59 protein-coding genes and 1 other RNA gene (1 of these 60 only partly in view) are annotated in these 56,871 nt (G+C 44.8%); 31 read left to right on the top strand and 29 right to left on the bottom strand.

Annotated features, from left to right (window positions below):
• Positions 1-120: 120 nt before the first annotated feature.
• The 7 genes from DBZ36_RS16325 to DBZ36_RS16295 all read right to left on the bottom strand — a co-directional run bounded on the left by DBZ36_RS16325 (position 121) and on the right by DBZ36_RS16295 (position 6,933).
• On the bottom strand, positions 121-771 hold the full coding sequence (locus DBZ36_RS16325; RefSeq protein WP_158589130.1) for an HAD-IA family hydrolase: 651 nt from the start codon (positions 769-771) through the stop codon (positions 121-123).
• Positions 761-1,981 (bottom strand): methyltransferase, encoded by a 1,221-nt coding sequence (locus tag DBZ36_RS16320; RefSeq protein ID WP_120356014.1) that lies wholly within the window; start codon positions 1,979-1,981, stop codon positions 761-763. Before DBZ36_RS16320 ends, DBZ36_RS16325 begins: the two co-directional genes overlap by 11 nt.
• Positions 1,982-2,117: 136 nt before the next feature.
• Entirely contained in the window at positions 2,118-2,720 is a 603-nt protein-coding gene (locus tag DBZ36_RS16315) for a YitT family protein (RefSeq protein ID WP_233558164.1), read from the bottom strand.
• A gap of 139 nt (positions 2,721-2,859) precedes the next feature.
• Positions 2,860-4,140 (bottom strand): phosphoribosylamine--glycine ligase, encoded by a 1,281-nt coding sequence (gene purD, locus DBZ36_RS16310; RefSeq protein WP_120356013.1) that lies wholly within the window; start codon positions 4,138-4,140, stop codon positions 2,860-2,862.
• Positions 4,141-4,190: 50 nt separating this feature from the next.
• Entirely contained in the window at positions 4,191-5,783 is a 1,593-nt protein-coding gene (gene purH / locus DBZ36_RS16305; RefSeq protein WP_120356012.1) for a bifunctional phosphoribosylaminoimidazolecarboxamide formyltransferase/IMP cyclohydrolase, read from the bottom strand.
• Positions 5,784-5,943: 160 nt separating this feature from the next.
• Positions 5,944-6,345: an META domain-containing protein gene (locus tag DBZ36_RS16300; RefSeq protein ID WP_120356011.1), complete on the bottom strand. Its 402-nt coding sequence runs from the start codon at positions 6,343-6,345 to the stop codon at positions 5,944-5,946.
• Positions 6,346-6,393: 48 nt separating this feature from the next.
• Positions 6,394-6,933: a YfaZ family outer membrane protein gene (locus tag DBZ36_RS16295; protein ID WP_120356010.1), complete on the bottom strand. Its 540-nt coding sequence runs from the start codon at positions 6,931-6,933 to the stop codon at positions 6,394-6,396.
• A gap of 262 nt (positions 6,934-7,195) precedes the next feature.
• Between DBZ36_RS16295 and DBZ36_RS16290 the strand changes: the two genes are divergently transcribed.
• A complete protein-coding gene (locus DBZ36_RS16290) occupies positions 7,196-8,266 on the top strand; it encodes a TRAP transporter substrate-binding protein (protein ID WP_120356009.1) in 1,071 nt (356 codons plus the stop codon).
• 58 nt (positions 8,267-8,324) lie between these two features.
• On the opposite strand, the gene mgtE is transcribed toward DBZ36_RS16290, so the two are convergent.
• The 12 genes from mgtE to DBZ36_RS16230 all read right to left on the bottom strand — a co-directional run bounded on the left by mgtE (position 8,325) and on the right by DBZ36_RS16230 (position 17,532).
• Positions 8,325-9,683, bottom strand: coding sequence for a magnesium transporter (gene mgtE / locus DBZ36_RS16285; protein WP_120356008.1), 1,359 nt, complete (start codon positions 9,681-9,683; stop codon positions 8,325-8,327).
• Between the two features lie 16 nt (positions 9,684-9,699).
• Positions 9,700-9,972, bottom strand: a complete 273-nt coding sequence (locus DBZ36_RS16280) for an HPr family phosphocarrier protein (RefSeq protein ID WP_120356007.1) — start codon at positions 9,970-9,972, stop codon at positions 9,700-9,702.
• A 2-nt stretch (positions 9,973-9,974) separates the two neighbouring features.
• A complete protein-coding gene (gene rapZ, locus DBZ36_RS16275; protein WP_120356006.1) occupies positions 9,975-10,814 on the bottom strand; it encodes an RNase adapter RapZ in 840 nt (279 codons plus the stop codon).
• Positions 10,815-10,841: 27 nt separating this feature from the next.
• Positions 10,842-11,285, bottom strand: a complete 444-nt coding sequence (ptsN, locus tag DBZ36_RS16270) for a PTS IIA-like nitrogen regulatory protein PtsN (RefSeq protein ID WP_120356005.1) — start codon at positions 11,283-11,285, stop codon at positions 10,842-10,844.
• A 9-nt stretch (positions 11,286-11,294) separates the two neighbouring features.
• A complete protein-coding gene (gene hpf, locus DBZ36_RS16265; protein WP_120356004.1) occupies positions 11,295-11,582 on the bottom strand; it encodes a ribosome hibernation promoting factor in 288 nt (95 codons plus the stop codon).
• Between the two features lie 27 nt (positions 11,583-11,609).
• Positions 11,610-13,175, bottom strand: coding sequence for an RNA polymerase factor sigma-54 (locus DBZ36_RS16260; RefSeq protein WP_120356003.1), 1,566 nt, complete (start codon positions 13,173-13,175; stop codon positions 11,610-11,612).
• A 61-nt stretch (positions 13,176-13,236) separates the two neighbouring features.
• Positions 13,237-13,962 (bottom strand): LPS export ABC transporter ATP-binding protein, encoded by a 726-nt coding sequence (gene lptB, locus DBZ36_RS16255; protein WP_120356002.1) that lies wholly within the window; start codon positions 13,960-13,962, stop codon positions 13,237-13,239.
• Entirely contained in the window at positions 13,959-14,498 is a 540-nt protein-coding gene (gene lptA / locus DBZ36_RS16250; protein WP_120356001.1) for a lipopolysaccharide transport periplasmic protein LptA, read from the bottom strand. Before lptA ends, lptB begins: the two co-directional genes overlap by 4 nt.
• Entirely contained in the window at positions 14,485-15,036 is a 552-nt protein-coding gene (lptC, locus tag DBZ36_RS16245; RefSeq protein ID WP_120356000.1) for an LPS export ABC transporter periplasmic protein LptC, read from the bottom strand. Before lptC ends, lptA begins: the two co-directional genes overlap by 14 nt.
• On the bottom strand, positions 15,033-15,581 hold the full coding sequence (gene kdsC, locus DBZ36_RS16240) for a 3-deoxy-manno-octulosonate-8-phosphatase KdsC (protein ID WP_120355999.1): 549 nt from the start codon (positions 15,579-15,581) through the stop codon (positions 15,033-15,035). The genes lptC and kdsC overlap by 4 nt, the downstream gene beginning before the upstream one ends.
• On the bottom strand, positions 15,581-16,549 hold the full coding sequence (locus tag DBZ36_RS16235; RefSeq protein ID WP_120355998.1) for a KpsF/GutQ family sugar-phosphate isomerase: 969 nt from the start codon (positions 16,547-16,549) through the stop codon (positions 15,581-15,583). The genes kdsC and DBZ36_RS16235 overlap by 1 nt, the downstream gene beginning before the upstream one ends.
• An 11-nt stretch (positions 16,550-16,560) precedes the next feature.
• Positions 16,561-17,532, bottom strand: coding sequence for a calcium/sodium antiporter (locus tag DBZ36_RS16230; protein ID WP_120355997.1), 972 nt, complete (start codon positions 17,530-17,532; stop codon positions 16,561-16,563).
• 242 nt (positions 17,533-17,774) lie between these two features.
• Here DBZ36_RS16230 and DBZ36_RS16225 point away from each other — a divergent pair, with 242 nt between their 5' ends.
• Positions 17,775-18,029, top strand: coding sequence for a BolA family protein (locus DBZ36_RS16225; RefSeq protein ID WP_120355996.1), 255 nt, complete (start codon positions 17,775-17,777; stop codon positions 18,027-18,029).
• A 10-nt stretch (positions 18,030-18,039) separates the two neighbouring features.
• Positions 18,040-19,299, top strand: coding sequence for a UDP-N-acetylglucosamine 1-carboxyvinyltransferase (murA, locus tag DBZ36_RS16220; RefSeq protein WP_120355995.1), 1,260 nt, complete (start codon positions 18,040-18,042; stop codon positions 19,297-19,299).
• A 57-nt stretch (positions 19,300-19,356) separates the two neighbouring features.
• On the opposite strand, the gene degS is transcribed toward murA, so the two are convergent.
• The 3 genes from degS to DBZ36_RS16205 form a co-directional block, all read right to left on the bottom strand.
• Positions 19,357-20,436 carry an outer membrane-stress sensor serine endopeptidase DegS gene (gene degS, locus DBZ36_RS16215; protein ID WP_199711894.1) on the bottom strand — a complete coding sequence of 360 codons (1,080 nt, stop codon included), beginning with the start codon at positions 20,434-20,436 and terminating at the stop codon, positions 19,357-19,359.
• 88 nt (positions 20,437-20,524) lie between these two features.
• On the bottom strand, positions 20,525-21,883 hold the full coding sequence (locus DBZ36_RS16210; RefSeq protein WP_120355993.1) for a Do family serine endopeptidase: 1,359 nt from the start codon (positions 21,881-21,883) through the stop codon (positions 20,525-20,527).
• A gap of 139 nt (positions 21,884-22,022) precedes the next feature.
• Positions 22,023-22,421: a YhcB family protein gene (locus tag DBZ36_RS16205; RefSeq protein WP_120355992.1), complete on the bottom strand. Its 399-nt coding sequence runs from the start codon at positions 22,419-22,421 to the stop codon at positions 22,023-22,025.
• A gap of 126 nt (positions 22,422-22,547) precedes the next feature.
• On the opposite strand from DBZ36_RS16205, the gene zapE reads away from it, so the two are divergent.
• The 8 genes from zapE (at position 22,548) to DBZ36_RS16165 (ending at position 28,763) form a co-directional block, all read left to right on the top strand.
• A complete protein-coding gene (gene zapE, locus DBZ36_RS16200; RefSeq protein ID WP_120355991.1) occupies positions 22,548-23,684 on the top strand; it encodes a cell division protein ZapE in 1,137 nt (378 codons plus the stop codon).
• A 225-nt stretch (positions 23,685-23,909) separates the two neighbouring features.
• The gene (rplM, locus tag DBZ36_RS16195) at positions 23,910-24,338 is read left to right on the top strand and encodes a 50S ribosomal protein L13 (protein WP_120356052.1); all 429 of its coding nucleotides are present in this window, start codon (positions 23,910-23,912) and stop codon (positions 24,336-24,338) included.
• Between the two features lie 14 nt (positions 24,339-24,352).
• On the top strand, positions 24,353-24,745 hold the full coding sequence (gene rpsI / locus DBZ36_RS16190; protein WP_120355990.1) for a 30S ribosomal protein S9: 393 nt from the start codon (positions 24,353-24,355) through the stop codon (positions 24,743-24,745).
• Between the two features lie 280 nt (positions 24,746-25,025).
• A complete protein-coding gene (gene petA / locus DBZ36_RS16185; protein ID WP_120355989.1) occupies positions 25,026-25,619 on the top strand; it encodes a ubiquinol-cytochrome c reductase iron-sulfur subunit in 594 nt (197 codons plus the stop codon).
• Entirely contained in the window at positions 25,616-26,827 is a 1,212-nt protein-coding gene (locus DBZ36_RS16180) for a cytochrome b (protein WP_120355988.1), read from the top strand. Before petA ends, DBZ36_RS16180 begins: the two co-directional genes overlap by 4 nt.
• Positions 26,827-27,561 carry a cytochrome c1 gene (locus DBZ36_RS16175; protein WP_120355987.1) on the top strand — a complete coding sequence of 245 codons (735 nt, stop codon included), beginning with the start codon at positions 26,827-26,829 and terminating at the stop codon, positions 27,559-27,561. The genes DBZ36_RS16180 and DBZ36_RS16175 overlap by 1 nt, the downstream gene beginning before the upstream one ends.
• A gap of 87 nt (positions 27,562-27,648) precedes the next feature.
• Entirely contained in the window at positions 27,649-28,284 is a 636-nt protein-coding gene (gene sspA, locus DBZ36_RS16170) for a stringent starvation protein SspA (protein WP_120355986.1), read from the top strand.
• Between the two features lie 26 nt (positions 28,285-28,310).
• Positions 28,311-28,763 carry a ClpXP protease specificity-enhancing factor gene (locus tag DBZ36_RS16165; RefSeq protein WP_120356051.1) on the top strand — a complete coding sequence of 151 codons (453 nt, stop codon included), beginning with the start codon at positions 28,311-28,313 and terminating at the stop codon, positions 28,761-28,763.
• A gap of 736 nt (positions 28,764-29,499) precedes the next feature.
• Here DBZ36_RS16165 and DBZ36_RS16155 read toward each other — a convergent pair.
• Genes DBZ36_RS16155 through DBZ36_RS16140 form a run of 4 tightly spaced genes read right to left on the bottom strand, consistent with a single transcriptional unit; the run spans position 29,500 to position 33,080 of the window.
• Complete coding sequence (locus DBZ36_RS16155) at positions 29,500-30,075, bottom strand: BON domain-containing protein (RefSeq protein WP_120355984.1); 576 nt, start codon at positions 30,073-30,075, stop codon at positions 29,500-29,502.
• Positions 30,076-30,090: 15 nt separating this feature from the next.
• Positions 30,091-30,672, bottom strand: coding sequence for an SIS domain-containing protein (locus DBZ36_RS16150; RefSeq protein ID WP_120356050.1), 582 nt, complete (start codon positions 30,670-30,672; stop codon positions 30,091-30,093).
• Positions 30,673-30,679: 7 nt separating this feature from the next.
• The gene (locus DBZ36_RS16145; protein ID WP_147395036.1) at positions 30,680-31,054 is read right to left on the bottom strand and encodes a YraN family protein; all 375 of its coding nucleotides are present in this window, start codon (positions 31,052-31,054) and stop codon (positions 30,680-30,682) included.
• Positions 31,055-31,070: 16 nt separating this feature from the next.
• Positions 31,071-33,080 (bottom strand): penicillin-binding protein activator, encoded by a 2,010-nt coding sequence (locus DBZ36_RS16140; protein WP_158589129.1) that lies wholly within the window; start codon positions 33,078-33,080, stop codon positions 31,071-31,073.
• A 127-nt stretch (positions 33,081-33,207) separates the two neighbouring features.
• Here DBZ36_RS16140 and rsmI point away from each other — a divergent pair, with 127 nt between their 5' ends.
• Both rsmI and rnpB read left to right on the top strand, forming a co-directional pair.
• Entirely contained in the window at positions 33,208-34,065 is an 858-nt protein-coding gene (gene rsmI, locus DBZ36_RS16135; RefSeq protein ID WP_120355981.1) for a 16S rRNA (cytidine(1402)-2'-O)-methyltransferase, read from the top strand.
• A 27-nt stretch (positions 34,066-34,092) separates the two neighbouring features.
• An RNA gene (rnpB, locus tag DBZ36_RS16130) (RNase P RNA component class A) lies at positions 34,093-34,484 on the top strand.
• 48 nt (positions 34,485-34,532) lie between these two features.
• On the opposite strand, the gene DBZ36_RS16125 is transcribed toward rnpB, so the two are convergent.
• Positions 34,533-34,922, bottom strand: a complete 390-nt coding sequence (locus DBZ36_RS16125) for a TM2 domain-containing protein (RefSeq protein WP_120355980.1) — start codon at positions 34,920-34,922, stop codon at positions 34,533-34,535.
• 11 nt (positions 34,923-34,933) lie between these two features.
• On the bottom strand, positions 34,934-35,149 hold the full coding sequence (locus DBZ36_RS16120) for a DUF4177 domain-containing protein (protein ID WP_120355979.1): 216 nt from the start codon (positions 35,147-35,149) through the stop codon (positions 34,934-34,936).
• A 279-nt stretch (positions 35,150-35,428) separates the two neighbouring features.
• On the opposite strand from DBZ36_RS16120, the gene mraZ reads away from it, so the two are divergent.
• The 16 genes from mraZ to lpxC all read left to right on the top strand — a co-directional run bounded on the left by mraZ (position 35,429) and on the right by lpxC (position 52,960).
• Positions 35,429-35,884 (top strand): division/cell wall cluster transcriptional repressor MraZ, encoded by a 456-nt coding sequence (gene mraZ, locus DBZ36_RS16115; protein ID WP_120355978.1) that lies wholly within the window; start codon positions 35,429-35,431, stop codon positions 35,882-35,884.
• A gap of 1 nt (position 35,885) precedes the next feature.
• Positions 35,886-36,821 (top strand): 16S rRNA (cytosine(1402)-N(4))-methyltransferase RsmH, encoded by a 936-nt coding sequence (gene rsmH / locus DBZ36_RS16110; RefSeq protein ID WP_120355977.1) that lies wholly within the window; start codon positions 35,886-35,888, stop codon positions 36,819-36,821.
• A gap of 42 nt (positions 36,822-36,863) precedes the next feature.
• A complete protein-coding gene (ftsL, locus tag DBZ36_RS16105) occupies positions 36,864-37,142 on the top strand; it encodes a cell division protein FtsL (protein WP_233558163.1) in 279 nt (92 codons plus the stop codon).
• On the top strand, positions 37,139-38,869 hold the full coding sequence (locus DBZ36_RS16100; RefSeq protein ID WP_120355975.1) for a penicillin-binding transpeptidase domain-containing protein: 1,731 nt from the start codon (positions 37,139-37,141) through the stop codon (positions 38,867-38,869). The genes ftsL and DBZ36_RS16100 overlap by 4 nt, the downstream gene beginning before the upstream one ends.
• Positions 38,856-40,337: a UDP-N-acetylmuramoyl-L-alanyl-D-glutamate--2,6-diaminopimelate ligase gene (gene murE, locus DBZ36_RS16095; protein WP_120355974.1), complete on the top strand. Its 1,482-nt coding sequence runs from the start codon at positions 38,856-38,858 to the stop codon at positions 40,335-40,337. The genes DBZ36_RS16100 and murE overlap by 14 nt, the downstream gene beginning before the upstream one ends.
• Positions 40,334-41,695, top strand: coding sequence for a UDP-N-acetylmuramoyl-tripeptide--D-alanyl-D-alanine ligase (locus DBZ36_RS16090; RefSeq protein WP_120355973.1), 1,362 nt, complete (start codon positions 40,334-40,336; stop codon positions 41,693-41,695). Before murE ends, DBZ36_RS16090 begins: the two co-directional genes overlap by 4 nt.
• Entirely contained in the window at positions 41,689-42,771 is a 1,083-nt protein-coding gene (gene mraY, locus DBZ36_RS16085; RefSeq protein WP_120355972.1) for a phospho-N-acetylmuramoyl-pentapeptide-transferase, read from the top strand. Before DBZ36_RS16090 ends, mraY begins: the two co-directional genes overlap by 7 nt.
• Before the next feature lie 3 nt (positions 42,772-42,774).
• The gene (gene murD, locus DBZ36_RS16080; RefSeq protein WP_120355971.1) at positions 42,775-44,094 is read left to right on the top strand and encodes a UDP-N-acetylmuramoyl-L-alanine--D-glutamate ligase; all 1,320 of its coding nucleotides are present in this window, start codon (positions 42,775-42,777) and stop codon (positions 44,092-44,094) included.
• A complete protein-coding gene (ftsW, locus tag DBZ36_RS16075) occupies positions 44,091-45,269 on the top strand; it encodes a cell division protein FtsW (RefSeq protein WP_120355970.1) in 1,179 nt (392 codons plus the stop codon). The genes murD and ftsW overlap by 4 nt, the downstream gene beginning before the upstream one ends.
• Complete coding sequence (gene murG / locus DBZ36_RS16070) at positions 45,262-46,377, top strand: undecaprenyldiphospho-muramoylpentapeptide beta-N-acetylglucosaminyltransferase (RefSeq protein ID WP_120355969.1); 1,116 nt, start codon at positions 45,262-45,264, stop codon at positions 46,375-46,377. The genes ftsW and murG overlap by 8 nt, the downstream gene beginning before the upstream one ends.
• Positions 46,364-47,821 carry a UDP-N-acetylmuramate--L-alanine ligase gene (murC, locus tag DBZ36_RS16065; RefSeq protein WP_120355968.1) on the top strand — a complete coding sequence of 486 codons (1,458 nt, stop codon included), beginning with the start codon at positions 46,364-46,366 and terminating at the stop codon, positions 47,819-47,821. The genes murG and murC overlap by 14 nt, the downstream gene beginning before the upstream one ends.
• Complete coding sequence (locus DBZ36_RS16060) at positions 47,818-48,759, top strand: D-alanine--D-alanine ligase (protein ID WP_120355967.1); 942 nt, start codon at positions 47,818-47,820, stop codon at positions 48,757-48,759. Before murC ends, DBZ36_RS16060 begins: the two co-directional genes overlap by 4 nt.
• Entirely contained in the window at positions 48,759-49,514 is a 756-nt protein-coding gene (locus DBZ36_RS16055) for a cell division protein FtsQ/DivIB (RefSeq protein WP_120355966.1), read from the top strand. Before DBZ36_RS16060 ends, DBZ36_RS16055 begins: the two co-directional genes overlap by 1 nt.
• Positions 49,495-50,751 (top strand): cell division protein FtsA, encoded by a 1,257-nt coding sequence (gene ftsA, locus DBZ36_RS16050; RefSeq protein WP_120355965.1) that lies wholly within the window; start codon positions 49,495-49,497, stop codon positions 50,749-50,751. The genes DBZ36_RS16055 and ftsA overlap by 20 nt, the downstream gene beginning before the upstream one ends.
• 36 nt (positions 50,752-50,787) lie before the next feature.
• Entirely contained in the window at positions 50,788-51,933 is a 1,146-nt protein-coding gene (ftsZ, locus tag DBZ36_RS16045; RefSeq protein WP_199711901.1) for a cell division protein FtsZ, read from the top strand.
• Positions 51,934-52,042: 109 nt separating this feature from the next.
• A complete protein-coding gene (gene lpxC / locus DBZ36_RS16040) occupies positions 52,043-52,960 on the top strand; it encodes a UDP-3-O-acyl-N-acetylglucosamine deacetylase (RefSeq protein WP_120355964.1) in 918 nt (305 codons plus the stop codon).
• Positions 52,961-52,995: 35 nt separating this feature from the next.
• On the opposite strand, the gene DBZ36_RS16035 is transcribed toward lpxC, so the two are convergent.
• A complete protein-coding gene (locus DBZ36_RS16035) occupies positions 52,996-53,436 on the bottom strand; it encodes a DciA family protein (RefSeq protein ID WP_120355963.1) in 441 nt (146 codons plus the stop codon).
• A 17-nt stretch (positions 53,437-53,453) separates the two neighbouring features.
• On the opposite strand from DBZ36_RS16035, the gene DBZ36_RS16030 reads away from it, so the two are divergent.
• Positions 53,454-54,356, top strand: coding sequence for a M23 family metallopeptidase (locus tag DBZ36_RS16030; protein ID WP_233558162.1), 903 nt, complete (start codon positions 53,454-53,456; stop codon positions 54,354-54,356).
• Between the two features lie 66 nt (positions 54,357-54,422).
• Positions 54,423-56,871, top strand: partial view of a preprotein translocase subunit SecA gene (gene secA / locus DBZ36_RS16025; protein ID WP_120355961.1) — the 5' portion only. 287 nt of this gene lie beyond the right edge of the window; 2,449 of the gene's 2,736 nt are visible here — the first part of the coding sequence; the start codon lies at positions 54,423-54,425; its stop codon lies off the right edge, out of view.

The raw sequence follows: 56,871 nt of genomic DNA, 5'->3' as shown, positions 1-56,871 counted from the left end.
GCTAGTTTTCTAGATGACTTCAGCAAGCTATAAAGCTTTTGTGCGCAGCGCCTCAAGTATTGTTGTACCATCTAATGACGGTTGTGGTTTTACCTATAGTTTCGAAATCACCACGGTTTGCTAAGCTTTAAAGTCTAGGCTCAAAGCATGCGCAGATAAGCTAACCTGAGCCAAACTGTCGACGAATATATCGGCAGCAGCTAACTGTTGCTTGGTATAGTGACTATCAATAGCAATAACACGACATCCTGCCTCTACTCCTGAAGTTACACCTGCTGGGGCGTCCTCGAAAACGATGCAGTCACTTGCGTCCAACCCTAGGCTGGAGGCGCCCAACAGATAGGGTTCTGGGTCAGGTTTGCCCTTGTTGATATGGTCAGCGGTAATGAATACTTTTGGCATAGGAAGCTGACAGGCTTGCACCCGAGCAAAAGCAACCGCTTTGGTGCCTGAGGTGACGATCGCCCATGGAACATCTCGTGCTTCGAGTTGTGCTAGCAATTCTCGAGTTCCATTAAGTACTACTATTCCATCGGTGTTATTGGTTTCAAACTCGTTTAACAGATTGAACTCGTGTTGTTGTTTGGCCTTAGACAAATCTGGTAAAAGCTGTTGAACCGATTGGAGAGCTGGCCTGCCATGAATAAAGTCCATGGTTTTGTCTTCGTCAAGTTGGTTACGGCGGGCAAACTGACGCCAAGCTAGGTCAACAATCGCGAGCGAGTCAATGAGGGTGCCGTCGAGGTCAAACAGTAAGCCTTTAAAATTCATGCTTTGGTCCTTGTTTATAGGAGATATGCTTTGCATTGATCAAGAAGTTACGTGGGCTAATTTCGAAATCACAAAAGTGTTGTACTACGACGTCGTAGTTATGCTCGGTTAAATAGATCGCTCGGTCTAGTATCAGCCAGGTTTCAAGTTCGCGCTGGAAAATGTGCTGTATTAGTTCGATTCGCCGCAAATTAATACGTCGAAGCTTAACTGTCATTTCGAGTTCGCTAAAGTTGATGTCCGAAGGCAGTTCAATCCTATAGTGCGCTGCTGCCCATTGTATAAATTTTTTGAAGCCCTGTTCTTGACTCAACCACTGCTTGGGAAAGCTAGCTAAGGGTCGGTAGTTCTTTTCGAGGCTATATTTTCGTTGCAGCTCGTCAGCCGACAAACGCCACAGAAGTTCAACATCTCGCAAGCGTTGGGTTCGTTTTCCGGAGGTCACCGATTGTTGGACCGCTAATTTGAGAGACTTTCGGCTAAGACGTAATTGGCTCTTTGCGGCCAATTGAGACAATGGTCGGTAATCGCTGGCTTGGATGCGGTGATAACAACAAGGACTAATACTCAGCACTTGTGTTTGTGTTGCGCAAGCTTGTTTAAGCAAATGAGTATGTAGGTCTCCGCAAGCATGTAAGGCAAGTACGTGTTGCTGACTACAAGTTAACTGAACTTCGCTATTGAGAACATCACAGTTTTGAAACTGGATGTCCATATTATGTTGTTTGGCGAGTTGTGCGCCTTCAAGACAAAGCTGATCATCCCACTCCAGGCTTTGGGTTGGCTGCGGGTTTATGTGATAGGCAATACGTCCTAAGTGCCCTTTGCCAGCGCACCACTCAAGCCGTGGTAACTCAGTGCGTGGTATGGCACAACAAAACTGCTGTAATTGATCAAGCTTGCGCCCTTTGATGCCATTTGTAATCCAAAATGGTAAATCAATTTCCGCATTAGCTATTTTCGGAAACTCGACCCTAGGGAAGTTTAAACCGCCGACAAGTGATTCAAGATGCCGTACTTTTTGGTTTTGAGTCTTAGATTCCAAGCAATCTAGATCCGACTCACCCTGTTGGCTAAGCCAGTCACGCAGGGGTTTTGGCCATTGCTTCGGTAAATGTTGGTACTCAAAGGCCTGGATATTCCAAAAAGCTTGGCTATCCGCAAGCGCGGTGTCGAGTTCAACAAACAGCTTTACGAGATGGTTCGACATGGGATTTAGTCGTAATTAGATGAGGGAGTATCTTAACAAAAACTAGCTTGGGTTTCTCTGATTCGGCTATATTATTGTATTCAAGCGAACAGTCTAACACCTGCTGTTCGCTTGAATAAAAGATGCCTCCATGACTCTACGCGACAGCGTTGTAGCGACCTTTCTTGTGATTAAAAGCAATGACTACATTTAGGGTTATGGCACCAAATATTGAGAGCAGTAATATTTCCCAAGAAACAATAAAAAATGAAGCTGTTAGAATGAGCAGATCCAGCGCCATTTGCACGTTGCCAGCCCTAAGGTTAAACCGATCTTGCAAATACAAGGCTAGGATATTGACCCCACCAAGGCTTGAATGATGACGAATTAGAATCAACATCCCGGTACCAATCAAAAAGCCGCCCATGCCTGCACTGAAGATGGGATCGATAAACTCAAAAGCCAGCACGCGGCCCATATAATCGGTACTCAAGGAGACCAAGCTTACGCAAATAAAAGTGCGTAAAGTGAAATTGCTACCCATGCGGATCTGAGCTAATACGAAAAAGGGAAGATTAATAGCAAAAAATAGCTGTCCAAAACTAAAGCTAGTTAGTTTTGCAAGTAGCAGAGCCAAACCAGCAGTTCCACCGGTAATCAGACCTGTTTCTTTAAAAAAGTGAAGTCCCAGGGCAACCATTAGCGTACCAATGGTAAGGGATATAAGGTCTTCGTATAGTGGGTGTTGGGTGTTACTCAAAGTGTTACTCCTAGCGATTACAAGCTATAGGGGCATTTCCAATCTACATCCTTTGCTAGATATCGGCGTATCAACGGATATGCGCCCCTAAAATCGTTTTCTGTTGCAGCGACCAAACGGTCTATTAGTCGCTTTGGTATTACTGTTCGCGAGCGATAGCGCGGTAACCAATATCGCTTCTATAGAACATGCCATCCCAACTTACCGTTTCGGCAAGCGCATAGGCATTTTTCTGAGCTTCGGTAACATCTTTGCCTAGGGCGGTTGCGCACAGAACTCGGCCACCGTTAGTCTGGACTTTACCATCGACTAATTTACTACCAGCGTGAAATATTTTTGCATCAACAGCTTCGCTCTGAGGTAAATTGATTGTTAGTCCTTTGGCATAATCGCCAGGATAACCCCCGGCTGCTAATACCACACCTAGTGCTGGGCGAGGGTCAAAGACTGCTTCACATTGGTCAAGCTCACCAGCAACTGCTTTTAGACAAAGCTCTACCAAGTCAGATTGTAGTCGCATCATAATTGGCTGAGTTTCTGGGTCACCAAAGCGGCAATTGTATTCAATTACTTTTGGGGTTCCATCGCTATCGATCATTAGGCCTGCATAAAGGAAACCGGTGTACTCATGGCCTTCTGCCGCCATGCCCTTGACCGTCGGTTCTATTACTTCCGCCATTATACGCTGGTGAATCTCAGGGCTAACAACCGGAGCTGGTGAATATGCGCCCATGCCGCCGGTATTAAGTCCGGTGTCGCCATCGCCAACTCGTTTGTGGTCTTGACTGGTTGCCATGGCAAGAATGTTGCTGCCATCAACCATCACGATAAAACTAGCTTCTTCGCCTTCAAGAAACTCTTCAATGACGACGCGGCTTCCTGCTTCGCCAAAAGCATTGCCAGCAAGCATGTCGCGGATAGCGTCTTCGGCTTCTTGTAGTGTCATCGCCACAATTACGCCTTTACCAGCTGCAAGGCCGTCGGCCTTAACCACTATTGGTGCGCCTTGTTGACGTACGTAGGCTATCGCAGGTTCAATTTCGGTAAAGTTTTGATAGCTTCCACTTGGAATATGATGACGAGCTAAAAAGTCTTTAGTAAACGCCTTACTGCCTTCAAGTTGAGCTGCGCCTTTACTCGGACCAAAAATGGCAAGACCGGCGTTTTGAAAGGCGTCAACGATTCCGTCGACAAGAGGCGCTTCTGGGCCAACAATGCTTAGTGCAATGTTGTTGTTTTTTGAAAATTCAATTAGGCCATTGATATCTTCAGCTTGAATATCAACATTTTGAAGTTTGGATTCATTGGCTGTGCCCGCATTACCAGGTGCAACAAAAACCTGAGTTACTTGGGCTGATTGCGCAGCTTTCCATGCTAGGGCATGCTCTCGGCCACCGCCACCAATAACAAGTATATTCATCGATACGTTCCTATAGTGTTTAAAAAAGCCAGCTTTCGCTGGCTCTGATTCTAGTGGTAGAAATGGCGCATGCCAGTAAAGATCATCGACATACCGTGTTCGTCTGCGGCTTCAATGACCTCGTTGTCGCGCATAGAGCCACCGGGTTGAATCACGCAAGTAATGCCTGCTTGTGCCGCTGCATCAATACCGTCTCGGAAAGGGAAGAATGCATCAGATGCCATCACACTTCCTGCGACTTCGAGGTTTTCGTCTGCGGCTTTAATTCCAGCAATCTTAGCGCTATATACCCGGCTCATTTGGCCAGCACCGACGCCGATAGTCATATTACCCTTGGCATAAACAATCGCGTTTGATTTCACATATTTGGCCACTTTCCAGCAAAATAATGCATCTTCAATTTCTTTTTCGCTCGGCTGGCGTTTGCTAACGACCTTGAGGTCTTCAGCTTTTACCATGCCATTGTCACGATCTTGAACCAACAGTCCGCCATTTACGCGCTTAAGTTGGTGTCCTGTGGTTTTGCTTGACCAGGTACCGCACTCGAGCAGTCGAACGTTTTTCTTTTCAGCGACAATTTGCTGCGCTTCTTTGCTAATACTTGGCGCTATAATGACTTCAACAAACTGGCGCGAGACGATTGCTTGCGCTGTTTTAGCATCAAGTTCGCGGTTAAATGCGATGATTCCGCCAAAGGCGGAAGTTGGGTCGGTTTTATAGGCTTTGTCGTACGCAGCCAAAATTGTATCGTCAATGGCGACACCGCATGGGTTGGCATGCTTCACAATAACGCAGGCCGCTTGTTCAAATTCTTTGACACATTCTAGGGCGGCATCGGTGTCAGCTATATTGTTATAGGACAGTGCCTTACCTTGGAGTTGCGTAGCTGTTGCCACGCTCGCTTCTTGAACGTTCGCTTCTACATAGAATGCGGCTTTCTGATGACTGTTTTCACCATAGCGCATGTCTTGTTTCTTGATAAATTGGCTGTTGTAGGTTCGCGGGAAACTACTCTGAGCGTCGTTCTCTTCGCTCGGTCCATATGCAGGAACCATGGTACCAAAATAGTTGGCGATCATACCGTCGTAGGCGGCAGTATGCTCGAACGCTTCAATGGCTAAATCAAAGCGAGTGGCATGTTTTAACGAACCTTGGTTGGCGTCCATCTCAGTGATAATGCGCTCGTAATTGGCAGCATTTACAACTATCGCAACGTCTTTATGGTTTTTAGCAGCAGAGCGGACCATTGTTGGGCCACCGATGTCGATATTCTCAACTGCATCTTCAAGGCTGCAATTTTCTTTGGCAACCGTTTGAGCAAATGGATATAGGTTTACGACAACGATATCAATGGGTTTGATTTCGTGTTGCTGCATAATCTCATCATCGCGCTCGCGACGTCCTAAGATCCCGCCATGAACTTTTGGGTGTAGAGTTTTAACTCGTCCATCCATCATTTCGGGGAATCCGGTATAGTCTGAAACTTCGGTGACAGGGACATTATTCTCGGCTAGTAAATTGGCGGTTCCGCCAGTTGACAGGATTTCTACACCGCGTTGGGTGAGAGCACGAGAAAAATCAAGAATACCGGTTTTATCCGAAACACTGAGTAGGGCGCGTCGGATCGGTCGAGCGTTTTCCATTTGGGGTTATCCTCAAAAGCAGTTGTGTGCGCTATTGGTAGCGGCCGAGCTTAGCTTGAAAACTGATTCTCAAGATTAAAGCGACCAGGTTTGAGGCGCAGATTTTAGCTTAAATTGAGGTAAAAGGCTTGGAAAATTTTATGCCACAATTATTAACAACTTAGCTCTTTGGAACTTGTTTCATAATTGCTCCACTAGAAAGATGAAATTCAGCGTTTTTTAACTCAAATCCATATTTTGCGGCTTGCAAAAAGTCTGATTCGATGGCGTTTGCTGTTTCGCCGCAGGACTTACGACTACTGGCTAAGCCATCTTGAAATATTAAGACGTCGTTATCCAAGCTCGCTTGGCCAAAGAACCTATTACAGCCTGTCGTCCCTGTTACCTTATAGCCGCTGTTATTTTTTTCTAAGGTAAATGCTGGTAGCGCGATATCGGCAATTTGATAATGTTCGCCGCTCATATACCAGCGACTACTATCTAAGCTCGTGTTATTCGTTGTTGATGTGCATGCGACTAGACCTAGTCCGATTGTGGCTGCACCGATAAGTTTGAAATTCATGATGGTAATTCCAAAAAGTAGGTCAATCCATCGACCAAAAGTTAATGATTAAAAACGGAAGTTGGCACCAACATAAAATGAATCGTCGAAGGTTTTGTTTGGTGCATTGTCGTACTTGAATTTGACGTTTCTATAACCAACAAATGCATCTAAGGTTGGCATCAAAGCGTATTGGGCTTGGATATCATATTTGGTATAGCCTTTTAGCTTTTGGAAAGACAATATTTCAGGAGCAACTTGCGCGCTCATTGCCACACTTAGTTTGTGTCCGAATTGAACTGTATAGTCGCCGCCAATCGCTAAAGCGTAGCCATTGCTGCGATTATCCAACCATGCTCCAACTAACGAACCTCCCAAAGAAAAACTATGGATCCCTTCTTTATGGGTCATATAAAGACCCGCATCTGCCATAGAACCGTTATCGGTATGATAGAGGTAATCGAGTGAAAACTTACTATTTTCGGATAGTCCGTTTTCAAGTCCGAGGTCTATGGTTTTGTCACTTAGAGCAAAGCCAAATTGAGATGCAAACGCAGATGATGACGCGAGTAAGCCGATGGCTAAAAAACTCAGTTTATTAAGTTGCATGGTTCTCCTTGAGTAATTTTAGTGAGAGTTGAATGAGATATAGTAGCAAACATAAGCACTTTTAATTAAGTGCTTTGATGCTAAACAACTTGAATCTAAAGCGAATAAAACAAAGTTGAGGTTTTTGCCTGTAATTTGAGCTCTATCAATGATAAATCAATCTAATTAGCTAGCGCGTGACAAAAGCTCTTGTTACCATGATGTTGCAAATGCAACTAAAAAATATAATTACTAAAGCTAGTTTATTATCTAAGGATAGGTCATGAAACTTAAAGGATGTTTGCTGCTAGTCAGCTGCGCCGCGTTATTCTCGCAATCAACAACCGTATTAGCCGAAGAAACATACAAGCTGCGCTTGGCTGAAACTTGGCCAACAGGTATGCCTCTACTTGACTCAACGGTACAGACTTTTGCCGACGACGTAGAAAAAATGTCGAACGGTCGGCTTACAATTCGTGTCGATTCTGCGAACAAACACAAAGCGCCTTTAGGTGTTTTCGATTTGGTTAAAAGTGGCCAATACGATATGGGCCACACGGCCAGTTATTACTATAAAGGTAAGGTTCCAAACACCTTATATTTCACCACCATGCCCTTTGGTATGACAGCTATGGAGCAACATGCTTGGTATTACTATGGCGGTGGTAAAGAGTTGATGGATAAAGTTTATCAGCCACATAACCTACTCACTTTCCCTGGTGGAAATACCGGTGTTCAAATGGGCGGTTGGTTCCGTGAAGAGATTAAGTCTGTCGATGATCTGCAGAATCTGAAAATGCGCATTCCTGGCTTTGCCGGTGAAGTCCTTGCCCGCGTTGGGGCAACACCGGTGAATATTCCGCCAGCTGAGCTTTATACCTCACTTGAACGTAATACTATTGATGCTTTGGAGTGGGTTGGACCATCACTAGACTTACGTATGGGCTTCCATAAAATTGCACCGTATTACTATACCGGTTGGCATGAGCCTGGTTCAGAAAATATGTTCTTATTTAATGAGGAAAAATTTAACTCGCTTCCTGAAGATCTTCAAACCATCTTAGTGTCTGCTATGAAGAATGCGTCATTCAATATGTATATTGAAGCGACATCAATGAGCACCGTTAACTGGGCGAGCATGCTACAAGATTTTCCTGATATTCAAGTTCGTAGCTTTCCACCTGAAGTGCTAAAAGCATTGAAAAAAGCCAACGACGAATTGTTAGAAGAACATGCCGCTAATGATCCTTTGGCCAAGGAAATCATTGAGTCACAACGTGATTTTGCGAGCAAAGCACGCGCTTATACCTTGATCTCTGATTATGGTTATCTAGAAACGACTAAAGATCTTTAATCGTTATGAGGTGGTCGCAAATGCGGCCGCCTTATACCAATCCTACTAATTATTCAATTCAGGCGAGTACCAGGGTCGCCATTCCTAAGAAAGTAAACAAGCCAACCACATCTGTCACTGTAGTTAAGGCCATACCACCGGCTAAAGCAGGATCTATATTAAAGCGTTTCATTAACAGTGGTATACAAACACCCGCCAAGCCGCCAATAGCCATGTTGATAAACATAGCAACAGCTAAAATTACAGCGATGGTCCAATCGCCTTTCCAAAAATAAACGACCCCAGAGACTACACTTGCCCACAACATACCATTGAGTAAGCCAATCCCAGCTTCTTTGGCAATCAACACTTTGCTGTTGTTATCGTTAATATGGCCTACTGCGAGTGCTCGAATTACCAACGCTAGGGTCTGATTACCAGCAATGCCTCCCATACTAGGTACAATTGTCATCAGTACCGCTAAGGTAGCAATTTGGGCTAGTGTTGCTTCAAACATGTTACTAATGGATGCGGCAATGAGAGCTGCACATAAGTTAATCGCCAGCCAGACAGTACGTCGCTTGGTACTGGTTAATATTGGCGCGAAGGTATCTTCGTCATCGTCCATTCCCGCCATACCCATCATTCGGTGCTCGGCTTGTTCCTGAATAATATCGACCACATCATCAATGGTAATACGCCCAAGTAAAATTCCATGCGCGCTTACTACTGGAGCGGATACCCAATCGTGGCGTCCAAATAAGTTAGCGATATCTTGAACCGGCTTATCAACAACGATGGTGCTGACTTCGCTGCGCATCACTTCAGAGACGCTTAAATTGGGGTTTACCGTAAGCAAGGTTGTCAATGGCACATCACCGACTAGCTGATCGTGAGCGTCAACGACATACAAGGTGTCAGTTTGCTCGGGTAATTCAGCCTTAATGCGTAAGTAGCGCAGAACTACCTCGACATTGATGTCTTCACGAATAGTGGTGGTATCTGTGTTCATGATACTGCCAGCGCTACCTTCAGGATAAGACAGTGCTTCTTCAACGCGGAGGCGGTCTTGACTCTGCATTTGTTGCAGCACGTCCTGATAAACCGAGTCTGGCAGCGCTCGCAAAACGTAAGCAAGGTCATCGACATCCATGTTCTGAGCGGTTGAAGCAAGCTTTTCTGCGTCCATCATCTTGAGAACGCTAGCTAATGCTTCTTCATTTAGCTCATCAAGGATTTCTCCGTGTTGGTTGGCGTCACTTAACTGCCATAGTATTTCACGAGTACTGGGGGGAGATGATTCCAGTAAGAGGGCTATATCGGCGGCAAGCATTTGGTGTAAAACGCGGCGAACCTGAACATACAGCCCCTGGCTTAGGGCGCGATCAATTTGGTCAAACATAGGGGATGCGCTATTTGAGCCGTGCGTATCTGCCATTGGCTTAGGCTACCTTCTATTCATTCTCATCAAAACGAGATTCGACTAATTGTTGTATCGCATCCAAGGCTTCTAAAGCTTGCGGCCCACTACTATGGATATTAACTTCCATGCCTTGAGCACTTTCTAAAAGCATGAGCCCCATAATACTGTCGGCAGAAGCGTTTTTGTCTGCGTTGCTTACAGTAACTTGCGCGTCAAAACTTTGTGCTAGTTCAACAAGCTTGGTTGCGGCTCTAGCATGCAATCCTAAGCGGTTGATTATCTGAACCTTACGTTGATATTCCATCGTTACTCTAAACCTCGATGACGACGCTGCACAATGTAATCCTTAGTAAAGCGTTTAGCCAGCATTTCAGTGATGTATACGCTTCGGTGCTGACCTCCGGTACAACCAATGGCGATGGTAACGTAGGCTCGATTATTTTCTTCAAGCATGGGTAGCCAGTTGCGCTGTAGCTCTTCGATTTGGTCGATAACCTTACCAACCATTGGCTGCGCGGATAAATAATCTTCAACCGGGCCGTCTAAACCCGTTAGCGCTCTAAGATCTTCTATCCAATGCGGATTGGGTAAAAAACGTACATCGAAAACGTAGTCGACATCTTGCGGAACACCATGTTTAAATCCAAAAGACTCAAAAACGAGTACTAAATCACGAGCTTTTTTTCCTGAGATTCGCTGACTAATAATCTCCCCAAGTTGGTGGATACTCAGCGCTGAGGTATCAATACGTAAGTCTGCGCGATTCGAGAGGGGTGAGAGTAGTTGGCTTTCAGCTTCAATGGCTTGAGAGAGGCTATAATCACCTTTACTCAAGGGGTGAAGGCGTCGTGTCTCGCTATACCGGCGCACAAGATTCTCATTGTGTGCATCTAAGTATATTGTGGTGACCGTGGTCTTTTGACAAAGGCAGTCTAGAATGCCCTCAATAGAGTTTGGGTCTTTTGGGAAGTTTCGAGCATCGACACTCACGGCTACTTTAGTATGCGACTCAGAAAGTGTATCAATGAGCGGTTTAAAAAGACTTATGGGTAAATTATCGACGCAATAGAAGCCCAAGTCTTCGAGAACTCTAAGCGCCACAGTTTTACCTGAACCAGACCGACCACTGACTATAATTAATTGCATGTTGGAAACCCAAAGCGAAGCTTAGATTTAGGCTACCATAATCTCATAAAGTTCAGCATCAGATTTTGCATGCCGCAGCGCTTTACATGTTGATTTATCGTTTAGTTTTTTGGCAATTTCAGCAAGGGTACTTAAATGTTCCTTGCATTGATCTTCTGGGACTAGCAAAGCAAACAGCAAATCAACCGGTTGACTATCAATGGAATCAAAGCCAATGGCTTGCTCACAACGGATGAAAACCGCGGTGGGTTGCTGATCATTTTGAATTCGACCATGGGGGATAGCAATACCTTGACCGATTCCTGTACTACCCATTTTTTCGCGGTTTAATAAGCACTCAAAAATTTGGTTTGGAGCCAGGTCAATTTGTGTAGCTGCAATTTCACTAATTAGCTCGAGAGCTCGTTTTTTCGAATTAGCTTGAACTGAACTCTGGGTGCAATCCAAGCTTAGTATATTGGTTAACTTCATTATGGGCAGCTAGTGGTTTCTTATTTTTTCTTTGTATTTAATTACTTGGCGATCGAGTTTGTCGATTAATGCGTCGATTGCCGCGTACATGTCTTCATTTTCGGCGGTTGCAAATACTTCACTGCCGTTTAGATAGACGGTAGCTTCCGCTATTTGATTAAGTTTTTCAACATTGAGAATCACATGGACCTTATTAATGTTATCAAAGTGGCGCTCTAACTTAGAAAATTTGGTGGTGACATATTCGCGCATTGACTCTGTTACTTCGACATGGTGTCCAGTTAGATTAATTTGCATAAATAGATCCTCTTTTTGGTGTAGCCCTTAAAGCAGGCTTTTTCTTTGGTTAGATGGTGGTATAGCTAATGACTCTCGATATTTAGCAATGGTTCGTCTTGCGACTTGAATTCCTTGCTCGGCAAGAATATCCGCAATTTTACTATCGCTAAGGGGTTTATTGGTATTTTCTGCAGCAACCAGTTTTTTGATTAGTGCTCTGATTGCTGTGGATGAGCATTCGCCGCCATTCTCAGTACTTACGTGACTAGAGAAAAAATACTTAAGTTCGAAAATACCGCGAGGGGTATGCATGAATTTTTGAGTGGTGACCCTAGAAATAGTAGATTCATGCATTTCAACTGCTTCAGCGACATCGTTAAGTACCATAGGTTTCATGGCTTCTTCGCCGTATTCAAAGAATGCTTGTTGATGATGAACGATGCAATTAGCAACTTTTAGCAAGGTTTCGTTACGGCTCTCAATGCTTTTTATAAACCACTTGGCTTCTTGTAGGTTTGAACGAATGTAGTCTTTATCGCTTTGTAAGCTGCTACTGCGGCTCAAACTGGCATAGGTTGAGTTCACTCTTAATTTGGGCAATGCATCAGGATTGAGTTCAACCATCCAACGACCACGCTGTTTGCTTACCGCTACATCAGGGATCACATACTGTGCGTGGCTTTCTTCAATGACATTACCGGGGCGAGGTTCTAAAGATTGAATGATGTTTAGCACTTCTTTCAATTGCGGCTCTTTGAGCTTGGTTTTCTTTAGAATGCTGCGATAGTCACGGTTTGCTAATAAATCGAGGTATTTTTCAACCATTTCTTTGGCTTGAGATAGCCAGGGGGTTTCTTTATCGAAAGTATGCAATTGAATGCGAAGACATTCTTGTAACGAACGAGAAGCAACCCCAAGCGGATCAAAGTGTTGTACGCGTTTTAGAACCGCCTCTACTTCATCTATTTCTAAATCAAGCTCGGCATCGTTTTGTTGACACAAGCCCTCTAAGATTTGCTCGCAACTTTGAGTTAAGTAACCTGAAGGTTCAATGGCATCGATGATCGCAAGTGCAATCATTTGATCGACTTCACTAAAAGGAGTTAGCCGCATTTGCCACAGTAAATGGTCTTGCAAAGAATCACTGGTTTCACCTTGATAAACGCTGTCCATGTCGTCTGGCATGGCTGAGCTGGAAGGAGCTGAGCCAGCGCTATACATATCATCCCAAGTGGAGTCGACTGTTAGTTCATCTGACAAGGTGCTGTTTTCTAGAGCTTCGCTGGTGTCTACTTGACTGACGTCGGTAGCTGCAACTTCGCTATCACCATTGGATTCGTCTGAGCTCGGAGTTCGATCTAGTGCGTTGGTCTCGGTAGTCGCAGATGCTGATATCGATTCAGGATTATCTGAATTGGTATCGTTTTGAGAGTTTGACTCGTTGCTCTCAGCAAATGTTTCTTCAACTTCGAGCAGCGGATTAGATTCCAATGCTTCTTGAATTTCGGTTTGAAGATCCAATGTTGATAACTGCAACAAACGAATCGCTTGTTGAAGTTGGGGGGTCATCGTTAGCTGCTGACCCATGCGCAACTGCAAAGATGCTTTCATCGACCGATATGTTTCCTTGTGTAGTTATTAAGCCATTTGGTACAGGCCCTGCCAATCTTTACTATAGCTTGAATTCTTCACCAAGATAGACTTGTTTTACCATTTGATCTTCTAGAATATGAGCGGGCTCACCGCTAGCTATAAGTTCACCTTGGCTGACGATGTATGCGAATTCACAGACGTCTAAGGTTTCGCGTACATTATGGTCAGTTATCAAAACGCCAAGACCACGGTCGCGCAGATGCTCGATAATTTTTTTGATATCAATCACTGATATCGGATCAACCCCTGCAAATGGTTCATCAAGTAGAATAAATTTTGGCGCAGCAGCTAAGGCTCTCGCGATTTCAACCCGGCGACGCTCGCCTCCGGATAGACTTGCACCCAAGTTCTTGCGTATATGCTCGATGTTAAACTCTTCAAGCAAATCATTAAGCGCTACTTGTTGGTCGTTTTTGCTTAGTTCTTTGCGGGTCTCAAGCACAGCAAGTATGTTCTTTTCAACGGATAAGCGTCTAAAAATAGAGGCTTCTTGGGGCAAATAGCCAATTCCATTGCGTGCTCGTGAATGCATTGCCATGTTGGAAATGTCTTGATTATCGAGAATGATTCGACCTTCATCGCGCGGAACCAGACCAACTATCATGTAAAAAGACGTCGTTTTACCGGCGCCATTAGGGCCCAGTAGTCCAACAATTTGCCCGGACGAAACACTAATGCTTACGTCTTTAACGACTTTTCGGCCTTTATAGCTTTTGGCTAGGTTTTTAGCTTCTAAGGTACTCATTGAGCCCCATTTGCTTGGTCATTTGAATTCGTTGCGTTACTACCATCAACTTGAGATGGTAAAAATACGGTCTTAACTCGGCTATTCTTATTACCGGTTGCCACCATTTCCTGACTTTCAATTTCGTAAACTATTTTGTCGCCATTAACCGTACTGTCAATTTGCTTGATTTCGGCTCTATCGATAAGAGTGATTACCTTAGTTGCTAAATCATAGTGCAGCTCTTGGGCTTTGGCGTTAACGGGTTTTCCGTCATCCATCATTTGATAAAAAGTCGCCGGGTTTCCGTAAGCAACCATGGTCTCGTTACCACTTGGCTCACTACCTTGCACAACTAGTTTGTCCGATTTGATCAGAATCGAGCCTTGTACGGCAATCACATTGTCGTAGAAGGTCACTAGATTCTTCTGCATTTCAAGCTTTTGCCGGTCTGCATCGACTTCAATTGGCTGGCTTGAATCAGATTCTAAACCAAATACTGCAGAGCTCAGAGGCAAAAGAAGCCCCGCCCAGATCCATTTACTATTTATTTTCATTAAGATACGTCGCTTTTACTGCTTGATGTAAGCTTACCGTTTCTGAAGCCAAATCGCCATCCATACCGATCCCTCGCTGATGGCTAGTTGGGCCGTACAAATCAACTCGATAATCGCTATGCACGGTTTCTTGGTTGAGTTCAAATTGTAACTCTTTACTCACCAAACGCTCGAGCTGCGGATTAGGCTGTAAGTTAGTAACTGTAGCTTGATTTCTAAATATGGCTAAATTGTCTTCACGCATCACACCATCGAGTGCGTCGATTCGCCATTGCGGGTCACCAATCTCAGGGTAAAACAAAATACTAGGGCGAGTAAACACGGTTTCGTTGCGGCTCTCAAAGCGCTCTAAGTAGTCACTGTCGAGAACATAATGCAGTTGCCCTTTCAGGTTAAATACTTTGCTCTGTAAGAGTTCGGCGGTGAAATCAGGGCCTGAAACATGAGCAACTTGAGTCTGTTGTGGTTCGGCTTTGAAATATTGATAACAGGATAAAGCAAAAACAAACAAACCCAAATAGAACGCATTTCGTTTCATACGCTCATTCCTTGCGCCTGCTCCAATTGTCCCTGTGCCCACAAAATCAAATCACATAACTCACGAACTGCGCCAAAACCACCGGGGGTTCGCGTTGTATAGTCGGCTTCTTTGAGTACTAAGGGGTGTGCATCTTGAACTGCTACGCCCAGCAGAGCGCTACGCATAACCGGTAGATCAACTACATCGTCACCAATATAGGCACATTGGTCATCACTCATCGCAAGGCTTTGCTTCACTTGTTCATAGGCTAGGGTTTTATCCGACTGGCCTTGAAATATATGCTTGATACCTAGGCCGCTCATCCGATTCTCCACGATTTTGGATTGTCGGCCAGTAATAATGGCAACTTGAATGCCCGCATTGAGTAAGGCTTTAATACCAAAACCATCTTTGGTATGGAATGCTTTGAGTTCTTCCCCTTGATTGCCCATGTAGATCCGACCATCAGAAAACACGCCATCAACATCACAAATGAGCAATTTAATGGAGCTCAGAGCTTGGTGCTGTGTAGTCGTAATTGGTCCGTATAGGCTCGGTAACACTAGTAAACTCCCGCTTGAAGTAGGGTATGCATGTTAAATGCTCCAATTATTTTTTGCTCGCCGTCGAGAACAAATAGACCATTTATTGATTTATCTTTCATAAACTTCAAGGCATCAAATGCAAGCCAATCGCTGCTGACCGTTTTTGGAGAAACGGTCATAACTTGCTCTATGGCTACTTCATGAATGTCTAAGCGTTGGTCGAGCACCCGGCGTAAGTCACCATCGGTAAAAATACCCATTAAGCGCTGGTCGCTAGTCACAACAGCAACCATACCTAAGCCTTTTTCACTGATCACTAGTAGCGCTTCACGGATGGTTTGTGATGGCGCTACGATAGGCAATTGAGTATCGCACAGCATTATATCAGCGACACTTAATAGAAGTTGTTTACCTAGATTACCACCTGGATGCGAAAGCGCGAAATCTGCAGGGGTAAATCCGCGCGCTTCAAGCATTGCGACCGCTAACGCGTCGCCCATAACTAAGGTGGCCGTTGAACTAGATGTTGGTGCTAAACCTAAAGGACATGCTTCTCTGGGTACATTGATACATAAGTGGAGTTTTGATTGACGCGCCATGCTTGAATTTGGTTTAGCTGTCATCGCGATTAGGCTGACACCAATACGGTGTAGTACCGGATATAGCGCCAGAATTTCCGGTGATTCGCCTGAATTGGAAATTGCAATGACCACGTCTTGCGCGCCAATCATGCCTAAATCTCCATGGCTAGCCTCACCGGGATGGACATAGAAAGCAGGGGTACCCGTTGACGCCAAGGTAGCAGCTATTTTTTTCGCTATATGTCCAGATTTTCCCATACCTGTGACTATGACTTTACCAGTACAGGCAATCATCAATTCACAGGCATCGTTAAAATCCTGGTCAATATACTGGTAAAGGTTCTGTAGTGATTGTAACTCTATATCGAGAACACGTTTTCCAGCAGCAACAAAATCGAAACTCATAATGACCCCTCTTACCAGGTAAATAGCAATATTTGATAACCAAAGAAGCTAGCGAGCAATAAGGCACCTTCCCAGCGAGTAATTTGGCGTTTTCTGCCAAAACTCATGGCCATGGCGAACAAAGCGACAGTTAGGCCAAGCATGACCCAAAAATCGCGTTGATAGGCATTAGCGTCAATTGCACCAGGGGCTATAATCGCCGGAATCGCTAACACGGTTAGAATATTGAATAGATTCGAGCCAATGATATTACCTAGAACGAGATCGTCTTCTTTCTTTAGCACGCCAGCTATGCACGCGGCGAGCTCGGGTAAACTGGTGCCAATGGCTATAATTGTTAAGCCAATAACTAAGTCACTAATACCAAAAAATTGCGCAATGTTGGTCGCTGACCCAACCAGTAAATCTGCACTAAGCGGTAAGGCAACCATGCCAATAATCAACCAAAACAGCGCTTTTTTAGACGGAACATCATTCGGGACTTCGCTGCTTGCCTCTTCGATCATGGCGTCTTTTTCTTGGCTGTTTTTACTCTGCCTTATAGCCATCAACACCATATATAAGATGCTTAGAACAAATAGAAACAACAACAACCAGCCTTCCCAAGGAGCAAGGTGAAGGTCGTGCAATATCCATCCCGCGAGTAAAGTGACTCCGAGTAAAACGGGGATTTCTCTATACAGTGTTGAAGAAGACACCAACATCGGTTTAAGTAGTGCAGTTATACCGAGGACTAAAGCAATATTAGTTATGTTAGACCCAAGGGCATTCCCTACAGCGGTATCAACTTGACCGGCTAGCGAGGCACTCACGGCAACCATGATTTCGGGAGCTGATGACCCCATTGCAACGACGGTTAAGCCGATGATCATCGGAGAGATGCCGAAATTATTGGCGATGGCTGCGGCACCAAAAACAAATCGGTCGGCACTCCATACCAATACAACAAAACCTACAACGAGCAATGCGAGATCTAAAATCATAGTTATCTTATTGTGTCCAAAAGCGGCATTGTCGGTATTTTAGCGTTAAATTGGAAGACTTATGCAATGAGAGTTGATCTATTTCATCTATTTTTTGGTTATAAATAGAAATAAAGAGTGCGTATTTGACTATCGATGATGAACGGGTATCATCAGCGGCCTTAATCTTCATTGTTCTTTTCAGTGCATTGTGGCTGTATATCTGCCAATGCATTATGCATCGACGTTAACAAGGAGCTCAAATGTTAGCTGAACAAATCCAAGAAATACTCGAGTCAAACTTAGAACTCGAGTACGTGCGTGTTCAAGGAGAGGGTAATCACTTTAATGTGATTGCTGTTGGGCTTGTGTTTGAAGGATTAAACCGAGTTAAACAACAACAGGCTGTGTATGCGCCGTTGACTGAATATATTGCTAGCAATGAAATCCATGCGCTGACTATCAAAGCATTTACGCCCAAAGCTTGGCAAGATGCGCAGAAGTTTGGCCAAGTATAAGTGAAGTAGAATGGATCAATTTAAAATAAATGGCGGCTGCCGCCTTGATGGTGAAGTTACTATATCAGGTGCCAAAAACGCTGCTCTTCCCATTTTGTTCGCCTGCCTGTTAAGCGAAGACGAAATCATCTTGCATAATGTTCCAATGCTTAATGATATTCGCACCACTTGCAAAATAATGGAAGAAATGGGGCGTAAGGTTGAAGTTAACGGCGAGACAATTACGGTTAAAGCCGGGAAGCCAAATACCTGCGTTGCACCTTATGAGCTCGTCAAAACAATGCGTGCTTCGATATTAGCATTGGGTCCTCTAGCTGCACGATATGGCACCGCTGATGTCTCACTACCTGGTGGCTGCGCAATTGGCGCTCGTCCCGTGAATCTGCATATTCATGGCTTGCAATTAATGCAGGCTAATATTGTTGTAGAAGATGGATACGTGAAGGCTCGTGTTGATGGACGACTTAAAGGTGCACATATCTTTATGGATATGGTCAGCGTCACCGGTACCGAAAACCTCATGAGTGCTGCAGCATTGGCTGAAGGTACAACCGTTATTGAAAATGCTGCTCGTGAACCAGAAATCGTTGATTTGGCTAACTTCCTAAATAGTCTAGGCGCAAAAATTAGTGGCGCGGGTACTGACACACTGACGATCGAAGGTGTTGCCAATCTGCATGGTGGAAGCTACTCAGTTTTGCCTGACCGTATAGAAACTGGAACCTATTTAGTTGCAGCAGCAGTGACCGGCGGGCGGGTCAAATGTCTAAAAACGGATCCGACACTACTCGAAGCTGTTCTATTAAAGCTGCAAGAAGCTGGAGCAAAAGTCAGTTCCGGTAATGATTGGATAGAACTGGACATGCGCGGCTGTCAACTTAAGTCAGTAAATGTAAAAACGGCACCGCATCCAGCATTTCCTACCGACATGCAAGCTCAGTTTACGGTCCTTAACGTACTTGCAGAAGGCTCTGGTCGAGTTACTGAAACTATTTTTGAAAATCGCTTTATGCATGTGCCGGAGTTGGTGCGTATGGGAGCTGATATTGAATTAGAAGGTAATACCGCAATTTGTCATCATAGTGAGCAGTTACGCGGTACTCAAGTGATGGCGACTGACTTACGAGCGTCTGCAAGTTTGGTTATTGCAGCGATGGTTGCGGAAGGTGAAACGACTGTCGATCGTATCTATCATATCGATCGTGGTTACCAACGAATTGAAGAAAAATTTGCAGGGCTAGGCGCGTTAATTAAGCGCGTTAAAGGCTAGGCGATTAGCAATTTAAGCTACACTTTAAAAGCGCTCTTCGGAGCGCTTCTTTGTTTTCTATAAACTAGGTTGCGGTAATTCAGTGACCGTGACCGGAAGTTCGATAATCTCTCCATTTCTAATAATGGTTGTTATGATTTGACTGCCTGGTGCGGTTTCCGCAACTATGTCACTGGCTTCACGTACACCGATTATTTCTATGTCATTAATCTTTATCAGAATATCATTGGTCTCAATTCCGGCTTTTTCAGCGGGTCCATTTGGGTCGGTACCTTGGATAATCACGCCCGTCACTCGTTTTAGGTTTAGACGCTGCGCGAGCTGCTTATTAATAGCTAGGCCATCAATACCCAAATAACTGCGAACGATTTTACCGTCTTTAACCAAACCCAGCAGGATCTTCTTGGTCAATTTAAAAGGGATTGCGAAGCTAATTCCGTAGGTTTCAGAGTCGCCTAAGTGATATGCCGCAGTGTTAATTCCAACTAATTCGCCACGGGTGTTTATCAGTGCTCCACCAGAGTTACCGCGGTTAATAGCGGCGTCAGTTTGTAAGAAATCTTGTCGTCCGGTAGAGCTCATACCGACTCGTCCGGTCGCACTAATAATACCTTGGGTAATGGTCTGGCCAATATTATAGGGATTACCTATGGCAAGAACGATATCACCGACTTGAGTATCCAATTCGTCGTTTTGAGGAATAACCGGTAGGTCAGGTAGCGATTCGATTTTGAGTACAGCTAGATCAGTAATCAGATCGCTGCCCATCAGTTCAGCATTAAAGACGCGACCGTCTTGCAGAGCTACGATTATTTCGTCGGCTTCATTGATAACGTGTAGATTAGTGAGCACCCAACCTTCAGAAGACATGATTACACCAGAACCCAAGCCCTGAGTGCTGGACTCACTATCACGTACCAAAGTGCTTTGGAAATTTCGAGTGTAAATATTCACTACGGCGGGAGCGGCGCGACGGGTGGCTTGCGAATAAGATCCTACAGCGGCATCGATAAACTGATAGTCATCCCAAAGACGCTTACTATTTGCCCGAAACTCAGGAAAAGCGAGCAATATAACGATAGAAATAATTAGACCGAATAAGGCCGGTTTACCTATATATTTGAGAATACGGCTCAATTGGATGTCTTATTTTAGTGAGTATGTTCCCAGCATAGCATGAGCACAGTCGATGCAAAAAGCCCTGCAAATGCAGGGCTTAGATGTTTTAGCGTAAGATTCGATAGAGGTAAGAGTCGCCTCGCTTAATCTTTAGCGCCAAAATATTGGGTTCAGTTTCAAATAAACTGCGTAGTTCAGCTAGATTAGCAACATCGGTTTTATTGACTCCTACGATAATATCACCTTCTTCAAGACCATTTTGGTCAGCCGGCGATCCGCGTTCAATCTTGCTAACCAGTACGCCGGGTTCTTTATCGGCAGCACTGAGCAAAGCACCTTCAAGGGCTGGATGCATGACTTTTGCTTTCACATTTTGCTCGTCGCCACGTTTAAGTGTGACTTCTAGCGTTTGCCGTTTTCCATCACGCATGATCCCAATTTGCACCGTTTTACCTGCGCCCATGGTGCCAATTTTGGCCCTGAGTTCAGAAAAACTGTTAACTTTCTTAGCGTTTACGGAAACAATAATATCGCCAGCTTGAATCCCGGCTTCAGAGGCTGCTGAGTCAGGCATCACTTCATTAACAAACGCGCCATTTTGAGAATCAATGCCAAAGGCTTCGGCGAGTTCACTATTAAGTTCACCACCCATAACGCCAAGTACACCGCGTCGTATTTCGCCAAATTCAACAATTTGCTCACTTAGGTTTTGTACCATGTTGCTTGGAATAGCGAAACCTATACCAATGTTACCGCCACCGGGTGCAATAATAGCGGTGTTTATCCCAATGAGTTCGCCTCTAAGGTTGATAAGCGCTCCACCAGAGTTACCGCTGTTAATTGCAGCGTCAGTTTGAATAAAGTTCTCTAGCTTCTCGATATTAAGTCCGCTTCTTCCCAGAGCACTTACTATCCCTGATGTTACGGTTTGACCAAGCCCAAAAGGATTACCAATTGCAACCACAAAGTCGCCAACGCGTAGCTGATCGCTATCGGCAAATTTAACTTCATGGAGGTCTTTGGCATCAATTTGAACCAGTGCAATATCGGTCTCCTTATCTGAACCTAGGACTTTTGCCTCATACTCACGGCCATCGTTGAGACTGACAATAATTTCGTCGGCTTCAGCAATTACATGTGAGTTGGTAATCACATAACCTTTGTTGGCATCAATGATGACCCCTGAGCCCAGACCTTGGAAAGGCCGTTCTTGTGGGCCTGCGCCATTTGGACTACCTTCTGGACCGAAGAAGTAGCGAAATACTTCCGGTATTTGTTGGTTACTCACTTTGGTTCCAGATACAGAAATACTGACCACCGCAGGGGTAACGGTTTCGAGAACCGGAGCTAAACTAGGGAGTTCGTCGCCGTTGACAGCAATAGGAAGAGCCGCATGAGCAATGGATGAGATTCCCATCGTAAGGGCGAAACTTGTAGCAATAAGCCGATGTTTCCAAACTGACATTTATTATCTCCACAATTAACGAGTATCATCTTGTCCGAATTTATAGCGATGCATTCGCAAACAATAAATTGGTCGAGTGAACGATTATGACTGTAGAAAAGGGGCTCAGTTCAGCCCCTTTACATGAACTTACATAACTTTAACTTGCTTTGCGTTGGGCTTTGAATAGACCAGACGGCTGATTGGAGTAATCTTTAGGCTGAGATTCTAGATTTTCAACTTTTGGTTCTTCTTCTTTATTTTGCTCAAATTCTGCAAATAAAGTGGGTTGTTGTTCTTCTTTCATCAGCTCACGACTTTGAGAGGCCATATGCTCATATATATTTTGATAGTGTTTGGCCATATCTTCTAGCAATTGGGCGCTAGTCTCGAAATGGGAGTTCACCTGAGTTCGATATTGCTCAAGTTCTCGACGGTTGTTTTCATAGTCGACTTTGCTTTGAGCGTCGAGAGTGGAACTTTTATTGAAAAGACGAGCGACGATGTAGCCGATGACCATGCCCAAGAGTACCAGGGCCAAACTATTTACTGCATCCATTTTTTACTCTCACGTTGTGCGGTTTGATTTAATATACTTGAGCTTTGGCTTGCATGGTACTGCGAGAAGCCTTAAATTTTTCAAGCCCGACCAGATAAATGCTTCAATACAGGAAAAAAGCTAGCTATGTTGCCCTCAGAAAAATACCAAACGGATATAGAAACTCGTGGTTTTGAATCCGATTCAGCACAAGTTCAGGCCGTTGAAGCACTCGATCGCCTGAGTAAAGAGCTTGTGAATTTTACTAAACCGCAAGTGAAGGCTTCAAGTTCCTCGCCAAATAAATGGCTTAAACGTATTGGATTTGGCAACAAATCAAGCACAACCAAAACGCCTGATCAGACACCAATAAAGGGCTTGTACTTTTGGGGAGGAGTGGGGCGCGGTAAAACCTATTTGATGGATACGTTTTTTGATTGTCTAAGCACCACGCGTAAGCAACGCTTACATTTTCACCGCTTTATGTATTCGACCCATGACCAACTAAAAGCGCTACAGGGTAAATCTAATCCCTTACAAATAGTGGCTGCAAATATCGCAAGTCAAACCGACATTATCTGTTTCGACGAATTTTTTGTCAGTGATATTACTGACGCAATGATTTTGGCCGGATTGTTTGAAGCTCTGTTTTCACATGGTGTTGTGCTGGTGGCTACCTCAAATATACCGCCACATGATCTATATAGAAATGGTTTACAACGGCAGCGCTTCTTGCCCACGATCGGGCTAATTGAACAGCATTGTGAAATCTTAAATGTGGATAGTGGCTGCGACTATCGAATGCGCACTTTAGAACAAGCTGAAATCTATCATTCACCCTTAGACCAAAGTGCTCGTAAAAATATGGAAAGGTATTTTTATGAATTGAGCGGTGAATCAAGTTTGCGAGCGGAAGCTATCGAGGTCAATCATCGGCAAATTGAGGTAATCTCACAAGGGCACGGTGTTCTGCTCATAAGTTTTGAGCAGTTGTGTAAGTCGGCGCGTTCTGCAAATGACTATATCGAACTTGCGAAGCTCTATCATACGGTTTTGCTCGATGGATTAGAGCAAATGGCGTCGGACCAAGAAGACAGTGCCAGACGCTTCATTGCGTTAATCGACGAGTTTTATGAGCGCAATGTTAGCCTAATAATTACAGCGCAAGTCCCTATGAACGACATCTATAGAGGTGAACGTTTAGTGTTTGAGTTTCAGCGCTGTTTATCGCGATTACAGGAAATGCAATCCACGGAGTATTTAGGTCGTGAACACCTAGCGTAGAAGCTTAGCTTTGTGCCTTAGAAATGCACAAAAAAAACGCAAGAAAGGGGGTGCTATTTTAAGACACTTCCCCTATAATCCGCTCACCCACGTTACAGACCATCAATTTGATGGTGCTAACTGCCCAGCTAACTCCGTATTCGAAGGGATACATAGAGTAGCTTATTATTGTTTGTGTGCTTTGCACATGAGCGCCTAGTAACAAATTTTGGGTTATTTACACTAATGAAAACATTTGTAGCAAAACCAGAAAGCGTAGAACGCGACTGGTATGTTGTAGACGCTGAGGGTAAAACCTTGGGTCGCATCGCGACTGAAATCGCAAGCCGCTTACGTGGTAAACATAAAGCTGAATACACTCCTCACGTTGATACTGGTGATTACATCATCGTTGTTAACTGTGAAAAAGTGACAGTTACTGGTAACAAAGCGAAAGGTAAAATCTACCACTCGCACTCTGGCTACCCAGGCGGTCTAAAATCAATCAGCTTTGAAAAGTTGATCGATAAAGCTCCTGAGCGTGTTATCCAGTCTGCAGTTAAAGGTATGTTGCCAAAAGGTCCTCTAGGCCGTGCGATGTTCCGTAAACTGAAAGTATTTAAAGGTCCTGAGCACACTCATAGTGCACAGCAACCTCAAGTTTTAGATATTTAACGGGAACCTGAATCATGGCTGAGACTCAATATTACGGCACTGGCCGTCGCAAAAGCTCAACTGCTCGGGTTTTCCTGAAAGCAGGTAGCGGAAGCATTACTATCAACAAACGTTCACTAGAAGAATACTTCGGTCGTGATACTGCTCGTATGGTTGTTCGTCAACCACTTGAGTTAGTAGATATGATCGAAAAATTCGACTTGAACATCACCGTTTCTGGCGGTGGTATCAGTGGTCAAGCTGGCGCAATTCGCCACGGTATCACTCGTGCCCTTCTAGAGTTTGACGAAACCCTACGCCCTGACTTACGTGCTGCTGGTTTTGTTACTCGTGATGCTCGTAAAGTTGAACGTAAGAAAGTTGGTCTACGTAAAGCACGTCGTGCTCCACAATTCTCTAAACGTTAATTGTTGGCACTTCGAACAAAAACCCGGTTTATACCGGGTTTTTTTTTCTTTGTTGTATAGAGGTTAAATACTCGTAATCTCTTGTCAAAATACGTGAATTTCTATACTATTTTGAGGCATTTTGTGGTGACTGTGCACTCACTCGCCTTGAATTGATATTCCCGACAGTCGCTTTTGCGCGATGTTCACAGGGACAGACTATAAAAAACCGCAAGGAAAAGGCATCGATGCCAATCGATAACATAATAATCAAAGCGGATCCTTACCGGAGAGACATTGGATGAGCAATGCGCCTGTTGACGCTGGTCGTCGCCGATTTTTAACTTGGTCAACAGCAGTTGTTGGCGGAGTAGGAGTAGGTTACGCAGCAGTACCTTTCATAAGTTCTTGGAACCCAAGTGCTAAAGCCAAAGCGGCTGGAGCACCGGTTGAAGTGAACGTTAGTAAAATAGAACCTGGCCAACTCTTGCGCGTAGAGTGGCGAGGAAAACCGGTGTGGATAGTATCCCGCCCACAATCAGTGCTTGATAACTTGGATAAAATTGGGTCTCAGTTGCGTGATCCTAACTCCGAAGAGCCACAACAACCTGAATATGCTCAAAACTCTTACCGTTCACTCAAACCAGAATTATTGGTTAGTGTTGGACTGTGTACGCACCTAGGTTGCTCGCCAACTTATTTGCCAGGAAGTTTTGAAGAACAAGTTCAAGGTGTAGAGTATGGGTTCTTCTGTCCGTGCCATGGTTCTAAATTTGATATGGCCGGACGCGTATTCCAAGGTGTACCCGCACCTTTAAATTTAGTGGTTCCCCCGCATTATTATGTTGACGAAAACACTATTTTAATCGGCAACGATGGGGGAGAAAGCGTATGAAAGGCTTACTAAATTGGATCGACGAACGGATCCCACTGACCAAAACCTACAATAAACATGTAGGCCAATACCCAACCCCAATTAATTTTAACTTTTGGTACATCTTTGGTTTTATCGCCATGATCGTGCTAGTGAACCAAATCCTGACCGGTATTTGGCTAACCATGAATTACAATCCTTCGGGTGAGGGTGCGTTTGCCAGTGTCGAGTACATCATGCGTGATGTCGACTATGGCTGGTTATTGCGCTATATGCACTCAACGGGAGCGTCAGCGTTCTTTGTTGTTATTTACTTGCATATGTATCGTGGTTTGATTTACGGCTCGTACCAAAAGCCTCGTGAGCTAATATGGCTATTTGGTATGTTGATCTTCTTGGTCTTAATGGCTGAAGCCTTTATGGGCTACTTGCTACCTTGGGGACAGATGTCCTACTGGGGAGCACAAGTTATTATTTCCTTGTTTGGTGCAATACCGTTTATCGGTGACGATTTAACCTTGTGGATACGTGGTGACTACGTCATCTCAGGGGCGACGCTAAATCGATTCTTTAGCTTGCATGTGATTGCGCTACCCTTAGTACTCGTTATGCTTGTTTTCTTGCATATTGTGGCTTTGCACGAAGTGGGTTCAAACAATCCTGACGGTATCGAAATTAAAGAGAACAAAGACGAGAACGGTTGGCCTAAAGACGGCATCCCATTCCACCCTTACTTTACCGTAAAAGACTTAGCAGCCATTGTTGGTTTCTTATTCTTCTTTGCTTGGGTTATGTTCTTTGTTCCCGAAGGTGGAGGGTACTTGCTTGAAGCACCTAACTTCGAGGCGGCCAACCCGCTAAAAACTCCTGAGCACATTGCTCCGGTATGGTACTTCACACCGTTTTACGCCATTTTACGAGCGGTCCCCGATAAACTAATGGGTGTTGCAATGATGGGCTTATCTATTGCGGTGCTCTTTGTACTGCCTTGGCTTGACCGCTGTAAAGTTAAATCGATTCGATATCGTAGTATCTGGCATAAGCTAAACATTGCACAGTTTGTAATCTGCTTTGTGGTACTAGGTATATTGGGGGCATTACCCTCTACACCGATGCTAACTTTGCTAGCGCGTATAACTTCATTTGGTTATTTTGCTTATTTCATTTTGCTATTTATCTACAGTAAAAATGAAGCAACCAAGCCAGTTCCAGAGAGGGTGACACGATAATGAAACGATTGTTGATTGCCTTACTGGCACTGATTCCGACTATTGCCCTCGCAGCAGGTTCAGGGGTTAAGCTCGACAAAGCCAACTATGATTTGCATGATAAGGCTTCACTGCAAAGTGGTGCAGCTTTATTTATGAATTATTGCTTTGCCTGTCACTCCACCCAATACCAGCGTTATAATCGAGTTGCAGAAGATTTGTCGATTCCTCTCGATTTAATGCAAGAGAACTTGATCTTTACTGGGGTAAAAGTCGGCCAATTGATGGAAAATGCCATGCAAGCGGACGACGCTGCGGCTTGGTTTGGTGCTCCTGCACCTGATCTGACCTTAGTAGCGCGTGTTCGTGGAGCTGATTGGATCTACACGTATCTACGTAGTTTTTACGCTGATGAAACGCGTCCGTTTGGCGTAAATAACTTGGTCTTCCCAAGTGTTGGTATGCCCCATGTTCTTGAAGAATTACAAGGTGTGCCTAGCATTAAAGAAGAGCTACGCATGATTGACGGAGAAGAACACGCTGTCGTTACTGGTATCGAAAGCGATGGTAGTGGCGAAATGAGTGCAGATGAATATGACCAAGCGGTCTTAGATCTGGTAAACTTCTTGGTCTACTCAGGGGAGCCTATCCAATTAGAGCGTAAACGTCTCGGATATTGGGTCATGGGTTTCTTGGCAATATTCTTTGTCTTTAGTTACTTATTGAAGAAAGAGTACTGGCGCGACGTTCACTAAACTTTAGTGTGCGCTGTTAATTGAGTCGGTAAAGGCATTGGCCTTTACCGATTGTTTGTTTTTATAATCCCAAATTTGGAGGGTTCGATGGCTGTAGCTGCCAATAAACGCTCAGTGATGACACTGTACTCAGGAGCGAGTGACCTTTATAGCCATCAAGTGCGAATTGTACTTGCTGAGAAAGGTGTCAGCGTTGACATTATGCAAGTAGAACTTGATAACTTGCCTGAAGATTTAATTGATCTGAACCCTTATAGCTCAGTCCCTACACTGGTTGACCGTGAATTGGTGTTGTATAACGCCCGTATCATCATGGAATACTTGGACGAGCGTTTTCCGCATCCGCCGCTAATGCCTGTTTACCCGGTTTCTCGTGGTAACAGTCGTTTGATGATGTACCGTATAGAAAACGATTGGTACAGCTTGGTTGACAAAATTGAAAGTGGTCAAGATGCAGAAAAAGCGCGTCAACGTTTGACTGAAAGCTTGTTGGGTATTGCACCGGTATTTGCGGAATTGCCATACTTTATGAGTGAAGAGTTCAGCCTGGTAGATTGCTATTTAGCACCGCTACTGTGGCGTCTTCCTGCGCTTGGTATCGAGCTCAATGGTCCTGGCGAGAAGGAAATTAAAACCTATATGCTTCGCGTCTTTGATCGTGAGTCATTCCAAGCCTCTTTGACTGAAGCCGAGCGCGAAATTCGTGACGGTTTCGTTGCTTAAGAATCAGCATGGAAACCGAACTCGTAATGACGCCTAACCGTCCATATTTGCTGCGTGCATTTATGGATTGGTTATTAGATAACGATTTGACCCCGCATTTGGTGGTTAATGCCCTTTGGCCAGATGCGGATGTTCCGCATCAGTTTATTCAAGACGGCCAAATCGTGCTTAACATTGCACCTAGCGCAGTAGCAGCGTTTGAGATGGACCTGAATGCGGTCAGTTTTAACGCTCGGTTCGGCGGTGTGCCTACCAATGTATACGTACCCATGGGTGCTGTATTGGCAATTTACGCACGAGAAAATGGTGCAGGGACTGTGTTCGACGCAGAACCATTTTATCAAAAAATGATTGATGAAGCGGATTCTGGTAAAGCAACACCAAGTATAGCCCCGAGTGCTGAAGAACCAATAGATAAAGACAGCCCTGAACCTGAGAAGCCGAAAAAAGGTAAACCGAGTTTAAGAGTTATCAAATAGTAAAAAACCTCCGCATGGAGGTTTTTTTATTTATACGCAAGTGAATATAAGCTGAAGTCTAAGTTGGCTAATCTGAAGCAGCTGCATTTTTCATAACAACATCTGGAACATCTGATTGATCAACTGTTTCAGGAGCGGAATATGTTGTTGCATTTGGTTTTGCCTTAGTCGCCAGTTTTATCTTTCTTTGGTCGCTGACTAGCCGCCTCCCTTGGCGGCATCGAAATATTTATCTTGTAAATTGTGTCCCAGTATAGTGGTAGCTTGCTCCACATTATCACAGCCAAACACCTTCATACTTAATGCAAACCTACCTCCGACTACTCCAGAAACAGCAGCTCTGAATGCAGGCTTGCTTGGGCAGTATGAATTAACATTGATAAGCTTATCACTGAGTAATAGCGCGGTAATATCACTCACTTTTGTACTTAATATAGGTATTTACTGTAATGCATGTAAGACGCTGGTCCTTGATAAGTGGCCAGTATACTTGTTGAGGTTGCGTGGAGTGACTGTGGAAGCAGCGAGTGTGACAAGCTTAAACACTCAGCTAACATTCACTGGCATGTCTTAGTGCCGTTAAGGGGAGTCGGTAGAGGGACGGAAAACAAATCTAAAGAAATCTTATTAAGCTTTCTTTAGATAAGGGGTTTGACGGCTGTATTTAGGTGATGACGTTTAAGCTACCAGCGCTTTTAATGGGTCTAAGCGCTGGTTAAGCGTAACTAAACAGTTGTTATTCTTGCACATAGTCGAAAACACGTATCACAGCTGTTACGCCTCCGACATGCCTTGCAATCTCAACTGCAGCATCGGCTTCAGTGCGATTGACTAAGCCTATCAAGAAAACTTCACTATCCTCAGTTATGACCTTTATTTTTCCAACAGGGATGGCGTTATTATCATAGATTTTTAACTTTACTTGCGAAGTGATCCAAGCATCTTTTGATTGCACATCTAACGGAGCTACGCTTTGTACTCTGACCTCATTGAGGACTTGTGATACACCATCAAGACCCGCAATAATTTCAGATACACGCGCTTGGTGTTCTACTGTTTGTGTTTGACCTATGACCAAAACTTTTGAGTTTAGGGCGTGGGCGCTGAGCCGACTAACCTCCCACAAGTCTTCATCCTTAGCGAGGGCATTTACACTGTTGAGCTCTAATAACTGGTCATCAAATTGAGTACCTACACTGCGTCGGTCAGTTGCGGCGCCAGCGGCAACCCCTGCACCTACAACAGCAACTCCGGCACAGGCCTGGAGCAAAACTAAAGAAGAGATAATAAAAAAAGTTTTTACTGGGGTCATGACTTTTGAAACCTATTATTGGGGGAATAACATGCGATCGAGCAAGTCACCCATGCTATTGAGAGTCAGTAAATGTACCTCAAATATACGGGTATGTTGGGCAGAAGGAACACGTACTTCGACATCCTGCTCACTTAATAACCCCGCCATCACACCACCATCCTCACCAGTCAAAGCGATGATACACATATCTCGATTCACGGCGGCTTCAAGGGCTTTTATCAAATTGGGTGTATTGCCATCAGGAGAAATAGCTAGAAGCACATCACCCTCGTTACCTAATGCACGAATTTGTTTAGCAAAAACCTCATCGAAATGGTGGTCATTGGCAATGGCGCTAATTGTAGCGTTGTCGCTAGTTAATGCCAATGCGGGCAAGCTGGGGCGTTCAGTTTCGAAGCGATTGACCAGCTGGGATGCAAAGTTTTGAGAAAGTACAGAGCCGCTGCCATTACCACAAAGCAGGAGTTTTCGTCCGCTCAATAAGGCTTGCGCCAGTAGCAAACTTGCCGATTCAATTGAACCTGGAAGTGCTTCTGCTGCAGCTATTTTGGTTTGTATGCTTTCTCTAAATATCTCTTTAATTCTATCTTGCATTGTACCTTTAGCCTCCAAAGGCATTTTTAAGCCAACGTAAGCGTGGCTCTTGGTTTTCAATAAGTACTGCATCAAAGCGTATTTGCAAATTATTAATGTTCAAGCCCTTATTATGCAAGTAGAACTCAGCGGTGTTTATAATTTTTCGTTGTTTAGCTTTGCTGATAGCATGGTCAACACCACCAAATGTTTGCTGACTGCGAAACTTCACTTCTGCGAAGACCCAAACACTTTGGTCTCGGGCAACTATATCAATTTCACCACAACGACAGCTGAAGTTTCGTTCAACTAGGGTCAAACCTTGGCCTTGTAAATAGCGAGCAGCTTGTTGCTCCGCCCGCATACCACTTATCAGATGTTTTGCTTTCTTTAGAAAACGCAAAATCTAGGCCGTTATTTTATTCAACGGTCTCAACTTCAAAACCTAAGCTTTGAATTTCACCATCAGTTGAACTGTCATCGACAGGCACGATTTCGATACCTGATACTTCATCTTCGGGATTTAGAGCCTCTATAGCCTCATCCGCTTCTAAGTCCTGTGAATCAATATCAACGTCATTTTCGACAATTGGAGATACATAATCCATAGGGCGTAACTCACCATCTTGATAGCGTGCCCAGGTTAATTCGCGTTCAACTGCACCGGTTTGGCTAACGCTGAGCGCACCACTTAAACCATCAATTTTGAAATCGGTATAACCGCGCATCTGATCAAGGTTAGGCAAAACTAGTAGTGCGTCGAAACCTAAGGCGAATAGGCGTCGGTGACTCTCATTATATTCTGGCCACAACTGGTTGTACTGTTGGTAGAACGCTGAGCTATGGTCGAGCATCCATGGCATTTCACTAATCCATAGACCTTGTAACTCGACTTCGTCGTCGACACTACCACGTTGATAACTGCGTGAACTTGCGAACAGTTGGGGAAGCTGCGCAAATGGACTAACAGCAACTTCAATACTTGGTTTTATTAATTTAGTTTCGTTATTGTTGCCGATGATGTATATCGCCTGTGTATCACCACGAGAGCGCGTTTCTGTACCAATATTAAAGCCAAGTAATTGTTGAGCTTGGCGCACTCTAGCCTGACTTTCATCGACTAAGAGGAGATTGCGGATCGCACCCTGTAATTCTTTGTTGTTACTGTAATAAATGCTTTCGTAGGGTTCGTCACTAAGTCGTTTCCAACGTTCTATGAAGGCATTTGTCATACGTTGACCAATGGTGCTCTGTGGCGCGATGATCAAAGGCATGCTTAGGCTTTGGTCAAAAATTTCCTGAGCTGCTTGCTGCGCTTCATCTTCAGGGCTTAGACCGAAGTAGAATTGACCATTTTGAGCACTATGTTCCGCTTGATTGAGTGCCATCCAAGGTGTTTGTAATTGCTGTTGCTGCAGCCATAACACTTGATCTTTACGTAAAGGACCGATGATGAAATCAGGAGTCGCTCCTTCAATCGCTTGGCGCAAAGCAGGTCCTTGATTAGCTTCGGTATCAATAAAGCTCAATTGACTGTTGCGCAGAGCTGCATCAGTACGTTCATCGTATTGGGCTGCTAGCATGCCATCTCGCACAGCATTGGCACTAGCCTTAAAGCGACCACTGAGTGGTAAAAGCACTGCAACGCGTTGGGGGGCATAGCGTTGTGCGTTCATTGCCGAGCCGATGTCAACTTGAACGAATTGAAGCGCAGGGTGATTGGGGTAGTCATTTTCCCACTGTGCTAGATTATCGAAAAGCTGCTGAGGATTACGTTTCGGTTCATTGACTATGGCCGCAACTTCCAACCATCCGTTGAATACAGAATCACTTGTACCTTGAAAGCTACGTAAGGTATAAGCGTTTAAGGGTTTTAGTTGAGACCAAATCTGTTGATTGTTGGCCAATTGATCACTAGCGTCAGTAAGCCTTTTATCTAATTCAACGCGTTCTTGAACCTCGGCAACAGGATTGTTAAGTAGTTGATAAATGGTAGCGCGCTGTTGATAATAACTAAGCCAATAATCATTACTCAACTGCCACATTGGATCGAAGCTGAGTAACTGTAAACTTTGGTTCGCCAAATTTTGAGCGAACAGTAATTCCGCTTGCACAAGTTTGTGCCCAGCTACTGTTTGATTACTGTTGGCCTGTTCTTCTAAGCTCTCTAAAATAGCTTGGGCTGGCTGAAGTTGGTCAAGGCCAATATATGCCTTTGCTGCAAGTAGCTGCCAGTTGAATGCTGCATCGCCTTTACTACGCTTGGCTAAACGTAAATATTCATCTGGGCTTTGCGTTGTTGGCTGTGCGAATCCAGGAAATTGGGAGCTAGTATCGCTAGATGTGCTATTACTCGCACATGCATTTAGTAGTAGTACCAGACACAAGATTAGTGGCCATTGGTAGATCAGTCTGATTGAGCGCAGCACGGCGTCTTTCCATAACGAATTGAAATTGGCCATAGTCTATCGCATGCGGATGAAATTATCGAACAACTCCGATTGAGACTGACATAACTTTCACTTACAGTGAGCGGCAAAACTAGAATAGGGCAAAATGATGACACAAGCAGCGCTGTATATTGTACCCACGCCGATAGGAAATTTAGGCGACATGACGCTTCGGGCGATTGAGGTCTTAAAACAAGTCTCGGTAATTGCCGCAGAAGATACGCGTAACAGCCGACGTCTGATGCAGCATTTTGACATTGATACCCCTTTGGTAGCGGTTCACGACCATAACGAACAGCAACGTTGTCAGTGGCTTGGCGAGCAACTCACGCAAGGCAAAAGTGTTGCGCTTATTTCTGACGCTGGGACACCACTAATTAATGACCCAGGATATCACTTGGTGGCTTATTGCCAGCAACAAGGGTTTGATGTTGTGCCTTTGCCCGGAGCCTGCGCGGCGATTGCAGCCTTAAGTGCTAGTGGCTTACCTACCGATCGCTTTAGCTACGAAGGTTTTTTACCCGCAAAAACCAAAGCGCGTTGTGACCGACTCAATGATCTCGCGGATGCCAGCCACACCATGGTTTTTTATGAAAGTCCGCATCGCATCCTCGATAGCTTAACCGATATTGAGACCTGCATGGGAGCACAGCGGCGCATTGTGATGGCTCGAGAAATAACTAAAACCTTCGAAAGCATTTTGAGTATGAGCGTACACGAGCTTCGCCAACGCCTCATTGACGAGCCTCGCCATCAAAAAGGTGAAATGGTGTTGGTCGTTGCTGGAAAACCAAAACAAAAAGAAGCCTTGCCCAAACCAGCGTTGCAAACCTTAGCTTTATTACGCAAGGAATTGCCTTTGAAGAAAGCCGCTGCGCTGACAGCTCAAATATATGATCTGAAGAAGAATGCGCTATACCAATATGGCTTAGAGCAAGAAAAGTCAGATCAGGCTGGTGAATAAACGCGGACTTTGCTATTGTGCGCCGCGGAGTTGGCCGAGGTAACCGCTGCTTTGTCGTAAGTAGTAACTTGTAAAGTTATTAAACGGGCAAAGGGGAGGAAAGTCCGGGCTTCATAGGGTAGGGTGCCAGGTAACGCCTGGGGAGCGTGAGCTCACGACAAGTGCAGCAGAGAGAAGACCGCCTAAGTTTGTTTCGACAAACCGGTAAGGCTGAAAGGGTGCGGTAAGAGCGCACCGCGCTACTGGTAACAGTATGCGGCGAGGTAAACTCCACCCGAAGCAAGGCCAAATAGGCCCCTGTGGACGCGACCCGCGTTTGGGGGCGGGTAGGCTGCTTGAGCCTAAGAGCGATCTTAGGCCTAGAGGAATGGTTACCACTCGCAAGAGTACAGAACCCGGCTTATGCGGCCAACTCCACCTCTTAATGACCGCCTTGCATAGTGAATATGCGAGGCGGTTTTTCTTTATTACGCGTCATGCTTGGTTAAATCATCTAACAATTGTTCGCTCAGCTGATTGTTGTAATCTTCAACGATAAGTTGAGATCGAAATAAAGCGGGTAGTTCAATTACGCAAATACCAATAATTGCGAATAAACCTAAACCAAAAAAGCCGCCGATGAATGCGCCTATGCCAATCAAGAATACTGCGAGATTAAAGCTTCCTCGCGCATACCGCTTTAAGTAGAAATGATGCAATCCCGCGATAAACAAAAAGTTACAACTTGCATAAGTGTCAGGATCGCGTACTTGTTGACGTAAATGCGTATAGAACACTTTACGCTTGGCATCATCGAGCTGACGAATTGTCTGCCTAAGCTGCTCGCTATGTTGTTCGACTTGTTGACGATTTAACATCGTTTTCCCACTTAATCTCGTCCGAGAGTAATCAGTACAGACTCGCGAGTCCAGAATAACCAGAAGCGACGACTTTCAATAACTTGGAACACCAATTGCCACCCATCTGCAGCTTCTTCGTTTAAAGTTACCTCAAGTTTTTTGATGGGCATACCCGATGCACCAAGAAAGAGGGTACCGAGTGCACCTTCAGCTACTTGTAGAACTTTGTATTCTTTAAATGCCATGATGTTTCCTAATCAAAATTGAGACCTTATTCTAGCAAGTCAGCACCGAAAGTCATGAAGTGTGAGCTAGCTTGCGTTTAATAGATTATTTTTTGTACATTTCCTCAGCAAATTCAGTTTCTTAGTCAAATCATTTGCAATCCATCACGAATTGTTACCCTTGCTAGCTTGCAAAGGTGTCGACTCGTCCTTAGAATTATAAAACTGTGGGAAAAAGTGGATCTTTGTGGATCTATAAGATGCGATAGCTCGAAAATGAGCTCAAATGAGAGTAACTAAATGATTCGTGGCGCAAGTTCAATCAACCTAGATGCGAAGGGAAGGCTAACCATGCCTACTCGCTATCGCGACTGGTTGAGCGAAAATTGCGACTCACGCATGGTGTTTACCATTGATATATCGCATTCCTGTTTACTACTTTACCCAATGCACGAATGGGAAGAAATAGAACGTAAGTTACGCAGGCTATCTAGTGTTAATGCAAGCGAACGTCGCTTGCAGCGTTTGCTTTTGGGTCATGCAGTTGATTGTGAGTTGGATAAAAACGGACGTTTGTTAGTTCCACCTACTTTGCGAAATCATGCGGGATTAGAAAAACACCTGATGCTAGTTGGGCAATTGAACAAATTTGAATTGTGGTCTGAAGAAAACTGGCAAGCACAAATTCAAGCTGATATCGCCATTGATGACGAAGAACAATGGTCCACCGATAGTCTAAAAGGGTTTTCCTTATAACATGACAGCTGAATTTAAACATCGATCGGTTTTACTCGACGAATGTATCGAAGGCTTAGCCATCAAACCTGATGGGATCTACGTTGATGGTACTTTTGGTCGTGGTGGTCACAGCCAAGAAATACTTAATCACCTTGGTCCACAAGGGCGATTGATTGCGATTGACCGAGATCCTAGAGCGATAGAAGCTGCACAACGGTTTAGTGACGACCCACGGTTTCAAATTGTGCACCAGCCATTTTCAGAATTAAGAGCTGTTATTGATGAGCTCGGCCTCATTGGAAAAGTTGATGGTGTATTGCTTGATCTCGGAGTGTCATCGCCGCAACTAGATGACGCAAGTCGTGGATTTAGCTTTATGCGCGATGGGCCCTTAGACATGCGTATGGACATCAGCCGTGGGCAAACAGCGGCGCAATGGTTAAATAATGCCGATGAAGCAGACATTTCATGGGTAATAAAGACCTTTGGTGAAGAAAAATTTGGTAAACGGATTGCGCGTGGGATTGTTGAACACCGTGAAGAGCAGCCCTTTACTTCGACTTTAGAGCTGGCCAAGGTCATCGACTTGGCATGTCCAGTTAAAGACAAGTTTAAACATCCAGCAACTCGCTCTTTCCAAGCAATACGTATTTTTATTAATAGTGAACTGGATGAAATACGCTTGGCACTTGAAGGCAGTATTGATGTATTGGCAAAAGATGGCCGTTTGGCAGTGATTAGTTTTCATTCTCTTGAAGACCGTATGGTTAAACGTTTCATACGCGCGCAAGAAATGGGCAAACAGTATCCTAAAAACCTGCCAGTATCAGCCGAGATGTTAGGTGAAGGGAAAACGCTAAAACGCATGAGTAAAGCAATCAAGCCAAGTGCTGCTGAACTCGAAGTAAATCCACGGGCACGTAGCTCAGTACTGCGGATAGCTGAGAAACTATAGATGGAGACCTCGGGGCGCCAACCACAGTTACTCAAGGTGATAGTGAGCGACTTATGGCGCCAACGAATAGCAGTGTCTTTGTTGTTGATGATATTGGCTAGTGCATTTGCTGTGGTATTAACCACCCATAATACGCGCATGCTTATATCGCAACGCGAAGATCTACAAATGCTACGTGATGAGCTAAATGTTGAGTGGCGTCATTTGTTAATTGAACAAAACGCCTTAGCTGAACACAGTCGAGTTGAACGACTAGCAGTTGCTGAACTGAATATGAAACGTCCGAACTTATCGGACGAAGTGATGGTAAGGAAGCCATGAACAAACGAAGTAAAAAACCACAACTACTGATCAGCTGGCGTTTTACGCTCGTTGCAGTTGTGGTTTTTTCGGTGTTTATGGCCTTAGTTGTGCGCACTGCTTACATTCAGGTTTGGGCACCAGAGCGCCTTGTACACGAAGGCGACCTGCGTTCGGTTCGTACTATGTCCAACTTTGTTGAGCGTGGCGTGATTACTGACCGAAATGGGCGAGAATTGGCGGTTAGTGTACCGGTAAGAGCTATTTATGCCGATCCGAAACGGGTTCACGAGCAAAACGGCTTGGACAAGCTAGAAGCTTGGCATGCCTTAGCTGACGTTTTGGAAACTGACAGTGAAAAACTACTCAACAAAGTGAAAGACCCAAAACGTCGCTTTGTGTATTTGAAACGCCAAGTTAGCCCCGCGATTGCAGGCTACATTGAAAAATTGAAGATTCCCGGGGTGTATTTAAAGGCCGAGTCGCGTCGTTTTTACCCTACTGGCGAAGTAAGTGCTCACCTTGTTGGTTTCACTAATATTGATGGTGCCGGTCAAGAAGGGGTGGAGCAAAGTTATAATCATTGGTTAAGCGCAGAGGCAGGCAAACGACAAGTTCGCAAAGACCGAGCTGGACGAGTTATCGAAGATCTCGATGTACTGAGCAAAAGTAAAGATTCCAACGATATTGTATTAAGTATTGATCAGCGCTTACAAGCGATTGCGTATAAAGAGCTTAAAAAAGCAGTGGCCGATAACCAAGCGACTGCTGGCTCTGTTGTTGTGATTGATATTCAAACTGGAGAAGTTCTAGCGATGGCGAATAGCCCTTCGTTTAATCCAAACGACAGAAAACAATTTAAAGGCTTTTTGTTTCGAAATCGCGCTATTACTGACGCATTTGAGCCCGGCTCAGTATTCAAGCCGTTTACAGTTCTAACGGCCTTAGAAAAAGGTGTAGTTGACGACGAAACCATGCTGAATACTTCTCCGGGGTATATGAATATCGGTGGCCGCCGCGTTCGTGATTCGCGTAACTACGGAACTATTGATTTAACTACCGTGATTCAAAAATCTAGCAATGTAGCCACCTCGCAATTAGCACTAAAAGTGGGTGTTAATTCTATGATTGATACTTTTTATCGGCTTGGTTTTGGTAATGATGCAGGCCTTGGTTTAGTGGGTGAATCTGCAGGACAAGTACCGCAACGTAGTCGTTGGTCAGACTTCGAGTTAGCCACCTTATCGTTTGGCTACGGTGTGATGGCCACACCACTGCAAATTGCGCATGCCTATGCAACGGTTGGTTCTGCTGGCTTTGCTAAGCCCATTTCCATTTTGAAAGTCGACAAAGCAGAAAAAGGCAAACAGGTCTTTAATAGTCAAAATACTAAAGCCCTACTTGAAATGATGGAGTCGGTGACCCTAGAAGGTGGAACTGGACGCAAAGCTGCGGTTGAAGGCTACCGTATTGCAGGTAAAACCGGAACATCAAGAAAAGCAATTCGAGGTGGATATGGGGATGATTATGTTGCTATTTTCGCAGGGGTTGCACCACTAACCAATCCTCGCTTGGCGATTGTTGTTACGGTTGATGAACCTCAAGGTGATACGTATTACGGGGGGTCTGTCTCCGGTCCGGTATTTTCAAAAGTCATGGAAGCGGGTTTGCACTTTCTCAATGTTGCTCCAGATGCTGATGTTAAGCAGTGGGTTCAATTAGAGGAGCTTGCCGATGCTCGCTCATAGCCTTGACAAAATCCTGCTCAACTTCAATATCGTATGTGAAGAAATAAGCGTCAATGATTTACATTTGGATAGCCGAAATGTAGGTAAAGGTGATGTTTTCGTTGCGGTTACTGGTATGCAGGTAGATGGTCGCAAGTTTATCGAATCAGCAGTCAATGCTGGTGCTGTAGCGGTTATTCAACAATGTCAGCACGAACAGCAACATGGTGAAATTGAATACCAGTTGGGTGTACCCATCGTAAGTTTCTGGCGTTTGGATCAGCTTTTATCTCAACTGGGTCACGCGGCATATTTTTCTCAAGGCAATCCTTTACACATCGTTGGTGTGACTGGAACCAACGGTAAAAGCACTATTACCCATCTAATCGCAGCTTTGGCTCAAGATTGTGGGGTACCCGCTGCAGTCATGGGGACTTTAGGTAATGGCGTTCCAGGCCAGTTACAACCAAGCATTAATACTACCGCAGACCCCATAACTATTCAGCGACAACTTGCTGACTATGCAAAGCAAGGAATTAAACTGGTGGCAATGGAAGTGTCATCACATGGTCTACAACAAGGTCGTGTTGCAGCCGTTCCTTTTAACGGTGCAGTATTTAGCAACCTGAGCCGTGACCACCTTGATTACCACGGCACCATGGCAGAATACGGTCGTGCCAAACAGGCGCTATTTGACTGGCCAACCCTGTCTTATCGGCTAATAAACAGTGATGACGCCTTTGGCTTACAAATGCTAGAAACCTATCCTTCGGCGCAATCCCTTTCAACACTAAATAGCAACACAAGTTGGTACTTGAGTGAAATCATGCTGAGCGAAAAGGGCTTATCGACGCAATGGTGCTCTGAAAAACTAGGCGCTAAAAGTCTTATGATAAATGCAGCGCTTTTAGGACGTTTTAATGCAGACAATTTGCTAGCGGCACTAGTTTGCCTGTTCAATTATGGCTTGGGCCCGATTGCATTGCAGCAAGCTTGTGCAAAAATTCAGTCAGTTCCTGGTCGTATGGAACTATTCCATGCAAATAGGAAAGCCGCGGTTGTCGTTGATTATGCGCACACACCAGATGCCTTAGAAAAGGCCTTGCTGGGTGCAAAAGCACACTGTATTGGTCAACTGTGGTGTATTTTTGGTTGCGGTGGCGATCGTGATCAAGGCAAGCGCCCTATGATGGCCAAAGTCGCAGAGCTTGGAGCTGACAAAGTTATCGTGACCGATGATAACCCGCGTTTTGAGAACCCTGCACAAATTATCAAAGATATCGTTAGTGGGTTTACGCAGGCAGACACTGTTCTTGTTTGTCATGATCGTCGTGAAGCCCTTCGATTAGCGTTATCTCAAACGGCTAGCGAAGATGTCATATTAATTGCTGGCAAAGGGCACGAGAACTATCAAATAGTCGGTGCAAGCAGCATTGATTATGATGAACGCGCCGTCGTGGCTCAACTGTTAGCTGAGGTGAGCCAATGATCGCGCTAAAACTAAGCCAATGGCAGGAATTTTGCCAAGGTCAACTCATTGGCCAAGATATTACCGTTTCTCAAATCGAAACCGACACCCGAAATATTCAAAAAGGTGCGTTATTTGTAGCGCTTCGCGGTGAAAAATTCGATGGTCATGACTATCTACTACAAGCGGTAGAGAAGGGTGCCTGCGCGGTATTGGTTGAGCAACAAAGCTCGCTCAACATCCCACAGATTGTTGTTGCAGACACGCGTTTAGCATTAGGCGCACTAGCCAAAGGCTTACGTCAACAACTTGCGATTCCTTGTTGCTCTATGACGGGTAGCAATGGCAAAACGTCAGTAAAAGAGTTGTGCGCCGGTATTTTACAGCAACAGTACAGAGTTTTAGCGACCGGCGGCAACTTCAACAATGATATTGGTGTGCCATTAACCTTGTTGCGATTGCAACCACAGCATCAGCGAGCTGTAATTGAGCTTGGCGCAAATCATGCTGGTGAAATTGCCTACACCGCTAGTTTAGCTGCGCCGGAAGTCGGCTTAGTGAATAACATTGCAGCGGCTCATATTGAAGGTTTTGCATCCGAAGCTGGTGTGGCAGCTGCAAAGTCGGAATTGTTTCAGGCACTGCCTCGCAATGGACTAGCAATAGCGCCGCTAAATCATAGTTGGCGAGAACAGCTAGACAAGGCTGCACAGCACTGTCGTAGGCAATATTTTGATATTAATGATGCGCAAGCCGACTACTTTACAACAGAGCTTAAACTACTAGGTCTAGAGGGCAGTGAATTTACCCTGCATACCCCGATAGGGCATGCTAGAATCCGCCTCCAGTTAGCTGGAGCTCATAATGTCAGTAATGCTTTGGCGGCCAGTGCAATTGCGATTGCTATGGGCGCAAATTTGGCATCAGTGGTAACAGGCTTGGCTGCTGCTCAAAGCGTACGTGGGCGTCTTAATACTCGTAAGTTGTCAGACGGTATAACGGTTATTGATGATAGCTACAATGCTAATCCGCAATCGTTTCTTGCTGCCACCTCAATTTTGGAAAGTATGTCGGGCCGCCGCATTCTAGTGGCTGGAGATATGGGTGAGCTTGGTGATATTTGTCAGTCTGCACATCAACAGGTTGCCAGCAAAGCCTTGGCTTCAGGGATTGAGCTTTGGACATGTGGACCACACTTTGGGCAGCTAGCAATGCCCGGGCAACACAGTTACCTCGATCAAGCCGAGTTAAATCAAGATCTAATCGCCTCTTTAGGTCAAGAACCTAGCGCCATATTGGTGAAAGGTTCACGTAGTGCAGCGATGGAAAAAGTTGCACAAGCAATAATTCATAAATTTAGTGAGAACAACGAATGTTAGTTTGGTTAGCGGAGCTGTTACAGCCTTATTACTCCGCATTTAGTTTATTTAGCTTTTTAACGTTTCGCTCTGTAATGGGGCTGTTAACAGCGTTGATATTTGGCCTGATCATGGGGCCAAGAATGATACGTCGTTTGCAACTATTACAGATCGGCCAAACTGTGCGCCAAGATGGTCCTGAATCTCATTTAAGCAAATCGGGGACGCCTACCATGGGTGGCGTGCTCATTTTGGCATCGGTCGTTTTATCCACTTTACTTTGGGCTAGACTCGATAACCCCTATGTGTGGGTGATGTTGTTTGTATTTGTAAGCTATGGCTGTATTGGATTTATCGATGACTATCGCAAAGTCGTACGTAAAGATCCCGCAGGACTAATTGCACGATGGAAGTATTTTTGGCAGTCAGTCGTGGCAATTGTGATTGCTGTTTATTTGTATTCAAGTGCGGATACAGCAGCGCAAACCCAATTGGTTATTCCATTTGTTAAAGAGCTTATGCCGCAATTGGGTTGGTTGTTTATTCCTTTAGTGTATTTGGTCATTGTCGGTAGCAGTAATGCAGTAAATCTTACCGATGGACTCGATGGCTTAGCGATAATGCCAAGTGTTATGGTCGCAAGTGCGTTTGCTTTGATTGCTTATTTAACATCGAATGTAAATTTCGCCGATTATTTGTTCATTCCGTATATCAAGGACGCCAGTGAACTGGTGGTTGTCTGCCTAGCCTTGGTTGGGGCAGGAATCGCATTTCTATGGTTTAACACCTACCCAGCCCAAGTCTTTATGGGTGATGTGGGTTCGTTAGCTATTGGCGCCGCTCTAGGTACCGTTGCGGTTCTAGTTCGTCAAGAATTCTTGCTCGTAATCATGGGCGGTGTTTTTGTGATTGAAACCGTATCTGTGATTTTGCAAGTTGGCTCGTACAAAATTCGAGGACAACGCATTTTTAGAATGGCCCCTATTCATCACCACTACGAGCTAAAAGGTTGGCCAGAGCCGCGCGTCATAGTGAGGTTTTGGATTATTTCATTGATCTTAGTGTTAATTGGTTTGATTACCTTGAAGGTACGTTAATTAATGAAGCAAGTGTTGCTCAATAATTTATTAGCAAAAAACCAGCATTCGCTGGCAGTCTTGGGTCTTGGACTCACGGGTGCTAGTTGCGTGCGTTTTTTACTGAGTAAAGGATTGCAAGCTACACTTTTTGACAGTCGTGAACAAGTGACTGTCCCAAGTGACTTCTCTCATCTTAATCTGCACTTAGGTGAGCAAGCACTGACTAAGCTTAAAGAATTCTCCTTGATCGTGTTAAGCCCCGGCTTCCCTCGAGCTCATCCTATGGTACAGGCAGCAATCGCTGCTGGTTCAAAAGTTGTAGGTGACATTGAACTGTTTGCCCTCGAAGCTAACGCGCCTGTCGTTGCCATTACCGGCTCGAATGGTAAAAGCACAGTCACCAGCTTGCTAGGTGAGATGGCCAAAGCATGTGGGAAAAATGTCGCTGTTGGTGGCAACATTGGCGTACCAGCATTAGACCTACTTGCCACAAATATAGATCTTTACGTGTTAGAGCTTTCAAGTTTCCAACTTGAAAGTACCGAAAGCTTACACTGCGTTGCCGCCACTGTGCTTAATCTTAGCGAAGACCACATGGATCGCTATCCAAGTTATGACGCTTACTGCGAGACAAAACACAAGATTTATAAGCATGCAATAAACTGTATTTACAATGCTGATGATGCCTTAACTTATCCTAAGATTACTGCCTCTAAAGCTAGTTTTGGTATCCATAGTTCAGCGGATTTTAATTATGAAGCTAACAGCAATAACCTGTGTCAAAACGACAAGCTATTAGTGAACAGTTGTGATTTGGCTATGGTTGGAGAACATAACTACGCAAATGTACTTGCCGCGTTTGCTCTGGCTAATGCCTCGGGCTTAAACCTAGAAGGTTGCGCACAAGCAGCTAAAAACTATCAAGGCCTTGAACACCGATGCCAATTGCTTCGTCGAATAGACGATGTTGCTTGGATCAATGACTCGAAAGCGACTAACTTAGGCGCCACATTAGCCGCGATTGATGGCTTAAGCTCAAGTGCAAAGCATTTATGGTTGATTGCTGGTGGCGATAGTAAAAACGCAGATCTTAGTTCGCTGAGCAATGTACAACAAAAAATCACAGGCATTGTTGCGTTTGGTAAAGACAAAACATTGTTTGAAAAATTGCACCCAGAAGTAAAGCTAGTTGAGCACTTAGCTGACGCTGTCGCGTATTGCAAAACTAAGGCTCAGGCTGGCGACTATGTCTTACTATCACCATGTTGTGCCAGTTTAGACATGTACAAAAACTACATGGCCCGTGGCGAACATTTCCAAGAGTTGGTGGGACAATTATGAGTATTCAATTGTCATTGCCAAACGTGTTTAGTAATTCTAAGGCCGATCAAAGCCTCTATGACCGTAATCTATTGTGGTTGATTTTGGCGTTAATGAGTTTCGGCTTAGTAATGGTTGCATCGTCTTCAATTCCTGAAGGGATCGCATTGGTTGATCAGCCTTTCTATTTTGCAAAGCGGCACGGGGTTTACCTCATTGTCTGTTTGATTGCGATGGCTGGTATAGTGCAGATCCCAATGCATTGGTGGCAGCGCCACAACGCATTGCTACTACTATTATCGATCATTGCACTTGTACTAGTCCTTGTCATTGGACGAAATGTAAATGGATCTTCACGATGGATTGCGCTGGGGCCGATTACCTTGCAGCCTGCAGAGTTCGCTAAATTGTCATTATTTGTTTATTTGTCCGGTTACTTGGTGCGTCGCCATGAGCAAGTACGTGAAAACTTAAAAGGCTTTTTAAAGCCAATGGTGGTAATGCTCATCCTTGCGATGTTGCTATTAGCCCAGCCAGACATGGGTAGTGTCATCGTAATGTTTGTGACCACAACGGGAATGCTATTTTTAGCAGGTGCCCGTCTTATTCAGTTTTTTGGACTTATTGTTATTGCAGCAATGGCTATCGTGGCGCTCATTGTTGCCGCACCTTACCGTATGCGGCGTGTAACTTCGTTCTTACAACCTTGGGACGACCCCTTTGGTAGTGGCTATCAACTCACGCAGTCTTTGATGGCTTTTGGTCGTGGCGGCTGGTTTGGAGAAGGTCTGGGTAACTCGGTTCAAAAACTAGATTACTTACCTGAAGCACATACCGATTTTGTAGTTGCGGTGATGGCGGAAGAATTAGGTTTTGTAGGCGTCTGTGTGGTGTTGCTTTTACTGCTACTACTTGCATTTCGAGCGATGAAAATAGGTCGCAACTTGTTGTTGGATAATAAATCATTTGAAGGCTTCTTGGCATGTGGTATTGGAATTTGGTTTAGTTTTCAAACCATGGTTAATGTGGGTGCTGCGGCAGGTATGTTACCGACCAAAGGCTTAACTTTACCGCTTGTCAGTTATGGTGGTTCCAGTTTACTGGCGATGTCAGCAGCGGTTGCAATATTATTGCGAATTGACCACGAATGGCGCATCCAACACCGCCAAGCCTATGGGAGTGAAGTCCATGCATAACTCTTCAGCTCCACGATTATTGGTTATGGCAGGTGGTACAGGTGGACATGTGTTCCCAGGTATTGCGGTTGCCAAAGAACTATTGGCTCAAGGTTGGGAAGTCACTTGGCTTGGCACGCGCGATCGGATGGAGGCCCAGTTAGTCCCGCAACATGGTTTCGATATCGACTTTATAGATATCCAAGGTGTTCGCGGTAATGGTTTGGTTCGTCGACTTGCTGCACCTTTTAAGATTGTCAGAGCAGTGGTGCAAGCCATAGGAATTATACGTCGACTTCGCCCTGACGTCGTCATAGGTATGGGCGGCTTCGCCAGTGGACCCGGCGGTGTTGCGGCAAGACTACTTGGAATACCTTTGGTCTTACATGAACAAAATGCTGCTGCGGGTTTAACTAATAAATTGTTAGCTAAGATAGCGCAGTGCAAGCTCCAAGCGTTTCCGGGAGCGTTACCTGAGAGTGAACGTACGTTTACCGTAGGTAATCCGGTTCGAAGTGAAATCACAGCTGTACCAGAATACGTCGCTAGACCTGCAAATCCTCTTGCGATTAACATTTTGGTTGTCGGTGGAAGTTTAGGCGCACGTGTTTTTAATACGGGTTTCGCCGCTATCGTTGATCAAATGAGCGAACTAACACTGGAAATTAAACATCAATCAGGTCGCGGAAACGCAGACATGTGCTTACAAAGCTATCAACAATTACTTAGTAGCGATCAACTAGAACATATCGAAGTGATGGAATTTTGTGATGATATGGCAGCCGCATATGCTTGGGCTGATGTGATTGTATGTCGCGCTGGTGCACTGACAGTTTCTGAAGTTGCAGCCGCTGGTCGCTGCGCTATTTTCGTCCCTTACCCATATGCGGTCGACGATCACCAAACCCAAAACGCACAGTATCTTGTCTCGGAGCAAGCAGCATACTTAGTTGCTGACTCAGATTTTGGCCCCGAGAGTTTAAGTCCTATTTTTAGTTTATTAAGTCAGCCAGAGCATCGCCTGAATATGGCGCGTAAAACTCGAGCTTTGGCTCAAACGCATGCAACACAGGCTGTTGCCCAACATTGTACTGCGTTGTTAAAGAGAGAAGAAAATGACAAAAGTTGAGCTGGCTAAAACCGTCCGTCAAAGCATTCCAGAGATGCGTCGTGTTGAGCGAATTCACTTCGTGGGAATTGGCGGAGCAGGCATGGGTGGCATCGCCGAAGTGCTTGCCAATGAAGGCTATCAAGTTAGTGGTTCTGATCAGGCGCCTAATGCAATGACGCAACGTTTGCAGTCTGCTGGTGCTCGTATTCTTATTGGTCATGCCGCTGAACATGTTAGCGGCGTAAGCGTGGTTGTTGCATCAACGGCAATTCCTTTGGACAACCCCGAATTGGTTGCCGCCAAAGAGCAGCGTATTCCGATTGTACGTCGAGCTGAAATGCTCGCAGAGTTGATGCGCTATCGGCATGGCGTTGCGGTTGCCGGAACCCATGGTAAAACCACAACCACAAGCTTTATTGCAAGCATCTATGCAGAGGCGGATCGCGATCCAACTTTTGTAATTGGTGGTTTGCTTAATAGTGCCGGTACCAATGCTCGCTTAGGTGCTAGTCGTTACCTCATTGCCGAAGCCGATGAAAGTGATGCGTCATTCTTGCATTTACAACCTATGGTCGCGGTGGTTACTAATATCGAAGCTGACCATATGGATACCTATGGTGGTGACGTCAATAAGTTGTATTCGACTTTTATCGAATTCTTACACAACCTGCCTTTTTATGGCATTGCCGTTTTATGTAATGACGATGCGGGCATCCACGAAATAATGCCAGAAGTCGGCCGTCATATTATCACCTACGGTTTTTCAGAAGGCTCGGATGTGCGCATTCAAGATTTTTCCCAAAGCAGAGAGCGTTGTTCGTTTACGGTGCTACGCAAAGAGCGCGCGGCACTTAGAATCGATCTGAATATGCCCGGTGAGCACAATGCCTTGAATGCAGCGGCCGCTATAGCAGTTGCCAGTGAAGATGGCATAGATGATGAAGCTATCTTAAGCGCATTAGCCAAGTTTGAAGGTATTGGTCGACGTTTCGAACATTATGGCGAATTTGAAACGGGTAATGGCGAAGTCATGCTCGTGGATGATTATGGGCATCATCCGACGGAAGTATTAGCAACTATTTTGGCAGCCCGCGCCGCCTATCCAGAAAAACGTTTAGTGATGGCCTTCCAGCCGCACCGCTACAGCAGAACGCGTGATTTGTATGAAGACTTTGTCGAAGTACTCGCGCAAGTTGATAGCCTGTTGCTGCTTGAGGTTTATTCTGCAGGAGAAGACCCCATTCCAGGTGCAGACAGCCGCGCGTTATGTCGCTCGTTACGGCAACGTGGATTGGAGCCGGTTTATGTAAAAACACCAAGCGACTTAGCGCCCATGCTTGCTGACCATATAAAAGGTGGTGATTTTTTACTGACTCAAGGTGCGGGAAATATTGGGGTACTAGCCAAACAATTAGCAGCCTGTGAATTAAAAATTGAAAAGCTTAAAGAGGAGTCCAAGTGAGTTTAAGCCAACAAGCATTGAATTCTGAATTTGGTAAAGTCGCCGTATTGTTGGGTGGCAGCTCAGCAGAGCGTGAGGTTTCTTTGAAATCTGGCGCAGCTGTCTTGAGCGCATTTGAGCGTAGCGGTTTGAATGTGTTTGGTATAGATACAGCCGATTATGATTTACATCGCTTAGTTGAAGAAAAATTCACTCATGCCTTTATTGCATTACACGGTCGCGGCGGTGAAGACGGGACACTGCAAGGTGCTTTGGAGTTTTTAGACATTCCTTATACCGGTAGCCGAGTTCTAGGCAGTGCTCTGGCAATGGATAAAGGCCGCTGTAAACAAATTTGGCAAAGCTTAGAACTACCAACGGCTGACTTCAAACTCGTTGAGAAAGACAGTTATCAGGTTGACGAAGCGGCTAGTTTATTGGTGGCATTAGGTGGCAAAGTAATGGTGAAGCCTTGTTTAGAGGGCTCAAGCATCGGTATGGCCATTGCGAGTAATTGTGACGAACTCAAAGCCGCAATAGACATGGCATTTGAATACGATCAGCAAGTATTGATTGAACGCTGGCTTAGTGGCGCAGAGTATACGGTTGCCATACTAGGGCAAACTGCATTGCCTTCGATACGAATGTCGACACCGCACGATTTCTATGACTATACGGCGAAATATCAGAGCAATAGTACCCAGTACTTTTGTCCAAGCGGTTTAAGCCCAGAACAAGAACAAGAATTAGGACAAATTGCCCTCCGCGCATTCCAAGCTGCTGGTTGTGAAGGTTGGGGAAGGGTTGATTTTATGCAAGATGAAAATGGCGGCTGGAATTTGCTTGAAGTGAATACTTCACCAGGTATGACTGAAAAAAGTCTAGTGCCGATGGCTGCTAAACAACTGGGTATGAGTTTCGAACAATTGGTACTTAAAATATTGGAGCTGGCTCACTGATGATGGCTTTGCAATATCAACATGAGTCAAAACTTGGCCACTGGCTAAGCTTTGTGCTGTTTGTGTTGGTTTTGGGAGGATTGATCAGTTTTGTGGTGCTTATGTACCAAAATTTGAGCGACCGACAGTTAGCACCTATGAGTCGTTTGTTGGTCAGTGGAGAGCGTAAGTATGTCGCTGATGCAGATCTGCAACAAATATTGGCGCAAGTTCCACAGGCAGGAAATTTCTTCACATTGGATGTTGATGAAGTACAAAGTCAACTAGAAGCATTGCCTTGGATAAAAAGCGTAACGCTGCGAAAACAATGGCCAGATAAATTGCGCATTCGGCTATTGGAACATCAGCCATTAGCGACTTGGAACGGCAACGCTTTGGTCGACGTTGACGGTGAGGTATTCCAAGGTTCACCGGCTCAGGTTAAAAGCGACTTAGTTTTCTTAAGTGGCCCAGATAAAGACGCGGTAAAGGTTAAAGATGCATTTGCACTAATCGGACCGATGCTAGAGCTACAAGGTTTAAAAATAACATCGATGGCACTTAGTAATCGTCATTCATGGGATTTACGTCTCGACACTGGATTAGAAATTATCGTGGGGCAGGAGCAGTTAGAGCAACGTATAGCAAAGCTGCTTCGGCTATACCCACAACTCGAGCATCAGCGGATGCAATATATTGATTTAAGATACGACACGGGATTTGCCGTGGGGTGGAAGCAACAGGGTTCGCAACACAATGACGAAAGCAATGGATAGAAACCTACTTGTCGGTCTCGATATCGGAAGTACCAAAATTACAGCCTTAATTGGCGAAGTACTTAATTCCGGTGAGATGAGCATTATTGGCGTTGGTAGCCATCCCGCTCGTGGCATGGATAAAGGTGGTGTCGTTGACCTCGATTTGGTGGTCGATACGGTCCAGCGAGCACTTGCTGAAGCAGAGCTAATGGCTGATTGCAAAATTTCCTCTGTCTATTTAGGGGTTTCAGGCAAGCATATTCAGTGCTTTAACGAACGCGGTATGGAGCCGATCACCGATAAAGAAGTGACTCAGGAAGATATCGACAACGCGATTCATACCGCTAAATCGGTGAAAATGCCTGACGAACACCGAATATTGCATGTGCTCCCGCAAGAGTTTGCCATTGATTACCAAGAAGGCATCAAGAACCCTTTAGGCTTGTCAGGTGTGCGTATGGAAGCAAAAGTACACTTAATTGCCTGCCATAACGATATGGTGAAAAACATTGTTAAGTGTGTCGAGCGTTGCCAACTTCAAGTTGATCAGCTAATTTTCTCAGCTTTAGCTTCAAGCTATGCGGTACTTACTGATGATGAAAAAGAGCTAGGTGTGTGCGTTGTAGACATCGGCTCAGGAACTATGGATCTAGCCGTTTTTACCGGTGGGTCTTTGCGTCATACCTCGGTGATTCCACTAGCGGGTAATTCAGTAACGAGAGATATCGCTACTGTGTTTGGAACCCCCTTAAGTGATGCCGAATCCGTCAAGGTTCGTTATGGTTGCGCTTTAGGCAGTTTAGTTGCGCGCGATGACACCATAGAAGTGCCAAGTGTCGGTGGTCGTCCGTCTCGTAGTTTGCAACGACAGACGCTTGCTGAAGTAATAGAGCCGCGTTATAGCGAGCTATTTGGCATGATTAAATCAACCTTAGATGAGCTAGGTGAAGACTTAAGCAATCAAGGTTCAAAATTACAGCTAGGTGCTGGTGTGGTATTAACCGGTGGCGCCTCGCAAATTGAAGGTGTTGTTGAATGCGCTGAGCGTATTTTGCAATGCCAAGTTCGGGTTGGTCAGCCGATGAACGTATCGGGGCTAACAGAGTATGTTCAAGCACCTACTTACGCAACAGCAGTAGGTTTATTGCACTATGGAAAAGAAAACAAATCTGTAAAGCAGTTAGAAGAGCGAAGCAATAGCGGAGTCAGTCAGCTAATGCGCCGTCTTTCAACATGGCTTAAGGGTGAGTTTTAACTACCCGTTTGGGTAAACTGGAGAGTAGATATGAGTATTTTTGAAATGGCAGAAGAGCTCGCGCAAGACGCAGTCATTAAAGTGATTGGTGTTGGCGGCGGCGGTGGTAATGCAGTTGAACACATGGTTGAGCAATCAATCGAAGGTGTCGAATTTATTACCATCAATACAGATTCACAAGCCTTGCGTAAATCGAGTGCACATAACACGATTCAAATCGGAAGCGCAGTCACTAAGGGTCTTGGTGCTGGTGCAAATCCAGAGACGGGCCGTGAAGCAGCAATTGAAGATCGCGATGCGATCATGAGCCAACTACAAGGCAGTGATATGATCTTTATCGCCGCTGGTATGGGTGGTGGTACAGGTACTGGTGCTGCGCCAGTTGTAGCAGAAATTGCTAAAGAGCTTGGTATTCTTACAGTAGCTGTTGTGACTAAACCATTTGGTTTTGAAGGTAAAAAACGCTCAAGCTTTGCTCAAATTGGTATCGACGAGCTGTCAAAGCATGTTGATTCATTAATTACCGTACCTAATGACAAACTACTTAAGGTTTTAGGTCGTGGCGTATCGCTATTAGATGCCTTTAAAGCGGCGAACAATGTTTTGCTGGGCGCGGTACAAGGTATTGCTGAGCTAATCACTCGTACTGGTTTGATCAACGTCGACTTTGCAGACGTACGCGCTGTGATGAGTGAGATGGGTACTGCAATGATGGGTACGGGTATCGCACGTGGTGAAGACCGCGCAGAAGAAGCAGCTGATACTGCAATTTCTAGTCCATTGCTTGAAGATGTCGATTTAGCTGGTGCTCGCGGTATTTTGGTGAATATCACTGCTGGTTTTGATATGAGTATTGAAGAGTTTGAAACTGTTGGTAACGCGGTTAAAGCTTTTGCAGCAGAAGATGCCACTGTGGTTGTTGGCGCAGTTATTGATCCAGAAATGAGCGATGAACTACGTGTGACTGTTGTTGCAACAGGTATTGGAATGGAACGCCGTCCTGATATCTCTATTGTGAGCAATGCCACAGTACAACCAGAACAAGAACGTATGGTGGTAAACTCTAGCCAACCAGTTATCAATGATGCCGCTCCAGCGGTTGCGGTAAATGGTTCTCGAGCAGAAACACCTGAAAATGATTACTTGGATATTCCAGCTTTCTTGCGTCGTCAAGCGGACTAGTATAAACAACTGATTATGGGGCATATTGCTCATTATTTGGTTAAAGCTATCGAATATGCTAGTATGTTTGGCTAATTGACTGACTCAGTCTGACAAATGAGGTTGATATATGATCAAACAACGTACCATTGGTCGCTATACACAAGCGACCGGTGTTGGCTTGCACTCGGGTAAAAAAGTAACTATTGCTTTTAATCCAGCGCCAGTTGATTCAGGTATTGTGTTTCGTCGCAACGACTTAAATCCACCGGTAGACATCCCTGCGGATGCCAATCTGGTTAAGGATACGACGTTGTGTACGGGCTTGGTTGATCCACAGCAAAACCGGATTGCTACGGTGGAACATCTGCTGGCTGCTATCGCTGCATTAGGCATAGATAACTTATTGATCGAGGTTGACGCCGCGGAAATTCCAATTATGGATGGAAGCGCAAGTCCCTTTGTTTTCTTACTGCAATCTGCTGGTTTACAAGAGCAGAGTAAAGCTAAGAAATTCATCAAGATAACCAAAGCTATTCGTGTGGAATTAGAAGACAAGTGGGCCGAGCTGTTACCACATCCGTCTGGATTCAAAATTGATTTTACTATCGACTTTGAACACCCGGCAATGGAAGGGCGTAACCAGCACGTGTCGATGGACTTAAGTACTGATGCTTTTGTAAAAGAACTTAGTCGGGCTAGAACCTTTGGTTTTATGCGCGATATTGAGTATTTACAATCACATAACTTGGCCCTAGGCGGAAGCTTAGAAAACGCCATTGTGCTTGATGACTTCCGTATTCTGAACGAAGATGGATTGCGTTATGACGACGAATTTGTGAAACACAAAGTATTGGACGCTATTGGCGACTTATACTTAACCGGTCACAACATTTTGGGTCATTTGCGAGCCTTTAAATCGGGGCATGCTCTAAACAATGCCTTAGCTCGTGCGTTATTAGCACAGCAAGAGTCTTGGGAGTTTGTAACATTTGAACAAACCCAAGCCCAAACTCAGAACCTGTTTGAACCGGTATTTGCTTACTAAACTAAGTGATATACAAAGGTAAAAAAGCGCTGCGCCTACTCTCCGTGTGGCGCTTTTTGTTTTAAGCTTTCGCGTAATTTTTTTACTTCTTCAGGGATTTCGCGACTGCTGGTGCTAGCAGTTACGCTTGATACCACAGGGCTTGCAACGTTAGTAGTAATCGGTTTTGAGCTGAGCTTAGGGTTTACAGAAAAATCAATGCTAATGGTTGCTGGTAAAGCCTTGCGACAAGCAGTTAGTAAAGCCGGACGTAACTGTTTTAACCGTTGCATCCAAACGGCTGAAGGGCAATCAATAAATACGGTACCGTTTTTCATTGCCGTAATACGACATTGTTCTAGATTTAGCGGTCCGAGCACCTGCTGAGAAATTTGCTGCCATTGATGCTGATGATTAAGCTGTCTTGATAGCTTAGGGTCAGCTTGCTGTTGCAGTAAGCGTTGTACACTCAAGGGTTGGTGTTTTTGCCGAGCCATAATTTATGAAAGTTGTGATGACAGACCATTCAGTATACTCCAGTAGCGATGCTACACCAGTCAAAGCGCAGCCCACTCAAAGTCGCTGGCCTATTTTCTCTCTTTTTGTTGGTTTAATCGCCATTATGTTGAGCTTGGGCAGTAAAATCCAAGATTTGAATCAGCAAGTTTTCGTTCAAGAACAGCAACTACGCGAGTTTGAACTTAACGGGCATCCCGAAGTTTCAGAACTCGAACAGCAATACCAAACCACTTTGCGTTCTATGGCTAGCAGTATAGGGCGTTTGCAAGCACAAATGGCCAGCATGCAAAGCCAAAAAGTGGACCAACAGTTGCTAGACCACTATGATCCTGAGCAATTGGAATCAGACCTAATTGCAATGCGAGACAGCAGCACCCAGAGTGTCAGTGAGCTTGGTTGGCAGCTAATTGCACTCGACGAACAGCTGTTTTTTGAGCAAAATCGACAGTTAACCCTTGAAACATGGGCTAAGCGCCTCAAAATACAACAAGAGAGTGAGATTTCGGGTTGGCCTTCACCGCGAGACGGAGTATGGTTGACATCGCCTTTTGGTAATCGTGTTGACCCTTTTACCGGTAATGGACGTTTTCACCGAGGTGTAGATATTGCCGGTGCAACAGGCACAGAGATCTTGGCTGTAGGTGGTGGTATTGTCACCTGGTCGGGTTTTCGAGCCGGTTATGGCAAAATAGTTGAGATAGAACATGGTCTTGGCACCATGACACGCTATGCTCACGCACAAGAAGTAATTGTTAAACGCGGTGATGTCATTGCTAAAGGTGATGTTGTTGCAACTATGGGTAGTACCGGCCGTTCTACTGGGCCACATGTGCATTTTGAAGTCATTCGTAACGGTGAGCCGGTGAATCCAGCCGAATATCTAAACCGAGCGGGCTAAGCATAAAACAGTAGAAAGGAAGGCCTCAGGCCAATACAAATTCAGTCTCGATAATAAGTAAACCAAATGATTAGCAAACTTATCACTAAGGTCATCGGTAGCCGTAATGACCGTACTATCAAAAAATTAAATAAAATAGCCTTGCAGGTCAATGTTTTCGAGGCTGATTTTGAAGCGCTTAGCGACGAACAGCTCAAACAAAAAACTGAAGAATTCAAAACACTTCTCAGCGAAGGGAAGTCTCTCGATAGCATTTTGCCAGAAGCTTTTGCCGTTGTACGAGAAGCATCAAAGCGTGTCTTTGGTATGCGTCACTTTGATGTACAGCTGGTTGGGGGCATGGTCCTTAACAATAACCAAATTGCTGAAATGCGAACTGGTGAAGGTAAAACCTTAACTGCCACACTACCAGCTTACCTAAACGCGTTGACTGGCAAAGGCGTGCATGTCATTACGGTCAATGATTACTTGGCAAAACGTGATGCTGATTGGAATCGTCCGCTGTTTGATTTCTTAGGCATGACCGTATCAGTCAACATTTCAGGTATGGAGCCTCAAGAAAAAATTGAAGCCTACCAAGCCGACGTGACTTACGGTACCAACAACGAATTTGGTTTCGATTATCTTCGCGATAACATGGCGTTTTCACCAGAACAGCGTGTACAGCGTCCATTGCACTTCGCCGTGATAGATGAAGTGGATTCAATTCTTATCGATGAAGCGCGTACGCCTTTGATTATTTCTGGGCCTGCCGAAGATAGCTCAGAGCTATACCAAAAAATTAACCTTCTTATTCCAAAGCTTCAGTTGCAAGCAGAAGAAGATACCGAAGAATACCGCGGTGATGGCCACTACACCTTAGATGAAAAATCTAAGCAAGTTCATCTTACTGAGAATGGTCAAGAGTTTGTTGAGAACTTATTAAAAGAGGAAGGCTTGTTAGACGAGCATGATTCTTTATATTCGGCGACCAGTATTAGCTTGCTTCACCATGTTAACGCCGCATTGCGCGCGCATACTTTATTTGAGTTAAACGTTGACTACATTGTGAGTCCAGATGGTGAAATCGTCATCGTTGATGAGCACACCGGACGTACCATGGTAGGACGTCGTTGGTCTGAAGGTCTGCACCAAGCTGTCGAAGCTAAAGAAGGGGTGAAGATCCAAAATGAAAACCAAACACTGGCTTCGATTACTTTCCAAAACTTTTTCCGTCTCTATGAAAAACTAGGTGGGATGACCGGTACAGCCGATACTGAAGCATTTGAATTCCAACATATTTACGGCTTAGATACGGTTGTTGTTCCAACCAACCAACCGATGATCCGTGATGACCGTGGTGATTTGGTCTATCTTACCGCTGAAGAAAAATACGACGCGATTGTCACTGACGTTTTGTCGTGTATTGAAGACCAGCGTCCAGTATTGGTGGGTACGGTTTCAATTGAAAATTCAGAACTCCTTTCCGAGATTTTGAAGAAAAAGAAAATCCCACATAAAGTTCTCAATGCTAAGTTCCATGAAAAAGAAGCTGAGATTGTTGCCCAAGCAGGTTTGGCCGGTGCAGTTACGATTGCAACTAACATGGCCGGTCGTGGTACCGATATTGTTCTTGGTGGTAGTTGGCAGGCCGAAATCTCGGCTTTAGAGAATGCAACGCAAGAACAAATAGATAAAATCAAAGCTGACTGGCAAGTTCGTCATGATGCAGTACTTAAAGCTGGCGGATTGCATATCATTGGTACTGAACGCCACGAGTCGCGTCGTATCGATAATCAACTGCGTGGACGTGCTGGTCGTCAAGGTGATGCGGGTTCAAGTCGCTTTTATCTGTGTATGGACGACAGCTTGATGCGTATTTTTGCATCGGACCGTGTCAGTAGCATGCTGCAGAAATTTGGTCTAGAAAATGGCGAAGCTATTGAACACCCATGGGTTTCTCGCGCCATTGAAAATGCCCAACGTAAAGTCGAAGGGCGTAACTTTGATGTACGTAAATCCTTGCTTGAGTTTGATGACGTCGCCAATGACCAACGTAAAGTTGTTTATGAGCAGCGCAATGAGCTTATGGATAATAGCGATGTCTCAGAGATTATCGAGCACATCCGTCAAGACGTATATCTTGAAGTTATCGATGGCTATATTCCGCCACAATCACTTGAAGAAATGTGGGATATCGACGGCTTACAAGAGCGTTTGAAGAATGATTTTGGTCTCGACTTACCGATAAAGCAGTGGCTAGATGACGACGATAAACTTTACGAAGAAAAACTAAAAGAACGTATCGTTGAAGCGGCTGTTAGCGAATACCAACGTAAAATTGATACCGTTGGTGAAGCGCCAATGCGTCAATTTGAAAAATCTGTGATGTTGCAAACGCTTGACCAGCTTTGGAAAGAGCACTTGGCAGCGATGGATCATTTGCGTCAAGGTATTCACTTGCGTGGATATGCGCAAAAAAATCCAAAGCAAGAATATAAGCGTGAGTCTTTCGAATTGTTTACCGAAATGCTTG

The organism is Alginatibacterium sediminis (assembly GCF_003610775.1).
Taxonomy (GTDB): Bacteria; Pseudomonadota; Gammaproteobacteria; order Enterobacterales; family Celerinatantimonadaceae; genus Alginatibacterium; species Alginatibacterium sediminis.
This window is presented reverse-complemented; position numbering and strand designations above follow the sequence as displayed.

Excerpts from the sequence above, each read along its gene's own strand:
- DBZ36_RS16325 (WP_158589130.1), bottom strand. The coding sequence starts at position 771 with ATGAATTTTAAAGGCTTACTGTTTGACCTCGACGGCACCCTCATTGAC.
- DBZ36_RS16320 (WP_120356014.1), bottom strand. The coding sequence starts at position 1,981 with ATGTCGAACCATCTCGTAAAGCTGTTTGTTGAACTCGACACCGCGCTT.
- purD (WP_120356013.1), bottom strand. The coding sequence starts at position 4,140 with ATGAATATACTTGTTATTGGTGGCGGTGGCCGAGAGCATGCCCTAGCA.
- purH (WP_120356012.1), bottom strand. The coding sequence starts at position 5,783 with ATGGAAAACGCTCGACCGATCCGACGCGCCCTACTCAGTGTTTCGGAT.
- DBZ36_RS16300 (WP_120356011.1), bottom strand. The coding sequence starts at position 6,345 with ATGAATTTCAAACTTATCGGTGCAGCCACAATCGGACTAGGTCTAGTC.
- DBZ36_RS16295 (WP_120356010.1), bottom strand. The coding sequence starts at position 6,933 with ATGCAACTTAATAAACTGAGTTTTTTAGCCATCGGCTTACTCGCGTCA.
- DBZ36_RS16290 (WP_120356009.1), top strand. The coding sequence starts at position 7,196 with ATGAAACTTAAAGGATGTTTGCTGCTAGTCAGCTGCGCCGCGTTATTC.
- mgtE (WP_120356008.1), bottom strand. The coding sequence starts at position 9,683 with ATGGCAGATACGCACGGCTCAAATAGCGCATCCCCTATGTTTGACCAA.
- DBZ36_RS16280 (WP_120356007.1), bottom strand. The coding sequence starts at position 9,972 with ATGGAATATCAACGTAAGGTTCAGATAATCAACCGCTTAGGATTGCAT.
- rapZ (WP_120356006.1), bottom strand. The coding sequence starts at position 10,814 with ATGCAATTAATTATAGTCAGTGGTCGGTCTGGTTCAGGTAAAACTGTG.
- ptsN (WP_120356005.1), bottom strand. The coding sequence starts at position 11,285 with ATGAAGTTAACCAATATACTAAGCTTGGATTGCACCCAGAGTTCAGTT.
- hpf (WP_120356004.1), bottom strand. The coding sequence starts at position 11,582 with ATGCAAATTAATCTAACTGGACACCATGTCGAAGTAACAGAGTCAATG.
- DBZ36_RS16260 (WP_120356003.1), bottom strand. The coding sequence starts at position 13,175 with ATGAAAGCATCTTTGCAGTTGCGCATGGGTCAGCAGCTAACGATGACC.
- lptB (WP_120356002.1), bottom strand. The coding sequence starts at position 13,962 with ATGAGTACCTTAGAAGCTAAAAACCTAGCCAAAAGCTATAAAGGCCGA.
- lptA (WP_120356001.1), bottom strand. The coding sequence starts at position 14,498 with ATGAAAATAAATAGTAAATGGATCTGGGCGGGGCTTCTTTTGCCTCTG.
- lptC (WP_120356000.1), bottom strand. The coding sequence starts at position 15,036 with ATGAAACGAAATGCGTTCTATTTGGGTTTGTTTGTTTTTGCTTTATCC.
- DBZ36_RS16235 (WP_120355998.1), bottom strand. The coding sequence starts at position 16,549 with ATGAGTTTCGATTTTGTTGCTGCTGGAAAACGTGTTCTCGATATAGAG.
- DBZ36_RS16230 (WP_120355997.1), bottom strand. The coding sequence starts at position 17,532 with ATGATTTTAGATCTCGCATTGCTCGTTGTAGGTTTTGTTGTATTGGTA.
- DBZ36_RS16225 (WP_120355996.1), top strand. The coding sequence starts at position 17,775 with ATGTTAGCTGAACAAATCCAAGAAATACTCGAGTCAAACTTAGAACTC.
- murA (WP_120355995.1), top strand. The coding sequence starts at position 18,040 with ATGGATCAATTTAAAATAAATGGCGGCTGCCGCCTTGATGGTGAAGTT.
- DBZ36_RS16210 (WP_120355993.1), bottom strand. The coding sequence starts at position 21,883 with ATGTCAGTTTGGAAACATCGGCTTATTGCTACAAGTTTCGCCCTTACG.
- DBZ36_RS16205 (WP_120355992.1), bottom strand. The coding sequence starts at position 22,421 with ATGGATGCAGTAAATAGTTTGGCCCTGGTACTCTTGGGCATGGTCATC.
- zapE (WP_120355991.1), top strand. The coding sequence starts at position 22,548 with ATGTTGCCCTCAGAAAAATACCAAACGGATATAGAAACTCGTGGTTTT.
- rplM (WP_120356052.1), top strand. The coding sequence starts at position 23,910 with ATGAAAACATTTGTAGCAAAACCAGAAAGCGTAGAACGCGACTGGTAT.
- rpsI (WP_120355990.1), top strand. The coding sequence starts at position 24,353 with ATGGCTGAGACTCAATATTACGGCACTGGCCGTCGCAAAAGCTCAACT.
- petA (WP_120355989.1), top strand. The coding sequence starts at position 25,026 with ATGAGCAATGCGCCTGTTGACGCTGGTCGTCGCCGATTTTTAACTTGG.
- DBZ36_RS16180 (WP_120355988.1), top strand. The coding sequence starts at position 25,616 with ATGAAAGGCTTACTAAATTGGATCGACGAACGGATCCCACTGACCAAA.
- DBZ36_RS16175 (WP_120355987.1), top strand. The coding sequence starts at position 26,827 with ATGAAACGATTGTTGATTGCCTTACTGGCACTGATTCCGACTATTGCC.
- sspA (WP_120355986.1), top strand. The coding sequence starts at position 27,649 with ATGGCTGTAGCTGCCAATAAACGCTCAGTGATGACACTGTACTCAGGA.
- DBZ36_RS16165 (WP_120356051.1), top strand. The coding sequence starts at position 28,311 with ATGACGCCTAACCGTCCATATTTGCTGCGTGCATTTATGGATTGGTTA.
- DBZ36_RS16155 (WP_120355984.1), bottom strand. The coding sequence starts at position 30,075 with ATGACCCCAGTAAAAACTTTTTTTATTATCTCTTCTTTAGTTTTGCTC.
- DBZ36_RS16150 (WP_120356050.1), bottom strand. The coding sequence starts at position 30,672 with ATGCAAGATAGAATTAAAGAGATATTTAGAGAAAGCATACAAACCAAA.
- rsmI (WP_120355981.1), top strand. The coding sequence starts at position 33,208 with ATGATGACACAAGCAGCGCTGTATATTGTACCCACGCCGATAGGAAAT.
- DBZ36_RS16125 (WP_120355980.1), bottom strand. The coding sequence starts at position 34,922 with ATGTTAAATCGTCAACAAGTCGAACAACATAGCGAGCAGCTTAGGCAG.
- DBZ36_RS16120 (WP_120355979.1), bottom strand. The coding sequence starts at position 35,149 with ATGGCATTTAAAGAATACAAAGTTCTACAAGTAGCTGAAGGTGCACTC.
- mraZ (WP_120355978.1), top strand. The coding sequence starts at position 35,429 with ATGATTCGTGGCGCAAGTTCAATCAACCTAGATGCGAAGGGAAGGCTA.
- rsmH (WP_120355977.1), top strand. The coding sequence starts at position 35,886 with ATGACAGCTGAATTTAAACATCGATCGGTTTTACTCGACGAATGTATC.
- DBZ36_RS16100 (WP_120355975.1), top strand. The coding sequence starts at position 37,139 with ATGAACAAACGAAGTAAAAAACCACAACTACTGATCAGCTGGCGTTTT.
- murE (WP_120355974.1), top strand. The coding sequence starts at position 38,856 with ATGCTCGCTCATAGCCTTGACAAAATCCTGCTCAACTTCAATATCGTA.
- DBZ36_RS16090 (WP_120355973.1), top strand. The coding sequence starts at position 40,334 with ATGATCGCGCTAAAACTAAGCCAATGGCAGGAATTTTGCCAAGGTCAA.
- mraY (WP_120355972.1), top strand. The coding sequence starts at position 41,689 with ATGTTAGTTTGGTTAGCGGAGCTGTTACAGCCTTATTACTCCGCATTT.
- murD (WP_120355971.1), top strand. The coding sequence starts at position 42,775 with ATGAAGCAAGTGTTGCTCAATAATTTATTAGCAAAAAACCAGCATTCG.
- ftsW (WP_120355970.1), top strand. The coding sequence starts at position 44,091 with ATGAGTATTCAATTGTCATTGCCAAACGTGTTTAGTAATTCTAAGGCC.
- murG (WP_120355969.1), top strand. The coding sequence starts at position 45,262 with ATGCATAACTCTTCAGCTCCACGATTATTGGTTATGGCAGGTGGTACA.
- murC (WP_120355968.1), top strand. The coding sequence starts at position 46,364 with ATGACAAAAGTTGAGCTGGCTAAAACCGTCCGTCAAAGCATTCCAGAG.
- DBZ36_RS16055 (WP_120355966.1), top strand. The coding sequence starts at position 48,759 with ATGATGGCTTTGCAATATCAACATGAGTCAAAACTTGGCCACTGGCTA.
- ftsA (WP_120355965.1), top strand. The coding sequence starts at position 49,495 with ATGACGAAAGCAATGGATAGAAACCTACTTGTCGGTCTCGATATCGGA.
- lpxC (WP_120355964.1), top strand. The coding sequence starts at position 52,043 with ATGATCAAACAACGTACCATTGGTCGCTATACACAAGCGACCGGTGTT.
- DBZ36_RS16035 (WP_120355963.1), bottom strand. The coding sequence starts at position 53,436 with ATGGCTCGGCAAAAACACCAACCCTTGAGTGTACAACGCTTACTGCAA.
- DBZ36_RS16030 (WP_233558162.1), top strand. The coding sequence starts at position 53,454 with ATGACAGACCATTCAGTATACTCCAGTAGCGATGCTACACCAGTCAAA.